This window comes from Liquorilactobacillus cacaonum DSM 21116 (assembly GCF_001436735.1).
Lineage (GTDB): Bacteria > Bacillota > Bacilli > Lactobacillales > Lactobacillaceae > Liquorilactobacillus > Liquorilactobacillus cacaonum.
Genome location: NZ_AYZE01000014.1, coordinates 1,409 through 59,079, shown reverse-complemented (window position 1 = coordinate 59,079; position 57,671 = coordinate 1,409). Strand labels below are relative to the sequence as shown.

Annotated in this window: 59 protein-coding genes, 2 tRNA genes, 1 riboswitch and 2 other annotated features (1 of these 64 cut by a window edge); of the genes, 8 read left to right on the top strand and 53 right to left on the bottom strand. The window is 33.6% G+C overall.

Features of this window, described 5'->3' with window-relative positions; translation table 11 throughout:
• The 5 genes in view from FC80_RS04160 to rnz are tightly spaced (at most 30 nt apart) and all read right to left on the bottom strand, a layout consistent with a single transcriptional unit that may run on beyond the window.
• Positions 1 to 455: the 5' portion of an adenine phosphoribosyltransferase gene (locus tag FC80_RS04160; protein ID WP_057828874.1), read on the bottom strand. Its footprint begins 64 nt before the window's first position; 455 of the gene's 519 nt are visible here — the first part of the coding sequence; its start codon is at positions 453 to 455; the stop codon falls past the left edge of the window.
• Positions 456 to 473: 18 nt separating this feature from the next.
• Entirely contained in the window at positions 474 to 2,804 is a 2,331-nt protein-coding gene (recJ, locus tag FC80_RS04155) for a single-stranded-DNA-specific exonuclease RecJ (protein WP_057828873.1), read from the bottom strand.
• Positions 2,805 to 2,821: 17 nt separating this feature from the next.
• Complete coding sequence (locus tag FC80_RS04150) at positions 2,822 to 3,169, bottom strand: LapA family protein (protein WP_057828872.1); 348 nt, start codon at positions 3,167 to 3,169, stop codon at positions 2,822 to 2,824.
• 30 nt (positions 3,170 to 3,199) lie between these two features.
• Positions 3,200 to 4,009 (bottom strand): SDR family NAD(P)-dependent oxidoreductase, encoded by an 810-nt coding sequence (locus FC80_RS04145; RefSeq protein WP_057828871.1) that lies wholly within the window; start codon positions 4,007 to 4,009, stop codon positions 3,200 to 3,202.
• Entirely contained in the window at positions 3,996 to 4,958 is a 963-nt protein-coding gene (gene rnz, locus FC80_RS04140) for a ribonuclease Z (RefSeq protein ID WP_057828870.1), read from the bottom strand. Before rnz ends, FC80_RS04145 begins: the two co-directional genes overlap by 14 nt.
• A 157-nt stretch (positions 4,959 to 5,115) precedes the next feature.
• Here rnz and FC80_RS04135 point away from each other — a divergent pair, with 157 nt between their 5' ends.
• Positions 5,116 to 5,424, top strand: a complete 309-nt coding sequence (locus FC80_RS04135) for a hypothetical protein (RefSeq protein WP_057828869.1) — start codon at positions 5,116 to 5,118, stop codon at positions 5,422 to 5,424.
• An 82-nt stretch (positions 5,425 to 5,506) separates the two neighbouring features.
• Here the strand turns inward: FC80_RS04135 and FC80_RS04130 are convergent, their stop codons facing one another.
• Positions 5,507 to 7,399 (bottom strand): acyltransferase family protein, encoded by a 1,893-nt coding sequence (locus FC80_RS04130; RefSeq protein ID WP_057828868.1) that lies wholly within the window; start codon positions 7,397 to 7,399, stop codon positions 5,507 to 5,509.
• Between the two features lie 49 nt (positions 7,400 to 7,448).
• Positions 7,449 to 8,765 carry a GTPase ObgE gene (gene obgE, locus FC80_RS04125; protein ID WP_057828867.1) on the bottom strand — a complete coding sequence of 439 codons (1,317 nt, stop codon included), beginning with the start codon at positions 8,763 to 8,765 and terminating at the stop codon, positions 7,449 to 7,451.
• A 251-nt stretch (positions 8,766 to 9,016) separates the two neighbouring features.
• Between obgE and FC80_RS04120 the strand changes: the two genes are divergently transcribed.
• Positions 9,017 to 9,928 (top strand): cation diffusion facilitator family transporter, encoded by a 912-nt coding sequence (locus tag FC80_RS04120; RefSeq protein ID WP_057828866.1) that lies wholly within the window; start codon positions 9,017 to 9,019, stop codon positions 9,926 to 9,928.
• A 4-nt stretch (positions 9,929 to 9,932) separates the two neighbouring features.
• Here the strand turns inward: FC80_RS04120 and uvrC are convergent, their stop codons facing one another.
• The 3 genes from uvrC to FC80_RS04105 form a co-directional block, all read right to left on the bottom strand.
• The gene (uvrC, locus tag FC80_RS04115; protein ID WP_057828865.1) at positions 9,933 to 11,702 is read right to left on the bottom strand and encodes an excinuclease ABC subunit UvrC; all 1,770 of its coding nucleotides are present in this window, start codon (positions 11,700 to 11,702) and stop codon (positions 9,933 to 9,935) included.
• A 183-nt stretch (positions 11,703 to 11,885) separates the two neighbouring features.
• On the bottom strand, positions 11,886 to 12,620 hold the full coding sequence (locus tag FC80_RS04110; RefSeq protein WP_057828864.1) for an amino acid ABC transporter ATP-binding protein: 735 nt from the start codon (positions 12,618 to 12,620) through the stop codon (positions 11,886 to 11,888).
• On the bottom strand, positions 12,613 to 14,073 hold the full coding sequence (locus FC80_RS04105) for an ABC transporter substrate-binding protein/permease (protein WP_057828863.1): 1,461 nt from the start codon (positions 14,071 to 14,073) through the stop codon (positions 12,613 to 12,615). Before FC80_RS04105 ends, FC80_RS04110 begins: the two co-directional genes overlap by 8 nt.
• A gap of 204 nt (positions 14,074 to 14,277) precedes the next feature.
• On the opposite strand from FC80_RS04105, the gene FC80_RS09595 reads away from it, so the two are divergent.
• A complete protein-coding gene (locus FC80_RS09595) occupies positions 14,278 to 14,415 on the top strand; it encodes an SPJ_0845 family protein (RefSeq protein ID WP_169790542.1) in 138 nt (45 codons plus the stop codon).
• A 105-nt stretch (positions 14,416 to 14,520) separates the two neighbouring features.
• Here FC80_RS09595 and FC80_RS04100 read toward each other — a convergent pair whose 3' ends face one another.
• The 29 genes from FC80_RS04100 to FC80_RS03960 all read right to left on the bottom strand — a co-directional run bounded on the left by FC80_RS04100 (position 14,521) and on the right by FC80_RS03960 (position 40,169).
• Positions 14,521 to 15,594: a S66 family peptidase gene (locus FC80_RS04100; protein WP_057828862.1), complete on the bottom strand. Its 1,074-nt coding sequence runs from the start codon at positions 15,592 to 15,594 to the stop codon at positions 14,521 to 14,523.
• A 34-nt stretch (positions 15,595 to 15,628) separates the two neighbouring features.
• The gene (locus FC80_RS04095) at positions 15,629 to 15,928 is read right to left on the bottom strand and encodes a nucleoside triphosphate pyrophosphohydrolase family protein (RefSeq protein WP_057828861.1); all 300 of its coding nucleotides are present in this window, start codon (positions 15,926 to 15,928) and stop codon (positions 15,629 to 15,631) included.
• Positions 15,918 to 16,532: a ribosome biogenesis GTP-binding protein YihA/YsxC gene (gene yihA, locus FC80_RS04090; RefSeq protein WP_057829340.1), complete on the bottom strand. Its 615-nt coding sequence runs from the start codon at positions 16,530 to 16,532 to the stop codon at positions 15,918 to 15,920. The genes FC80_RS04095 and yihA overlap by 11 nt, the downstream gene beginning before the upstream one ends.
• Positions 16,533 to 16,697: 165 nt before the next feature.
• On the bottom strand, positions 16,698 to 16,874 hold the full coding sequence (gene rpmF, locus FC80_RS04085; protein ID WP_057828860.1) for a 50S ribosomal protein L32: 177 nt from the start codon (positions 16,872 to 16,874) through the stop codon (positions 16,698 to 16,700).
• 87 nt (positions 16,875 to 16,961) lie between these two features.
• Positions 16,962 to 17,504, bottom strand: a complete 543-nt coding sequence (locus FC80_RS04080; RefSeq protein WP_057828859.1) for a YceD family protein — start codon at positions 17,502 to 17,504, stop codon at positions 16,962 to 16,964.
• Between the two features lie 82 nt (positions 17,505 to 17,586).
• On the bottom strand, positions 17,587 to 18,729 hold the full coding sequence (locus FC80_RS04075) for a nucleotidyltransferase (RefSeq protein ID WP_057828858.1): 1,143 nt from the start codon (positions 18,727 to 18,729) through the stop codon (positions 17,587 to 17,589).
• A gap of 12 nt (positions 18,730 to 18,741) precedes the next feature.
• Positions 18,742 to 19,479, bottom strand: coding sequence for a class I SAM-dependent DNA methyltransferase (locus FC80_RS04070; protein WP_057828857.1), 738 nt, complete (start codon positions 19,477 to 19,479; stop codon positions 18,742 to 18,744).
• Positions 19,479 to 19,835 carry a ribosome silencing factor gene (rsfS, locus tag FC80_RS04065; RefSeq protein ID WP_057828856.1) on the bottom strand — a complete coding sequence of 119 codons (357 nt, stop codon included), beginning with the start codon at positions 19,833 to 19,835 and terminating at the stop codon, positions 19,479 to 19,481. The genes FC80_RS04070 and rsfS overlap by 1 nt, the downstream gene beginning before the upstream one ends.
• Complete coding sequence (yqeK, locus tag FC80_RS04060) at positions 19,825 to 20,439, bottom strand: bis(5'-nucleosyl)-tetraphosphatase (symmetrical) YqeK (RefSeq protein WP_083486920.1); 615 nt, start codon at positions 20,437 to 20,439, stop codon at positions 19,825 to 19,827. The genes rsfS and yqeK overlap by 11 nt, the downstream gene beginning before the upstream one ends.
• Positions 20,432 to 21,061 carry a nicotinate-nucleotide adenylyltransferase gene (locus FC80_RS04055; RefSeq protein WP_057829338.1) on the bottom strand — a complete coding sequence of 210 codons (630 nt, stop codon included), beginning with the start codon at positions 21,059 to 21,061 and terminating at the stop codon, positions 20,432 to 20,434. Before FC80_RS04055 ends, yqeK begins: the two co-directional genes overlap by 8 nt.
• Positions 21,062 to 21,092: 31 nt before the next feature.
• Entirely contained in the window at positions 21,093 to 21,407 is a 315-nt protein-coding gene (gene yhbY / locus FC80_RS04050; RefSeq protein ID WP_057828855.1) for a ribosome assembly RNA-binding protein YhbY, read from the bottom strand.
• A 10-nt stretch (positions 21,408 to 21,417) separates the two neighbouring features.
• The gene (yqeH, locus tag FC80_RS04045; protein ID WP_057828854.1) at positions 21,418 to 22,536 is read right to left on the bottom strand and encodes a ribosome biogenesis GTPase YqeH; all 1,119 of its coding nucleotides are present in this window, start codon (positions 22,534 to 22,536) and stop codon (positions 21,418 to 21,420) included.
• Entirely contained in the window at positions 22,529 to 23,062 is a 534-nt protein-coding gene (locus FC80_RS04040; RefSeq protein ID WP_057828853.1) for a YqeG family HAD IIIA-type phosphatase, read from the bottom strand. The genes yqeH and FC80_RS04040 overlap by 8 nt, the downstream gene beginning before the upstream one ends.
• A gap of 228 nt (positions 23,063 to 23,290) precedes the next feature.
• Entirely contained in the window at positions 23,291 to 23,650 is a 360-nt protein-coding gene (gene rplT / locus FC80_RS04035; RefSeq protein WP_057828852.1) for a 50S ribosomal protein L20, read from the bottom strand.
• A gap of 93 nt (positions 23,651 to 23,743) precedes the next feature.
• On the bottom strand, positions 23,744 to 23,944 hold the full coding sequence (gene rpmI, locus FC80_RS04030) for a 50S ribosomal protein L35 (RefSeq protein ID WP_003690491.1): 201 nt from the start codon (positions 23,942 to 23,944) through the stop codon (positions 23,744 to 23,746).
• A 28-nt stretch (positions 23,945 to 23,972) separates the two neighbouring features.
• Positions 23,973 to 24,473, bottom strand: a complete 501-nt coding sequence (gene infC / locus FC80_RS04025) for a translation initiation factor IF-3 (RefSeq protein ID WP_057828851.1) — start codon at positions 24,471 to 24,473, stop codon at positions 23,973 to 23,975.
• A 45-nt stretch (positions 24,474 to 24,518) separates the two neighbouring features.
• Positions 24,519 to 24,652, bottom strand: a sequence feature (ribosomal protein L20 leader region).
• Positions 24,653 to 24,694: 42 nt separating this feature from the next.
• Complete coding sequence (gene thrS, locus FC80_RS04020; RefSeq protein ID WP_057828850.1) at positions 24,695 to 26,632, bottom strand: threonine--tRNA ligase; 1,938 nt, start codon at positions 26,630 to 26,632, stop codon at positions 24,695 to 24,697.
• A 305-nt stretch (positions 26,633 to 26,937) separates the two neighbouring features.
• Complete coding sequence (gene dnaI, locus FC80_RS04015; RefSeq protein WP_057828849.1) at positions 26,938 to 27,855, bottom strand: primosomal protein DnaI; 918 nt, start codon at positions 27,853 to 27,855, stop codon at positions 26,938 to 26,940.
• 15 nt (positions 27,856 to 27,870) lie between these two features.
• A complete protein-coding gene (locus FC80_RS04010) occupies positions 27,871 to 29,229 on the bottom strand; it encodes a DnaD domain protein (protein WP_057828848.1) in 1,359 nt (452 codons plus the stop codon).
• Between the two features lie 17 nt (positions 29,230 to 29,246).
• A complete protein-coding gene (gene nrdR, locus FC80_RS04005; RefSeq protein ID WP_057828847.1) occupies positions 29,247 to 29,738 on the bottom strand; it encodes a transcriptional regulator NrdR in 492 nt (163 codons plus the stop codon).
• A 35-nt stretch (positions 29,739 to 29,773) separates the two neighbouring features.
• Entirely contained in the window at positions 29,774 to 30,373 is a 600-nt protein-coding gene (gene coaE, locus FC80_RS04000) for a dephospho-CoA kinase (RefSeq protein ID WP_057828846.1), read from the bottom strand.
• 3 nt (positions 30,374 to 30,376) lie between these two features.
• On the bottom strand, positions 30,377 to 31,204 hold the full coding sequence (gene mutM, locus FC80_RS03995; RefSeq protein ID WP_057828845.1) for a DNA-formamidopyrimidine glycosylase: 828 nt from the start codon (positions 31,202 to 31,204) through the stop codon (positions 30,377 to 30,379).
• A gap of 17 nt (positions 31,205 to 31,221) precedes the next feature.
• A complete protein-coding gene (gene polA / locus FC80_RS03990; RefSeq protein WP_057828844.1) occupies positions 31,222 to 33,891 on the bottom strand; it encodes a DNA polymerase I in 2,670 nt (889 codons plus the stop codon).
• Positions 33,892 to 34,122: 231 nt separating this feature from the next.
• A complete protein-coding gene (locus FC80_RS03985; protein WP_057828843.1) occupies positions 34,123 to 34,818 on the bottom strand; it encodes a Bax inhibitor-1/YccA family protein in 696 nt (231 codons plus the stop codon).
• Positions 34,818 to 35,303, bottom strand: a complete 486-nt coding sequence (locus FC80_RS03980) for a MaoC/PaaZ C-terminal domain-containing protein (protein WP_057828842.1) — start codon at positions 35,301 to 35,303, stop codon at positions 34,818 to 34,820. The genes FC80_RS03985 and FC80_RS03980 overlap by 1 nt, the downstream gene beginning before the upstream one ends.
• A gap of 220 nt (positions 35,304 to 35,523) precedes the next feature.
• On the bottom strand, positions 35,524 to 36,855 hold the full coding sequence (gene murC / locus FC80_RS03975) for a UDP-N-acetylmuramate--L-alanine ligase (protein ID WP_057828841.1): 1,332 nt from the start codon (positions 36,853 to 36,855) through the stop codon (positions 35,524 to 35,526).
• Between the two features lie 72 nt (positions 36,856 to 36,927).
• Positions 36,928 to 39,030, bottom strand: coding sequence for a DNA translocase FtsK (locus tag FC80_RS03970; RefSeq protein WP_057828840.1), 2,103 nt, complete (start codon positions 39,028 to 39,030; stop codon positions 36,928 to 36,930).
• A 145-nt stretch (positions 39,031 to 39,175) separates the two neighbouring features.
• The gene (ytpR, locus tag FC80_RS03965) at positions 39,176 to 39,787 is read right to left on the bottom strand and encodes a YtpR family tRNA-binding protein (protein ID WP_057828839.1); all 612 of its coding nucleotides are present in this window, start codon (positions 39,785 to 39,787) and stop codon (positions 39,176 to 39,178) included.
• A gap of 61 nt (positions 39,788 to 39,848) precedes the next feature.
• A complete protein-coding gene (locus tag FC80_RS03960) occupies positions 39,849 to 40,169 on the bottom strand; it encodes a thioredoxin family protein (protein ID WP_057828838.1) in 321 nt (106 codons plus the stop codon).
• Between the two features lie 154 nt (positions 40,170 to 40,323).
• On the opposite strand from FC80_RS03960, the gene FC80_RS03955 reads away from it, so the two are divergent.
• Entirely contained in the window at positions 40,324 to 40,656 is a 333-nt protein-coding gene (locus tag FC80_RS03955) for a hypothetical protein (protein WP_057828837.1), read from the top strand.
• A 15-nt stretch (positions 40,657 to 40,671) separates the two neighbouring features.
• Here the strand turns inward: FC80_RS03955 and trmB are convergent, their stop codons facing one another.
• The 4 genes from trmB to FC80_RS03935 form a co-directional block, all read right to left on the bottom strand.
• The gene (gene trmB, locus FC80_RS03950) at positions 40,672 to 41,331 is read right to left on the bottom strand and encodes a tRNA (guanosine(46)-N7)-methyltransferase TrmB (RefSeq protein WP_057828836.1); all 660 of its coding nucleotides are present in this window, start codon (positions 41,329 to 41,331) and stop codon (positions 40,672 to 40,674) included.
• A gap of 133 nt (positions 41,332 to 41,464) precedes the next feature.
• Positions 41,465 to 42,259: a phosphotransferase family protein gene (locus FC80_RS03945; RefSeq protein ID WP_057828835.1), complete on the bottom strand. Its 795-nt coding sequence runs from the start codon at positions 42,257 to 42,259 to the stop codon at positions 41,465 to 41,467.
• Between the two features lie 64 nt (positions 42,260 to 42,323).
• Positions 42,324 to 43,529 carry an ABC transporter permease gene (locus tag FC80_RS03940; RefSeq protein WP_057829337.1) on the bottom strand — a complete coding sequence of 402 codons (1,206 nt, stop codon included), beginning with the start codon at positions 43,527 to 43,529 and terminating at the stop codon, positions 42,324 to 42,326.
• Positions 43,522 to 44,262 carry an ABC transporter ATP-binding protein gene (locus tag FC80_RS03935; RefSeq protein WP_057828834.1) on the bottom strand — a complete coding sequence of 247 codons (741 nt, stop codon included), beginning with the start codon at positions 44,260 to 44,262 and terminating at the stop codon, positions 43,522 to 43,524. Before FC80_RS03935 ends, FC80_RS03940 begins: the two co-directional genes overlap by 8 nt.
• A gap of 138 nt (positions 44,263 to 44,400) precedes the next feature.
• Here FC80_RS03935 and FC80_RS03930 point away from each other — a divergent pair, with 138 nt between their 5' ends.
• The 3 genes from FC80_RS03930 to FC80_RS03920 all read left to right on the top strand — a co-directional run bounded on the left by FC80_RS03930 (position 44,401) and on the right by FC80_RS03920 (position 46,167).
• Positions 44,401 to 44,829: an HIT family protein gene (locus tag FC80_RS03930; protein WP_057828833.1), complete on the top strand. Its 429-nt coding sequence runs from the start codon at positions 44,401 to 44,403 to the stop codon at positions 44,827 to 44,829.
• 3 nt (positions 44,830 to 44,832) lie between these two features.
• Positions 44,833 to 45,126, top strand: coding sequence for a hypothetical protein (locus tag FC80_RS03925; RefSeq protein ID WP_057828832.1), 294 nt, complete (start codon positions 44,833 to 44,835; stop codon positions 45,124 to 45,126).
• Positions 45,127 to 45,273: 147 nt separating this feature from the next.
• On the top strand, positions 45,274 to 46,167 hold the full coding sequence (locus FC80_RS03920) for a peptidylprolyl isomerase PrsA (protein WP_057828831.1): 894 nt from the start codon (positions 45,274 to 45,276) through the stop codon (positions 46,165 to 46,167).
• 58 nt (positions 46,168 to 46,225) lie between these two features.
• Here the strand turns inward: FC80_RS03920 and FC80_RS03915 are convergent, their stop codons facing one another.
• The 4 genes from FC80_RS03915 to pepV form a co-directional block, all read right to left on the bottom strand.
• Positions 46,226 to 47,182: an alpha/beta hydrolase fold domain-containing protein gene (locus FC80_RS03915; RefSeq protein ID WP_235807235.1), complete on the bottom strand. Its 957-nt coding sequence runs from the start codon at positions 47,180 to 47,182 to the stop codon at positions 46,226 to 46,228.
• A gap of 411 nt (positions 47,183 to 47,593) precedes the next feature.
• Positions 47,594 to 47,878 (bottom strand): hypothetical protein, encoded by a 285-nt coding sequence (locus FC80_RS03910; RefSeq protein ID WP_057828830.1) that lies wholly within the window; start codon positions 47,876 to 47,878, stop codon positions 47,594 to 47,596.
• A 92-nt stretch (positions 47,879 to 47,970) separates the two neighbouring features.
• Positions 47,971 to 48,216 (bottom strand): hypothetical protein, encoded by a 246-nt coding sequence (locus FC80_RS03905; RefSeq protein ID WP_057828829.1) that lies wholly within the window; start codon positions 48,214 to 48,216, stop codon positions 47,971 to 47,973.
• A gap of 139 nt (positions 48,217 to 48,355) precedes the next feature.
• Positions 48,356 to 49,756: a dipeptidase PepV gene (gene pepV / locus FC80_RS03900; protein ID WP_057828828.1), complete on the bottom strand. Its 1,401-nt coding sequence runs from the start codon at positions 49,754 to 49,756 to the stop codon at positions 48,356 to 48,358.
• A 129-nt stretch (positions 49,757 to 49,885) separates the two neighbouring features.
• On the opposite strand from pepV, the gene FC80_RS03895 reads away from it, so the two are divergent.
• A complete protein-coding gene (locus FC80_RS03895; RefSeq protein ID WP_057828827.1) occupies positions 49,886 to 50,734 on the top strand; it encodes an NAD(P)H-hydrate dehydratase in 849 nt (282 codons plus the stop codon).
• A gap of 4 nt (positions 50,735 to 50,738) precedes the next feature.
• Here FC80_RS03895 and FC80_RS03890 read toward each other — a convergent pair whose 3' ends face one another.
• The 6 genes from FC80_RS03890 to FC80_RS03865 all read right to left on the bottom strand — a co-directional run bounded on the left by FC80_RS03890 (position 50,739) and on the right by FC80_RS03865 (position 57,661).
• Positions 50,739 to 51,461, bottom strand: a complete 723-nt coding sequence (locus tag FC80_RS03890) for a pseudouridine synthase (protein ID WP_057828826.1) — start codon at positions 51,459 to 51,461, stop codon at positions 50,739 to 50,741.
• A gap of 1 nt (position 51,462) precedes the next feature.
• The gene (locus tag FC80_RS03885; protein ID WP_057828825.1) at positions 51,463 to 53,139 is read right to left on the bottom strand and encodes a putative polysaccharide biosynthesis protein; all 1,677 of its coding nucleotides are present in this window, start codon (positions 53,137 to 53,139) and stop codon (positions 51,463 to 51,465) included.
• A 233-nt stretch (positions 53,140 to 53,372) separates the two neighbouring features.
• A complete protein-coding gene (gene leuS, locus FC80_RS03880; protein WP_057828824.1) occupies positions 53,373 to 55,787 on the bottom strand; it encodes a leucine--tRNA ligase in 2,415 nt (804 codons plus the stop codon).
• 58 nt (positions 55,788 to 55,845) lie between these two features.
• Positions 55,846 to 56,057 (bottom strand) — a binding site (T-box leader).
• Between the two features lie 49 nt (positions 56,058 to 56,106).
• Entirely contained in the window at positions 56,107 to 57,297 is a 1,191-nt protein-coding gene (gene metK / locus FC80_RS03875; RefSeq protein ID WP_057828823.1) for a methionine adenosyltransferase, read from the bottom strand.
• Positions 57,295 to 57,378, bottom strand: a riboswitch (SMK box riboswitch). (Overlaps the previous gene by 3 nt.)
• Before the next feature lie 133 nt (positions 57,379 to 57,511).
• Positions 57,512 to 57,585: transfer RNA gene (locus FC80_RS03870), tRNA-Asp, on the bottom strand.
• Between the two features lie 2 nt (positions 57,586 to 57,587).
• Positions 57,588 to 57,661 (bottom strand) — tRNA-Met (locus FC80_RS03865).
• Positions 57,662 to 57,671 lie beyond the last annotated feature (10 nt).

The following is a 57,671-nucleotide window of genomic DNA, read 5'->3' as shown; positions in this document are numbered from 1 at the left end:
AGCTCAATAATAAAAGCACAGCCTACAACGATACCTCCAAGCTGCTCTACTAAATCAATTGTTGCTCCAATAGTACCACCTGTTGCCAATAAATCATCTGTAACTAATACGCGTTGGCCTGGTTTAACTGCATCTTTATGCATATAGAGTGCAGAAGTTCCATATTCCAATTCATACTTTGCTTCAATAGTTTCACGAGGCAATTTCCCCTTTTTTCTAGCAGGTGCGAAACCCACACCTAATTCATACGCAACCGGACATCCTATAATAAATCCACGGGCTTCGGGTCCGACAATCATTTCAACTTTCTTGTCATGGGCGAATTGGACAATTTGCTCCGTAGCTTGTTTATAAGCATCCCCATCAGCCATTAAAGGTGAAATATCTCTAAATACTATACCTTTTTCTGGATAGTCCGGAATACTTGCAATATACCTCGTTAAATCTAATGCCATCTTTAAACGCTCCTTTAATTAAACTCTCATAAGCTTCAAAATTATTTTTTCAAACTCATCAGTTTTACACATCAATAAAGTTTTTTCCACTTCTAGCAATCGTTGTCTATCACGATAACTCGAAGTATCTTCCAAATTTATTACCTTTGTAGCAGCAAGTCCTGTCATCAATCCATTATCTATTCTAACAAATCCAACTTCAAAAAACACCTTTAAAATAAAAATTAGTAAATCCTTTTTTATTTTTAGGTAGGTAGCCAATCTATTTAAGTCTTTTTTTAAGTTTATATTTTTATGTCCTACTACAAATCGATAAACACATATGAAATCTTGTCTTGTAGGCATTCCAGACTGCAAAACCGATTCGTATGGATATAAAACAGTGGTTAGCTCTTCAAAACTTATTCCATTCAATAAACTACCAAAATCCTCGATAGTATTTGGACAATCGATTATAACCAAGTTTTTCACTTTTTTCTTATGACTCAAATTCTTTAGCCCAACAATTACTTCTAGATCATCATCAAATAAATTAGCAATTTTCTGATAGATGTCTTGGTTGAAAAAGAAAAGAACACCATTTTTTTTTAACAAATTGGTAGTCAATTTGTTTTTTCTTAAATCTATTAATTTAAATTTTGCATTTTTTTCAACAGGTATATAATAATCCTTGATCATTATTTGTGGTTTTAATTGTCCATTCCAAAAATTTGTGGTCAAATTACCAACAAATCGGATATTATGAGCACCATCTACCAACTTCTGTCCATTTTCACCAATAAAAAAAGCAATTGCATCGGCAGCACTTTTTTCCCCTTTTATAGTCATCTTTAAATGGCTTTTGCTTTTCCCCATTAAAAATGGTTTTAATACTTCATAATTTTTAAAGGAAAATATAGGCTTAGGATTGCCAACCCCAAATGGAGCAAGTTGATTAACTTCATTAATTAGGTTTGGGCTCACCATATCAATATCTAAAATCCGGTCAATATACAGTATTTCTTTTTTATGTAGATTCAAATTTTGCTTTCTTGCTTCACTATCCAGTGCCATTTGAAACTTTTCTAGATTATTTACATCGATCGTTAAACCACAGGCCATATGATGCCCACCAAAGCTATCCAATAGTTCCCTATGCGCATCAATTGCATCAAAAAGCTGAAAAGCCTCAATAGATCTTCCGGAACCCTTTAATTTATTTCCTTCTTTTGTAAAGCTCAACACTATAGATGGTCTTCCGGTTTCTTCAACTAAGTGACTTGCTACAATTCCGAGAACTCCTTCATGCCAATCCTTGCCAACAACAAGATTTATTGAGTGCCCCGCAGCAGAAGTAGTTAAAACTTCGCTTGCTTCTTTAGTTATTTTTTCAACAAGCTCTTTTCGCCTATTGTTTAAATCTTCAACCTGGCTTGCAATTTGCTTTGCCCTTGTTTCATCAGTGGTTGTTAGCAATTCAACTCCACTTTGGGCATTTTGAATTCTTCCTAATGAATTTAGTCTTGGTGCGAGAACAAAACCAATTGTTTCTTCATTAACCTCAGATAATTTTACTTTGGCATTATTTAATAATGCAATTAATCCTGGCCGACTTGTTTGCTGAAGTGCCAAAATTCCAAATTTTACTAAAGCTCGATTTTCTCCAAGAATTGGCATTAGATCAGCAATAGTTCCAATTGCAACCAGATCCAGCAACTCTTGTGGAATATCCTCAAGTAACGCTGAGGCTACTTTGAAAGCAACCCCTACTCCAGTTAAGTTTGGGCACAAATATTTTTTTTCAGGGTGTCTTGGATGAACAATTGCAACGGCATTAGGTAACTTTTCTGGGAGTTCATGGTGATCCGTAATTACAACATCTACACCCTGCTTTTTTGCATACTCAACTTCTTCATAACCACTAACACCATTATCTACAGTAACAATTAATTTAGTTCCCTGCTCAATTAAATCACGATAAACATTCATATTGGGCCCATAGCCATCACTAAAGCGATTCGGTATATAATAATCAACGTTAGCACCTAATTCTTCAAGTGTCTCATACATCAAAGCTGTGCTTGTTATGCCATCAGCATCGTAATCACCATAAACCGTAATTTTTTCATCGTTAATTATTGCATCTTGAATTCGCTCTATTGCTTTTTGCATATCATGCATCAAATACGAATCATGAATACTATTTTCAGTTGGCAGTAAAAATTCCCTAATTTCATCAAAATCAGTATGTTGTCTCTTAACCAACAGTTCTGCTAATAGCTTTGAAATCCCCATTTTTTCTTGTATTTCACGTTCCAAATCACTTACCGATGCAGAATCATATTTCCAATCATAACGTGCCTCAAACAAGAAAAATCAACTCCTACTTAATTTCCATTCAAATTATTAGTCCTACTATCATTTATCTTTCGTTGATATTCAGACTTTATTTTAATTAATTTTTCCTGATATTCTTCCTCTAATTTTGCTTTTTTATGTTTTTCATCATCTTTTTGCTTCCTTAATTCTTTTTTTAGACCCATAATCGTCATTGTTGATAATAAAGCAGCAACCAATGCCCCCAAAATTAAAGAAACCACTAGGACTAAAACAAGTGGTAAACTAAATTTACCAAAAATAAAATTCAATTCAACTTCCTGTGTATTTAATAGCGCAAAAATGACAACAACAAGTGCTATTAGAAGCGCCAAAATCATTCTCCATTGATTTTTCACTTGAATCTCCCCCTTTTAAAATTTTATAGCTCATTTCTTGTCAAAAAAATCACCCGCTACATAATCACCTATATGTGGGAACAAGGTATAAAGTTTGTGCGCAATTTCAAATACAAATGGTACTGTTAATTCTCTTTTGTTTGTCCCTATTGTATCGACAACTTTTTTTGCAATTTTTTCTGGTGATTGAACAAAAAAGCGTACTTTATCTAGGTACTCCCCGGTTTTATCTGCAATATTAAAAAATTCTGTATTAACTGGTCCTGGATTTACAGTTAAAACTGAAATTCCCAAAGGCTTTAATTCCAACCTTAGCCCGTTCGAATATCCTAATACAGCAAATTTTGTAGCCGAATATACTGCTGACTTAGGTGTAGCAATTTTCCCGGCTACTGATGCCACATTTATGATTGCACCCCTCTTTCTTGCTGCCATCTTAAGTGCAGTATACTTCGAAAGATACATTAAACCTAACACATTGACTCTAAACATTTTTTCTACAGTTTTCATTTCAAAATCTAAAACATCTTCCATTAATCCAAAGCCAGCATTGTTCACGAGAACATCAATTGGTCCCAAATCATTTTCAACTTCTTCAACAAGCTTCTCAATTTGCTCAGGACTTTCTACGTCTAGTTGTTTAGCAATCGAAATCTTTCCAGACAGTTTTTGACATTTTTTTGTTACCTCTTCAAGTCTATCTAATCTTCTAGCACTTGCTACCACGATTGCACCTTTTTTTGCTAACTCATAAGATATTTGTTCACCCATACCAGATGATGCACCAGTAACTACAACAATGCGATTACGTAAATCTTTAAGCTGCTTATAATTTTTCATACTTTCCCTCCTCTTTGTGAGAAAACAAAACTACATACGTATCGAAATCATTTGCTAAAGCTGTATTTTTAAAAACATTACGCGCGTCTTTTTCAAGTTGTGTTGCTTTTTGTCCTAGATATCTCGCAGAAATATGTGTTAGATAAAGTCTCTTAACCCCAGCATCTCTTGCAACCTTTGCTGCTTGAATATTCGTTGAATGGTGATAATTAACTGCAAGCTGTGCCTCATCTTTTCCGAAAGTACTTTCATGAATAAGAACATCTGCATTTTTGGCAAGCCCCATAATCGATTCGGTTTGCCTCGTGTCTCCTAAGATGGTAACAATACGCCCCTTCTTTTTTTCTCCCAAATAATCCTTGCCATCAATTATACGCCCATCTGCTAATTTGACTTTCTCACCAGCTTTTAGCTTACCATACAAAGGTCCCTCTGGTACCTGATCTTTCTTTAATTTTTCAACCTGAAGCTCTCCTGTATAGTCTTTTTCCACAATACGGTATCCAAAACATTCAATTCGATGATCTAGTCTATCAACATAAACTTTAAAACGTTCTTCATCAAAAAGTAATCCAGTCTTTTCAATTTCAATATATTTTATTTTATAGGTTAGTTTGGATTGTGATATCCGCAAACTCATCTGTACAAAATCTTTAATTCCCTTTGGCCCATAGATATTCAACGTCTCTGCTTGCTGTGCTCCCTGAAAAGAACGACTGCTTAAAAAACCAGGAAGTCCAAAAAGGTGATCACCATGGAGATGCGTTATAAAAATTCTAGTTATTTTTCTTGGTTTTATTGATGTTCTTAAAATTTGATGTTGTGTTCCTTCTCCTACATCAAAAAGCCAAACCTCGTTGATTTCTTCCAAAAGTTTTAATGCTATACTTGTTACGTTACGTGATTTTGCAGGCGATCCTGCTCCTGTACCTAAAAATTCAATTTCCATATATATATTTCCTATCTATCAAACCACAAAAGGGCCTAAAATTAATAATATCTTATACTATTTTAACATCAAAATAAAAAGTTTCACTATGTTTAATTACAATTTATAATTAACTACCCAATCACATTACCTATTTATCAAAAAGAAAGGAACGCTCATGCAGCTAAATGATTTCATTACACTTACATTTGATCTTGATTTAAACTACGAATTATTTTTCGAATTAAACACCCTTTTCATCCCAATCGTTAATTTTTCAGTAGATGATCAAGCATTTGTGTTACACGCAATTTTAGCTAATAAAAAAGCTTTACCATTAAGAAAATTCTCAATTGAAACAAGCAAAGTTAACAAAATGAACAGGGACATTTTAATTAATTACAATAATAAAATTTTTAAAGTCTTTGGATATCGAATAAACTATAACAGATTAGTCATAAAAGGCATGCCAAAAATTGATTACTGATTTGACACGAAAAAAGGCCGAGAATCTTTCTCCGTCTTTAATTACTGCAGAAATCCTATGATTGTTACAGACCCTTAATTTGTTACTTGCCTTCTAGTATTTGTTTGGCAATAAAATTTCCATAATAAGTTAAGCCATATTCATTTGGATGAACATTATCATCGTAAAACCAACTTGAATGATTGTTACTATAATCGTACCAATCAATCACTCTTAAATTAGGGTAAGATTTTGTAGCATTATTCAAAGCGGTATTAACTTGATTTTGCCAACTTCTTGTTGGTACATGTGTATTTATCCAATACACTCTACGATTGCCAATTGCACCCATAATTTGGTGTAATTCCTCATCTGAGAATGGTCCATTCGTTCCTAAACTAAGCAAAACCGTATTATCTAATTGACCTTTTTGTGCAAGTGAGTTCAAAATACCAATCGCATCTCTTGGCTGTCTTCCAACTTTTGCGTCAATATACATCTTAGGAAAAATTGACTGTAACTTTACAGAACCATCAGCCAAGACAGAATCCCCAATGGCAGTAATTTGCATGTTCATTGCGTCTTGTTGTTGTTGAGCTGTTAAATCATCAGGCTGGGAACTCGATTGCGTTGACTTTACAGAACTTGATGAACTGTTACTTTCTGCCAAAGAAGTATCTTTTTGATCACTATTTTTCTTTAATTTTTTATTATCTTCGGCAACCTTTTTTTGATTATTATTAATAGCTTTTTCAAGTTCCTGAGCACTTTGATTACTCTGAACTTTTGGTTCGAAAACCGCCCCTATTAATGTCAAACAAATTAAAATTGCAGCTCCAACAATCCATAATCTATGCCACCCATAGCGTGAATTTTTTTGAAAGAATTCAGCGACCACTTTCCTAGTCTTTCTATAATCGAAATGCTGTAATGGCAACTCAATATATGTATACGAAAGATGACTAATGATTACTATTAAAGTAATTTCTATTAGCGCATTTATCCAAGGATGTGCAGCAATATTTTGAATATGAGCTTCATAAAAAATCATTACCGGATACTGATAAAGATATATACCATAACTTCGCTTTCCTAACCATGAAAAAACCGGGTTTGTTAACAGCTTATTCATATCAGCTCCAGGATGTGCAACCGTCGCTATTAGAATCATCGAAATTAGAGAAAAGAAAAACATCCCGCCATGATAAGTTAAATCACTTTCACCCGACATTGAAAAAAACATCCAAATAATTGTCAACAAACTAAGCAAGCCAATTACATCTAAAATAATCCTTGATGTATTAACTATCTTGGCTTTTAACAACGAACTTGGCCAAATAACAGCTAAGCCTGCTCCTAAAAGAATTGAAAACATTCTTGTATCTGTCCCAAAATATATCCTTGAAGGATCTTGTCCTTCTTTAAATAAAAACGCCATCATTAATGCAGAAAAGAACGCCGCAACAAAAATGATATCAAAAATCGGTTGCTTTTTTCTAATAACAACCCAAAGAACGGTTAATATAATTGGCCAAAACAAATAGAACTGACCTTCAATCGATAATGACCAAAGATGGGTAAATGGTGATTGTACTCCAAAACGATCAAAATACGATTGTCCTTGCTTAACTTGTACCCAATTGTAAACATAAAATAAATTGCTAATTATTACATTTCTAAGTCCTAACAGTAAGCTTCTCTGAAAAAGAGTTATATACGCACTGGTTGCAACAATCATTGTAACTAGACCTGGATATAATCTTTTTACTCTCTTTTTATAAAATAAAAGGATATCCACCTTACCGTTTTTCTTTATTTCTGTATTCAAAATATCTGTAATTAAATACCCTGACAAAACGAAAAAAATAGGCACCCCTAAAAATCCACCTTGAACATCATAAGGAACAAGATGATATAAAATTACTCCAATAACAGCAAGGGTCCTAATTCCATCAAAACCTGTAATATAACGTTTTTTCTTACTTACTACATTCATTTATTTCAACCCCAAAAACACAACATGTCCTTTTTAACCCATCGCCAATTTACTCAACAAACTCAAACGTAAATTTATCAATTCTAACCAAATCGCCTTGTTTTGCACCTTTTGCTCTCAATGCTTCATCCACACCCATGCCTCGTAATTGACGAGCAAAACGCATTATACTTTCATCATGTTCAAAATTAGTCATTTTAAACAATTTATCCAATTCCCCACCGCTCAATATCCAAGTAGCATCAGAGTCTCTTGTAATTTCAAAAGGATACTGCATGCTTTCATCATATTTATAAAGCATTTCTCCTTTGAGTTGTTCTTGTCTTTTTCTGTCTGACAAGGTTGGAAATACCGGAGTTTTTTCAAGTAAATCAACAGTTTTTGATAATAATTCCTTTATTCCTGTATGTGTCACAGAAGAAATTTCCACAATTTCTGGAGTAGTTTTTAACATTTTATCTTGTTTAACTTTCGCTATAAAATCAGATAAATTTTCTTTTGCATTAGGTAAATCCATCTTGCTCGCTACAACTATTTGCGGACGTTGCAGTAAGGTTTCATCATAAGAAAGTAATTCTTGATTAATTTTAACAAAGTCCTCATATGGACTCCTACCGTCCAATCCACTCAAATCAACTAAATGTAAAATTACTCTGGTACGTTCAATATGTCTCAAAAATTGAATACCTAAGCCTACACCTTGAGAAGCACCTTCAATTAAACCAGGTAAATCTGCCATTACAAAGTCTCGCCCATCTTCAAGTCTTACCATCCCCAAGTTAGGTACAAGGGTTGTAAAATGGTAGGCTGCTATCTTTGGCTTTGCACTTGTAACTGTTGAAAGAAGTGTTGATTTACCAACTGAAGGAAAACCAACCAACCCAACATCTGCCAAAACTTTTAATTCTAACTGTAAAACGCGTTCAATTCCTGGTTCACCATTTTCTGCTATTTCAGGTGCTGGATTTTTTGCACTAGCAAAATGAATGTTTCCACGGCCACCACGACCACCTTTTGCCACAACCAACTCATCACCGTTATGCAATAAGTCACCTAGAATCTCACCTGTTTCGGCATCGGTCACAGTTGTTCCTTCAGGTACTGCAACATAAGAGTTACTTGCCCCGCGGCCATACATTCCCTTGTTCATTCCTTTTTCGCCATTTTTTGCTTTAAAATGACGATGATATCGAAAATCCATTAAAGTGCGCAAGCCTTCATCAACTTTCAAAATCACACTTCCACCTTTGCCACCATCACCACCGGCTGGTCCACCATTTGGAACAAATTTTTCACGACGAAATGCTACCATTCCATCTCCACCATTTCCGGCTTTTACATTAATTTTAACTTGATCGACAAACATTTTTCGTTCACCTTTCTTCCTACACTTATTATTGATTATTTACTTTTCTATTAATTTGTGAGCTAATAAAGAAAAAATGAACTTATCCATCGTTACCCTAAAAACTACCACCGCCAACTATAACAGTTTTTAGAATTAAGGTCAAAGATACATTAATTCATTTTTCACCTAACTCCTATACAGAACCCACAAGTTCATTATAAAATATACTATAGTTTCGCTATTCTATCGATTGGGAGGAATACTTATAGATGCAACAAAGATATAAAAATCTCAAAATTGCGCAAAAAGGAGTTTTAGTGAGCCTTTGTGCATATATACTACTTTCATTACTAAAAGTCATTATTGGACAGCTTAGCCACTCAGAAACATTACTAGCCGATGGTTCTAATAACGTTACAGATATATTCTCATCTTGCGCAATCATGGTTGGTCTAAGAATGGCTACCCGTCCACCAGACGAACATCATCAATATGGCCATTGGAAGGCAGAAACAATTGCTACTTTCCTAACTTCTTTAATCATGCTCCTTGTTGGATTAAGTGTTCTTTATACTTCAATTAAAGGAATTTTATCAGGACATCATCAAACTCCAGACATTTATGCTCTATTTGTAGGTATTTTTAGTGGCATACTAATGTATGGTGTTTATTTCCACAATGCACATCAAGCAAAAAAAATAAAATCCGAATCCCTTCTTGCTATCGCAAAAGATTGTCGTAGTGATGCCTGGACAAGCTTTGGGACTTCAATAACCATCTTTGCTGCAAATTTTGATATGCCTTGGATTGATGGTGTTGTTGCATTTTTAATTGGTCTTTTAATTTTAAAAACTGCCTACGACATCTTTTCAGCCAGTGCTTTTTCCTTATCTGATGGTTTTGATGATGATCTTCTCGAAAAATATACAAATGAAGTCGAGTTAATTTCTGGTGTTGAATTAGTCCACAACATTCAAGGTCGTTCATACGGTGCTAACATTTTTGTTGACATTATTATCTGGGTAGATCCGCAAATGACGGTAAGAAAAAGTCATCATATTACAGAAAAAATTGAGAGCCTTTTGCAACGTAAATATGGTGTTTTCGACACTGATGTTCACGTTGAACCATGGGACGTTGACTATGAACCACAACAACCCAATGAACTGAACAGTCATTAATTATTTATTTCAAGCTTAATTTGAGTGTTTGTGCGACTTTTTTAGAAATTCCTAGCGCTTGAATATCTTCAATTGATGCATCTGAAATTTTCTTCATCGAACCAAATTTACGTAAAAGCTTGATGCGCGATTTTGGGCCAATTCCTGGAATTAAATCCAACCGCGAAGATAACGAATTTTTTGAATGAGTCTGTCGATGGAATGTTATCGCAAATCTATGCACCTCATCTTGTATCCTTTGAACTAGATAGAAACCTTCACTTTTTGGATTTAACATTACTTTTTGATACTGTGTATTCATTAAATCAGCAGTCTTATGATGGTTGTCCTTAACCATTCCTGCTACAGGGATATCTAAATTCAACTCATTTTGTAACACATCTTGAGCTGCTTCTATTTGAATTTCTGCGCCATCCATTAAAATCAAATCAGGTAGCTTACTATGTTCTTTCAAAAGCCTTGTATATCTTCTACGAATAACTTCTTTTGTACTTGCTGTTTCATCTGCATGCGTCACTGTTTTCAACTTATACTTTCGATACTGATTTTTTTGCGGTTTTCCATCTATAAAAGATACCATGGCAGAAACAACGTCAGTTCCTTGAATATGAGAATGGTCAAAAGCTTCAATTCTGTGTCCCTCTGGAAGATTTAATGATTCCATTAATTCACTCATTGCACCTGTAGTTTTACGATCATCTAACTCTAATAATCTAAATTTTTCTTCAAGTACTAATCTTGCATTTTTTTGTGCTAGTTCCATTAAATTTTTCTTAGTTCCCCTAATTGGTTTTTTAACAGGAACTTGTAGAATTTCTTCAAGTACGTCTCGACTAATCCCTTCAGGCACCAAAACCTCCTTTGGTAAAATTCGATTCTTTTGATTATAAAATTGTAAAATATATGACTCGAGTTCAGTATTTGGTGTATCGATACATGGAAATAGTCGTTTTTCTCTCTTAATTAGCCGAGCTTGCCTTATAAAAAAAACCTGAATAGAAATCCAACCCTTGTCCATGAAAAAGTTGAAAAGGTCCCTTGGTGTATTATCATTAGAAATTATTTTTTGCTTTTCAACAGTAACCTCAATGTAATGTATCTGATCTCGTAATTCAGCAGCTCTTTCAAATTCAAGTTTTTCAGATGCCTTTACCATTTTTTTCCCCAAACTTTTTTTTATTTCACCCACATTTCCATTTAGAAAATTTTTTATTTTTTTTATTTGCTTCTCATATTCATTTTGGCTAACCTCCTTAAAACATGCACCCAAACATTGCCCCATATGATAATACAAACATGGTCGTTTTTGATACCCGTTACATCTTCTAAGTGGATATGTCTTCTGAAGTAAATGCATTGTTTCACTTGCAGCATATACATTAGGATATGGTCCGAAATAGTATGCCCCATCTTTTTTTACCTGACTTACAATTTTTAGAGTTGGATCTTTTTCATTTGTAATTTTTATATACGGATATCCAGTTCCTCTTTTTAGCTTAATATTGTAATAGGGTTTATGCTTTTGAATTAAAGTTATTTCTAAAAGAAAAGCTTCTTTGTCTGTCGAAGTAATAATCGTCTCAAAATCTTTAATTTCCTCAACTAACTTTGCTGTTTTTCCTTCATGCGCACTTTTAAAATAAGAACGCACCCTATTTTTCAAATTTTTGGCTTTCCCAACGTAAATGATTTTACTATTAATATCTTTCATCAAATAACAACCTGGCAAATCAGGCAATAACTTGAGCTTATTTTCAATGTGTTGTATTGCCATTTATTTACACCTCCAAATTGCTATATCTACTCTCTGCTTCTATTATATTACAGCATTAATTAACTTTATACGAATAATATTGAATTCTAAAATAGACTTGTAACACATAAATAGACTAGATCAAAGTTATAACATGACCTAGTCTTCTATTTTTACTTAATTGCTACTTCTTAAACTACTAATTTACAGTACTTTTGATAAAAATTCTTTAGCTCTTTTTGTCTTCGGGTTAACAAAAAATTCATTTGGAGACCCTTTTTCTTGAATAAAGCCTTCATCCATAAACCAAACTTGGTTTGCAACTTCTTTAGCAAACCCCATTTCATGAGTAACAACAATCATTGTCATTCCAGATTCAGCTAAATCTTTCATAACCTTAAGAACTTCACCAACCATTTCCGGATCAAGTGCCGAAGTAGGTTCATCAAAAAGCATAACCTCTGGGTTCATTGCAAGTGCACGTGCAATTGCTACACGTTGTTGTTGACCACCGGAAAGATTCGCAGGAAACTGCTCAGCTTTATCTGCCAACCCGACTTGTTCTAATAGTTCATGCGCCTTCTTCGTCGTTTCTATTTCAGAAATCATCTTAACTTTTAACGGTGCAAGCTTAATATTATTCAAAACATTCATATTGGGAAAAAGGTTAAAACTTTGAAAAACCATTCCCATTCTCTCACGCAATTTGTTTAAAGCAGTTTCCGAAATATTGGTCAAATCCTGATTTTCAAAGATTACCTGTCCCTTTGTTGGTTTCTCTAAAACATTCAAACATCTTAAAAAAGTACTTTTACCAGAGCCAGATGGTCCAATCACACATATAACTTGTCCCTTTTCTACAACTTCATTAATATTTTTTAAAACTTGATTCTTTCCAAATGACTTCTCTAAGTTTTTAATTTCGATTAAATTAGGCATGTTTCATCCTCCCTTCAAAATATCCCAAAATTTTTGAAAGACCAAATGTCATTACAAAATATATGACCATTGTAATAAAAATGGGAAAAACACCCTTGTATGTTGCTGACTGAACAAGTTGCATTTGATACATCAAATCACCAACACCAATTATTGAGACAATTGAACTTTCTTTAATCAAAGTGATAAATTCATTACCTAGTGCTGGCCAAATATTCTTCAAAGCTTGTGGAATAATAACATATCTATAAGTTATTGTCTGTGACATTCCCAGGCTCCTCGCTGCTTCTGTTTGCCCTTTTGGAATTGACTCAATTCCTGAACGGATAACTTCTGCAACGTAAGCAGCTGAGTTTAGTGAGACAGCTATTATTCCAGCCAGAAGAGCTGGTAATGATTGAACTAATGCACCTATACCAAAGTATACAAACATCACCTGAACCATTAGCGGTGTTCCCCTAATAAATTCAATGTACGTAATAGCTATTGCCCTTTGAAATTTTCCCTTTGATAAACGTAAAAGTGCTAACAAAACACCCAAGAGAAAGCCAAAGAAAACTGAGACAACTGTGATTATCAAAGTATATTCAATTCCCTTGGCGAAGTATGACCAATAGTTCCACATTGAATTTTGCTTTGAGTTATTAGTCATATATTTCCCAGCCAATGGAATATATTCTTTATTTATCAAGTCTTTTTGTTGAATTTTCTTAATTGTTTTGTCTGCTACTTTGACAAGACTTTTCGCGCCTTTTGGAAATGCAATTGCTGAACCAGTTTGACTTGAATCAACATTAAAGTTTGGATTAATAACCTCTAAGGAACTATTGTTTTTTGCAAATGCTTTAGCAGTTGCTTCCTCCATTGCAACAGCATTAACCTTGCCTGACTGAAGTGCAATTACCAAATCATTTAACTTCGCAAGTCCCTTAACTTGATTATTTTTCATCTGATTTTTAACAAGATCATATTGTAATGAACCTGTTTGTGCACCAATCGTTTTATTCTTAAAACTATGAATATTCTTATACAGTGATTTATCTTTTTTCTCAATTAACATATATTGTTTACCACGATAATAGATATTCGAAAAATCAACACTTTTCTGACGCTCCGGTGTCGGATTCATTCCTGAGATAACAGCATCAACTTTATGCGTTTCTAAAGCAACAAGTAACGAATCAAAGTTCATGTTCTTGATTTCAAGTTTTACACCCAAATCTTTTGCAAATTGTTTTGCAATCTCAATATCCAAACCTACGTATTCTGTTTTTCCACTTTGCTTAACAGTAAATTCATAGGGTGGATAATCGGCACTTGTTCCAACAACTAATGTCCCTTTATCCTTAACTTTTTGCAAATAGCCATCACTTGCAGCATTTACTTTAGTAAAAGGAATTAGTAATAGTATTGTAACAATAACAAAAATAATTCCAATATTCTTAATTTTCATTTAATATCTCCCTCACCTTTTCTAACCCAACGATGTAAACTATACAACAAAAGGAATTATTATACAACATATGTCACAAAAATTATGTTTTATTCACTAAAAAAATGAATAAAACATAAAATATGCAATAATATTTATTGTTGAATTTTGTTGAACAAACTGATATCCTAATAATTAATATTATCTATAAAGGAGTATTTCACTATGGGACTTACAATTAATCGCCAAACAAAATTAGATGAACTATTTGACAAATTTGCAGTAGATCCGAAACAACCCAAAAAAACTCAAAAACCAAAAAAAGAAGAAGATAATGCTGATAAAGAAAAAGAAGAAAATTAATTTTTCTTCTTTTTGATGTGTACTTTATTTTAAAAAAACCATAAGCTAATAGGGGTTAGGTCAAAAATTATATTTGACCTAACCCCTTTGATGTTTGCCTTCCCATTACACTAACATGTTATCAGTAACTGTTAAATTTTTATTGTCAAAATCAATTTTGACCTCGCAACCATACGGTATAATTGTGCGCGGGTATGCATGACCAAAATTAATATTTAGTAAAATAGGTATATCGTAGTTTCTTGAGATAGTTAATAGTTCCATTTTATATTCTGCATAGTAAACATTATCTTGTGGTTTACCGACAATAATAGCTTTGACTACATCAAAAATTCCATATTTGGCTAAATTATTGAGCATTTCAGCAAATTCAGCTGGAGATGGTTTTAACTCACAAGTCTCAATAAATAATATTTTACTTTTCCATTCACTGACTTCCGGAAAGATTCCATATTTGAAACAAATGTCTCGCTCATCAGGATATCGAGAACTAGTCAAAATATCATTTAAGCTATCTAAACATCCACCCAATAACTTACCCGTTATGCTTCCGTAACCATTTAAAACTTCAAATCCTTTTTCCTCTATATGACTCATTCGTGGTGTTTTAAGTGCTTTTTTGGAAAAATCGATTCTCTCTTCATACCATAACTTACTTGACTTGATTTCGATATTCTTTTCATTCTTAAAATAATTTTGAAGTGTTGCACTAGTATATGGAATCATTGTTTTATCAAGTTCTGCTAAATCATTCAGAAAATTAGGCCCATAAAATGTTTGTAACTTGAGTTTGTAAAACATTAAATGATTAATCGTAGTATCTGAAAAGCCTGAAAATAATTTGGGGTTTTTTTGAACTGCGTCTATGAAATCTGAGTCTTCAAGTAAATAAGGTAGCAGCCGATATGTATCATCTCCTCCGATAGCGCAGAAGATTCCATGGATATCGTCATTCAAAAAAGCTTCTTTTAAATCTGCTGCACGTGCCTCAGGGTGTTCACTTAGGTAACTGACTCCTTTTAGCGTATTTTTCATATAAACAGGTTCTAATCCTAATTCGCGCAAACGTTGGTCACCAAGTTGTCTTTGATGAAAAACAGAGGATTCACCCAATATTCCACTTGAAAGACTAACAATTGCAACTTGATCACCTTGTTCCAACTTTTTGGGCTTGATCATCCTCTATCACTCCTAACTTGACTAACTCACATAATCATTTATCTTGTGCAAATCCATGAGGGTATCTTTTATTAAGTGTTTCAATATTGTCTTTAGCAATCTCGTCAAATTTAATATTGGCCCATGCAGCAATCTGGGATAAATACCATAAAACATCACCCATTTCGTGAATCATTTCCTCACGATCAAGATCTTTTCCTTTAAAAGTATAGTTCTTTATTAAATCAATTAATTGACCACTCTCTCCTGCCAAACCAAGAGCACAATTTGTTAACACCTGCTCATTTCCATATAAGGTACGTGTAGCAGCATCTTGATATTCATTAAATTCCATTATCTTGTACTCCCTCCGTAATTTTTGTTCTTTTTTCTATCCAATTCCAAACTTCTTCTTCACCAATTTTTTCAGTGGCAGAAAATAAAATCAGCTCATCTTGTTCCTCTATTTTTATTTTCTTCTTAATATCTTTTTCTACTTTATTCCACTTACTTCTTGAAACTTTATCTATCTTCGTTGCAACCACCAAAATCGGCAACTCATAATAATGTAAAAATTCAACCATCTGCACATCCAACTCAGTGGGTTCATGGCGAGCATCAATTAAAGAAACAACACCACGTAATGTTTCACGTTGCGTTAAATATGTTTCAATCATTCGCCCCCATTTTTCACGTTCTGCTTTTGAAACTTTTGCATAACCATATCCAGGAACATCAACTAGATAAAGCATAGACTCAACATCATAAAAGTTTAAAGTTTGTGTTTTACCAGGTTGACTTGAGGTACGCGCATAACTTTTACGGTTAATCAGTCTGTTTATTAATGATGATTTGCCAACATTTGATCTTCCAACCAATCCAATCTCCGGATAACCCTCATCTGGATATTGTTCCGGTCTTACAGCACTTATCTTTAAGCTTACATTATGAACTTTCATCTGATATATTCCTTTCTCATCTTGATAAATTTTATCATATTTTGTAAGTATCTCTCCAGAAATAACCAACAATTTTAAAAAAAAAAACACCCCTTGCTCAAATTAGCATGGGATGTGCAATTTATTAAAAAAAGAAATAAGGGCCATGGTCCCTAATCTCGTTTATTAATCAACCTTTACAACTTCCTTATCACCGTAGAACCCACAACTTGGGCATACATGATGAGATTTTCTCAATTCACCACAATTAGGGCATGCGCTCATACCTGGTACTTGTAACTTATAATGTGTACGGCGTAATCTCTTACGTGTTTTTGATGTTTTACGTGCTGGTACAGCCATCTTAACAGCCACCTCCTTCAAAATTTATAAAATTAATCAACAAAAAGAATTGTACTTTTAATTCACTGATTTTGCAATAACAAAAGACTAATTATCTTCTTTAAAAAAATCTTTTAGCTTTGCTAAACGTGGATCAACAGTATCCTTGCTTTTTTGACTTAAATTAATGCGACTATCGTCCAAAACTTCCCAATCTTTACCTTGAGGCAAACCTATGTCAGTTTTTTCTTCTGACGTTAACACCTTTGTTGGAATCTGTAATAATATATTATCCTCAACAGCTTGGTTAAGATCAAATATATCGTCCTCCAAAATAATTACAACGTCGTTAGCGTCAAACCTAGTTAAATCCTGCGTTCTGTGACTAACATAATACTCGCTCACCTCAAAATCAAGGGGGACTTTTACTTGCTTCAGAGACCTAGTAGACGGTAAAGTAACTTCAACATTCACTTTGAATGAACCAAGTAATCCTAAACTATCTACCACGAAAAAGCCGCTAACATGTGCTGGAGAAATCTCAATGATCTCACTATTTCGGTTAACAATTGATTCAGCAACTTCTACTACCTCATCAAACTGAAAAGGAATTGAACCAATTTGACCCAGTTCATTCAAAGACCATTTCATTCTATACTTCCTCCTAATGCAACAAACTTGATTATACCTGTACTAATATACATTGTCAATGTTTTTTCCTTGACACCACTATCTATCGTCTAAAAGGAATTCTACCATATTCTTGGCGAGAACCATTGAATTGCTCGTATACTAACCCCGCTTGATGGTCTAATTCCAATTTATTCTTAACTATCTTTTGGGACACTTTTGCAATAATTGGGAACTCAATTGCTTTTTTTATATTATTCAAATGAGCTTTCCCTGTTTCATCAAATCCTAGTACTCTTATATACGGAAACTGTTCAATGACCTCAATGTCAGAATTTTTTACATGTAATAAAATCATAATCGCTATTCTTGATAAATGCGTATAAGTGTATCTCTTCGACTTAACACTACTAATCCATTCCTCAAAAGTAGCCTTAGGTCCTAATCTTTCCAACTTTGATTTTATTCTGTACTCTAAGCCCTCATTCATCGCATATATTTGGGCTAATTCTTCAATACTACTTGTAGAAATACGATAACGTAACATTGGCCAAAAATCTTGCCAGCTAAGGCTTAAGTTGTTTTTAATATCTTCAAGAGTTTCTTTTGGTACATACTTGCTAATATCTGCTTTCTTTGTAAAAATTCCACTACGAATTGCTGAAGCACTGGCAATTGTTGAATCCTTTGGGAGATTCTGATCGTGATACGCAGCAGCTTGTCGTTGAATTGGGTAAAGATTCAAAAAATTCCCAAGCAAAAGATTTGCTTTTGCATATGATAAACCTAGCAAATCATTAGGATTGGATATATCTAATCCTGTTTCCTGCGTCACAATTCTTTGATATGCTTTTGCGTATGATTCATTATAAATAGAAAAATCACCATGAATCGTCCCAGTAAGATCTGCTAACCTTGAAAAATCATAAGATGCATGTTCGGCACCAAATACTAGTTTGGTAACTCCTAAATCTCTTAAGATTCTCATTGCTCCAAGTGCAAATCTATCGGCAGGCTGTACACAAAAACCAACAGGTAGTTCAATAACTAAGTTAACTCCATTCAATATAGCTTCTCTAGCCCTTGTCCACTTGTCAAGAATCGCTGGCTCCCCTCTTTCAAGGAAATTCCCACTCATTACAACAATAATAGTTGCTTTTGGAAATTTTTTCTTAACAACATTTAGTTGGTATAAGTGGCCATTGTGAAATGGATTATATTCAGCTATTATCCCCACAACATCCATATTTATACCTCCTTATAATTTTTGGCAAACAAAAAAGAAACGAGTTGATTTTTCATCAATCTCATTATTTCCATATTCCGAACTTGCTCTAATCTTTTTAAATCCTACTTTAGTTAATAGTTCTAGATATTTTTTTAATTCATACGTCCGTTCCATATGAGTTTCTTCGTAGCGTTGAAATAAATTATTCTCTTCATCTTTTGCAATAAAGAATGTCAAATCATGGACAACACTATGCGGTTCCTGCCCTTCAAAACTCTCCCATACAAATGCACGTTTTTCATTAGTATCATTATACATATATCCTGGATAAATCACATCTGTCTGATATGGGGAAATCACATCGAAAATAAATGTTCCACCTTGATTCAAGTGTAAAAAAACTTGCCTAAAAGCATTAGCTAACTCTTCTTGATTAGCTAAATAGCATAGTGAATCAAGCCCACATGTTACAACATCAAATTGATCTAGTCCTGTTAAATCAGTCATATTAGCCTGAACCAATTCGATTTTTGTATCATCTTCACGAGCCCTTTCATCAGCTAAAGCTAACATTTCTGAGGACAAATCAACACCTGTCACTTGGTATCCTTCTTTGGCCAACATTACTGCCAGTTGTCCTGCTCCACAAGCCAAATCAAGTAATTTTTTGCCACTATAAGCATTGTTATTTACAAATGTCAGCCAATTTTCATAGACCTCAGTATCCATTAATTCATCATAAACTTGTGCAAAGATTGAATAAATCATTATTCTGTAATCCAATCATTCACTTCAACCATTGGTGCTTCTGCCCAAAGTTTCTCAAGATTGTAGAATCCTCTCGTTTCAGACTTAAACACATGGATAACAATATCTCTTAAATCTATTAAAATCCAATTACCACTATTTTTCCCTTCAATTTGTTTAATAGAAATTCCAGATTTTTCGACCTCTTCTTCAATATTATCAACAATTGCTTTGACTTGCCTCTCCGAGTCCGCTTGCATGATCACAAAATAATCAGCTAAATAACTTATTTTGCTAACATCCAAGGCTACAATATCTTCAGCACGTTTGTTATCTGCTGCTTCAACCACAATTTTTAAAATATCTTTACTTTGCATTAAATTCTCCTTTATTTACGACCCACTTGTTATAGGCTAAAATTGCTTCTGGATAAACCAAGCTACTGCTAGAAATTAAGTATTCAAGTGTATGTTTTGCCTCAAACCCTACAGCAACGTTCAAATCACTATAAGCTAACACGCGAGCAATTTCAACATCAGGAAAGGTTCGACCTTGTTCAACAAAATCAGCTACATAAATTATCTTATCTAACAATGTCATCTCAACCGCACCCACAGTATGTCTTCTAACTGCATTTAAAATTTCTTCATCAGTAATCTGTAATTGTTCTTTAATAATCTCCGCACCGACAACACCATGCCAAATAAAATTATTCCAATTTAACAAATCCTCATCAAGATTATCATCCAAAATTTTTTGTTTAAATTCTTCATTGCTACGTTCTTTCGCATAATCATGTACTAACGCAGCAATACTAGCCTTTTCGCAGTCATATCCATTTTTTTTTGCAATTTTAACAGCTGCTTTTTCAACACCTAAAATATGTTGATAACGTCTTTCACTAACACTCTTTTTAACCTTATTTAATAACTCTTCTCTTGTACCCGGAAAAATTCCTTCCATATATATTAAATTATTCAAGGTAAAGACCTTCTTCCTTAATATACTTCTCTACACTTTCAGGAACCAAATATTTGATTGAACAATTATGCTGGATGTTCCATCTTATCTGCGTGGAACTAATTTCAATTAATGGTACATCGACCCACATTACTGGATACTTACTTTTCCTTAGATACCCTGTTCGCGCAACACCTACAAAATGCACTAGTTTTATTAACTCCTCAATATGATACCATTTGGGCAAATAAGCTACCATGTCACCTCCAATAATGAAATAATATTCATAATTTGGATGCTTTTTTTTGAGTTCGACAATCGTATCATAAGTATAACTTACCCCGCCGCGTTTTAATTCAGCATCTTCAATACTAAAGCGGTCATTATCAGCTATACAAAGCTCAACCATTTTCTCCCTTTTCTTCCCTGCAATTGCATCTTTATGATCAATATGTGGTGGGACATAATCCGGCATAAAAAATAGTTCATCTAAATCGAGTTGCTCCATTACCTGTTGTGCTATTATCAAATGACCCATATGTGGTGGATTAAATGTTCCCCCAAGTATGCCAACTCTTTTTTTAGCCTCAGAACTATCTTGTTTAATTTCCACTTGAGTTTGAGAGAGTGGGTTAGTAACCATTTTAATATTCATCACTTTGTCACCTCATAAATTAAAGACTTTGCAACTGCAATGAAATTTCCCGATTTTCAATTTTAGAAGATTTTTTATATAAGACCAAAACATGCCCAATAACTTGAACAACTTCGATATCTGTATTTTCAACAAGATAAGCTTCTACGTCATTTGCCTCAAAATCAGAAGCTTGCAATACGTTAACTTTTAGCAATTCTCGCTTTTCTAATGCAAACTTCAATTGTTCAACCCATTTATCACTAATACCTTCTTTACCAACTTGAAAAATTGGTTTCAAATGATGCGCACTTGCCTTTAAAAATTTCTTTTGCTTTCCATTTAATAAATTCATTTTATTCTCCTTAAATCATCGCTCTTCTGATAGTTACTGCGACTCCTTTTGGTGCCCATCCAGCTACAACACTACCAGAGGGAATAGTAATCCAACCCAAGCCCGAAAAAACCAAATCGCTTTTCTGTGCAACTTTAAACTCAAATCTAACCAATTTAGGTAGATTCTCTAATGTTTCTTTAGACGGTGGCTGTAACAATTCACCTACGTGGTTTTCATACAACTTATCGGCATTTTCTAACTTTGTGCGGTGTAAATTTAAATTGTTGTCTGCATAAACAATAATTCCGTCTTTTTCTCCAAAAATATAATCAAACCGAGCTAATCCACCCAAAAAAAGAGTTTGACCCGAATTTAATTGATATACACGCGGTTTAATTTCTTTTTGTGGAGAAGCGATATTCAATTCTTTTCCATTAAGATAATGTGCCATTTGATGTTGATGAATAATTCCTGGTGTATCAATCAAAAAATGTTCATCATCAAGTGGTATCTCTATTTTATCAAGTGTAGTCCCAGGAAAACGAGAAGTAGTTATCAATTCTGTTATCCCAGTTTGTTGTTTTATTATTTGATTAATTAGCGTTGATTTACCAACGTTTGTCACACCAACAACATAAACATCACGACCTGCGCGATATTTTTCAATTAACGCAAGTAACTCATTAATCCCATGATTTTGCCCAGCACTTACCAATGCAACATCGACAGGCCGTAATCCTACTATATTAGCACTTTGTCTAATCCAGTCTTTTAATTTTGTTCTTTTTAAAGATTTTGGTAATAAGTCTTCTTTATTACCAACCATTAAAATCGGATTTTTACCGACATAGCGCTGAATTCCAGGGATAATTGAGCCACTGAAATCAAAGATATCAATAACATTTACAATTAAAGCATCAGTATCTCCAATTTGTGTTAAAATTTTTAAAAAATCATCATCAGTTAAGCTAACATCAGTAACCTCATTGTAGTGACGTAACCTGAAACATCTCTTACAATATAGTTCTTTTGTCTCAATTTGATTTTTTAAAGCTGATGCCGGTACATATCCAAGTTCATCTGGATTAGCACTTTGAATTAACGAGCCACAACCAATACAGTAAAGTGCCTCAGTATCATTATTCATTCAATGAATGCCCCCATGTTTCTTTTATTCTTTTATTTTTCTGCAAATTTTTCTTGATAAATTTTTCAACAATTCTATTTGGTCTAGTATTCCAAGCATCTGTTTCAATAATTGGTTTTACCCAAATACTCTTTATCTTAGCAGCATTTGCAGCAGCAACATCTGTTAACAGTTGATCTCCTACTAATACAATTTGATTATCTTCCAGATTTAATTGTTTTTTGGCCTCATTAATTCCCTTTGTCAAAGGTTTCATTGCACGTGCTATAAATGGCAGTCCAAAGGGTTCAACGGCTTTAGCAACCCTTTTCTTATTATTGTTAGAAACTACTATCACCGGAATTTTTTCTGCGTTCATTAATTCCAACCAATTTCTTAACTCCGGAGTTCCATCAGGATTATTCCAAGCAATTAGCGTATTATCTAAATCCGTTAAAATAACTTTTATTCCTTTTTCTGTAATTTCTTTCGGTGTTATCTCAAATATTGAGCTAATCATCCAAGTTGGTTTGAAACGAGTTAACATCTATTTCACTCCTAATTATTATTCCTCTACTTATTAATTATATTCTAAAGTACCACTTCAACGCAAAAAAATAAAAAAATTATGTTTGAAGATATTTCTCTACACGTGACATGAATCGCCTTTTCTTCTAGTTCACCTTGAAATCAAGAAATAGAACCCCATTGTACACAATTAAAAACAGGGACGTACCAAAAAAATAACTGGCACATCCCATAATTAATTAAAAAATTATTTTGCTAATGCTTTTTTTGCTTCATCAACAAGTGCTGCAAATGTTGCACTATCGCTAATTGCAAGATCTGCTAACATCTTACGGTTAACTTCAATCTCAGCAACTTTCAATCCATGCATTAATTTGCTATAACTAATATCGTTTAAGCGAGCTGCAGCATTAATACGAGCAATCCACAATTTACGGAAATTAGTTTTAGTCTTACGGCGATCACGGAAAGCATACAAGTATGACTTCATAACTTGTTGTTTTGCTACCTTAAATTGAATATGCTTTGAACCGCGGTATCCTTTTGCTAATTTAATCATTCTTTTACGACGTTGACGCGTAACTGTTCCACCTTTAACACGTGGCATGATAATTCCTCCCTTATATATTCGAGGTGTTTTGTCTTTAGTACACCTTCGAAACGGTCTTTAATTAAGACCTCATCATCAATTTATTTTTTATTAATTCATTTGAGAAAGCATCTGCTTGATACGTTTCATATCTGAGCTAGATACCATCGAAGCCTTGCGTAATTGACGACGTTGCTTCTTTGTTTTCCCATGGAAACGATGACTTGTAAAAGCATTAGACCTCTTTAGTCCTCCATCTCCTGTACGCTTGAAACGTTTTGCTGATGCACGATGTGTTTTTTGTTTTGGCATAATACTTTCTTCCTCCTATAAATAAAGCCTATTTTTCGGCTTTAGGCGCTAGCATCATGAACATGCTGCGTCCATCCATTTTTGCTCTCGATTCAACCGTTGCAACTTCTTCAACTGCTTTGGCAAATCGATTCAAAACATCATATCCGATTTCTTTATGAGTAATCGCACGTCCCTTAAAGCGAATAGAAACCTTAACTTTATCCCCTTTTCCAAGGAACTTAAGCGCGTTATTTAGTTTTGTATTAAAGTCATTTATATCTATCGTTGGACTTAAACGAACTTCTTTAACATTAATAACTTTCTGATTTTTTCTTGCTTCACGTTGCTTTTTCTGTAGCTCAAACCGATATTTACCATAATCCATAATTCTGGCAACAGGTGGTTTCGCCTTTGGAGCAACTAAAACGAGATCAAGACTAGACTGTTCAGCTAGTGTGAGTGCTTCTTGTTTGGTTTTAACCCCAAGTTGGGAACCATCACTGGCAATCAAGCGTAATTCACTTGCGCGGATGCCTTCATTTACCATTTTGTCTACTGCTATGGTGCTTCACCTCCATTTAATATCAGAGAAAATGCAGAAAAAAACCGAGTAGCCTATACAAAGCTACCCGGGTTAATCTTCACTTCATCAATTCGAAATAAATATCATCTGCCTGCGAATTGTAAATCCACTAGGCGAGAAGCGGGTTGCTTCTGCTTTTTTCTCAACCATTAAACTATACATTCCTTTTTAGGCTTTGTCAAGAATTATTTTTCGCGACTATAACTCGAAATGTCTGCCAAAATTTCATTCATAAATTTATCTTTTGCCATATTAACTGTTTCTTTTTCACTATAGCGTCGAACAGAAACTTCATTTGTCGTAACTTCTTGATCACCAACTACTAAAACATACGGAATCTTTGTCACTTGGGCTTGACGAATCTTATATCCCATTTTTTCATTACGTTCATCAATTGATACACGAATATTATTTGCCACTAAGCGATCACGTAACTCCTCACAATATGCTAAATGTAAATCATTTTTAACTGGTATTATTGTAACTTGTTTTGGAGATAACCACGTTGGAAATGCTCCCTTATACATTTCCGTTAGGTATGCAGTGAAACGTTCCATTGTTGAAACAATTCCTCTGTGAATCATAACAGGACGATGTTCTTGTCCATCAGCACCAACATAATGCAAATCAAATTTTTCTGGTAATAAGAAATCAAGTTGAATAGTAGACAAAGTCTCTTCGCCACCTAAAGCTGTCTTAGTTTGAACATCAAGTTTAGGACCATAAAAGGCTGCTTCACCTTCTGCCTCAAAATATTCCAATCCCAGATCATCCATTGCTGATTTTAACATTTTTTGCGATTTTTCCCACATTTCATCGTCATCAAAATATTTATGCGTATTCTTAGGATCACGATAACTTAGACGGAAACGATAATCTGTTATGTTAAAATCGTCATATACTGAAACCATCAATTGTAGCGTACGTTTAAATTCTGATTCAATCTGATCAGGTGTAACAAACGTATGCCCATCATTAAGTGTCATTTCTCGTACACGTGAAAGGCCGGTTAAAGCTCCTGATTTCTCATAACGGTGCATCATTCCTAATTCAGCAATTCGAAGGGGAAGATCACGATATGACCGAATATGATGATTATAAACCTGAATATGTGAAGGACAATTCATTGGTCTGAGTTCAAGAAGCTCTCCATCCCCCATATCCATTGGTGGAAACATATCCTCGCGATAATGATCCCAGTGACCCGATTGCTTATACAAATTCAAGTTAGCCAATATTGGCGTGTAAACATGTTCGTAACCACGAGACACTTCTTTATCTATAATATAGCGTTCAATTGTACGACGAATTGTTGCACCATTTGGCATCCAATAAGGCAACCCCGCTCCAACCTCTGGATCAACAAAAAAAAGATCTAGGTCATTACCGATTACACGGTGATCACGTTCTCTTGCTTCTTGTCTTCTAAGTAATTCAGCATCAAGGTCTTTTTGCTTATAAAAAGCCGTCCCATAAACTCTTTGTAGCATCGGATTGCTTGAGATGCCCTTCCAGTAAGCTCCAGCAACTGACAATAGCTTAAAAACCTTGAGACTACTTATCTTTTGAAGATATGCTCCTTTTGAAACATCAACAAATCTTCCTAGTTTATGCAAAACTACTTTCCCTGAAACTACTGACTCTTTAACAAGTTCCATTCGATATGCATCGCCGTCAACCATTGCCAAAGCTTCTTTTTCATCTAATTCCAGTCTTTCAACTTCTATACCGGATTTAATGAGTTCTTGCATCCTATATGCTATCTTCTCAAAATCTGCTTCTGCAACTTGACCATTTTCATTATCAGTGTCAAAGAAAAAGCCATGCTCAACTACAGTACCTTCTCCAAACTTCATCTGTGGATACAATTCAAACAAGGACGCCCCTAATACTAAAGCCGCTGTCTGCCATAAAACTTGAAGACCTTCTTTTGAGTCCTTAGTAACTATTTCAATTTGTCCATCTTCATTAAGCTCCGCATTATAATCAATTAATTCACCATTGTACCGCCCAGCAACGGCTTTTTTTGCAAGACTTGTGCTGATGGACTTAGCTACATCTTCTACAGTTGTTTTATCTTCAAATTCTTTCACTGTGCCATCTGGAAATTTTACTTTAACCATTATTTTCTCCCCTTTAATAATTAATTAACAAAAAAAATCCCTAGCGTACTTTATAAAAGTACACTAGGGACGCAAAAAGCGTGGTTCCACCCAAGTTCAGATATTTACATATCTCTCAATTCGTTTTTAACAGGTTCGACCCGTCCAACTAAATTGGAAAGTAATTCATAGAGGTGGTAAGTATAAACATTGAAAAGCTTACAGTTATTGCTATTCATCCCTTAGTTGTCTAAACCTTTTGTCCCCTATATCTCTTAATAGCTATTAAACCACTATTTAACTCATCATTCAACCTAAACATTAAATTAGGAATGTCTTCTGTTTTTCCCTATCATTGTGTATTCTTTACTCAAATATATAATTCGCTCCATTATTCTTCGCGCCTTCAAAGGTTCTGCTTCGCCACGATTATTAACAGTTAGATATTGCGTTAATAAATCCTTTAACGATAGATTTGAGCTGAAAAAAGTCGGTAATTCTTCTTGCATTCGATACTGTAAAATAATTCCTAAAACGTCATCTCTTAACCAACTTGACAATTGATCCGCACCAATATCATCTAACATTAAGACAGGTGATTTTTTTATACTATCAATTTTTCCAATTACACTATTTGTCCCAATCGCATTTTTTATTTCAACCGCAAATGATGGAAAATGAAGCATTGTGGAGCGAAAACCTTCCTCAGCCAATCCATTAGCAATCGCACCAAGCAAATACGTTTTACCAACACCAAAACTGCCCTGTATATACATTCCCTTAATAAACTTATTAGGATTAGTAGTATAACCATCAATAAAATCTACAGCAGCCTGTGCAATTTCTTCCCGCCCAACAATATCAAAATCTGCTAGCTGCGCATTTCGAATTGCTTTTGGCATGTTGAGAGTTCTTACACGCGACTTAATCTCAGCTAATTTTTGATTTTTAACTAATTCATCACTTGGCACATATGAGACATCAATAAGATGATTATTATAAACTAACTGTGGTTGATAACCTGGTGCAGGAGTCACCTCACCATTTTCAATCTGCCTTTTTATAGTCACAAATTCATATACCTTACTTGCACTACGCGCTAGTTCACTTTGCGACATTTGATTTTTAGCAACAAAACGTTTTACCTCTTCATCGGAAAAAGCATCATCTATTAGTTCTTTATAATTTTTCATCCAATTTCTATTTCTCATTTGTTGTGCCATTTCTTCTCCAACATCCTTCATTTTCTCACCACCTTTTTATTCAACTTTTTTTTTAAATCTGCTTAATCTCTTTTTTAATGCATCTTGTTCTTCTTTACTTATCGAAGTTTTATTTTCCGCAACATATTCATCATGTGCCCACTCAGGCAATTTTTCTTTTTGAATAACTTTTCTGCTATTACTATAATTGACTTGTTGCTTATAATTAGTGGGATTTTTTTTAGTAGGTTTATTAAAACTTCTTACTTGAAGCATTGCATCTTCAGGAGTACTAATTTTTCTTTGTCTCCAATCTGCAATCGTTGTTTCAAAAAAAGCACGATTTAATGTAGCCATACCTCGATCAACTATCATATAATGTATTAAAATATTTAATATTTCCGGTTGGAAAAGATTTTTTTGTACAGCCCATTCAATAATATTTCTTTCGGCACCCGTTACAAATGAACCCTTTTCACGTTTTAACTCCTGTAAGAATTCTGCTGGTGCATAAGCACGACTTGCTTCTAATAATTCTTGATCCTCATCTTTAAAGTTTTGTTTATCTACTACCTTTTTTTTAGCCACTTCTGTTAGAGTATAATTGGAATCTTGCTTCGAAAATCTTTCATGTACAAGTTTCCAGAACAAATTGAAATCTACTTGGTTTGTTGCAACATTAGCTGCTTCCTCAATTAAATGAAATAACTCTAGTTCATCAATACCGTATATTGTATTTGCAGCTACTAGTCGATCATAATTTTTAAAAATTTGTTTACTATCAACAAAGGACTTATCAATAATTTGTTTCAAGAATGATTTATCTAACTTAGAAATATTCTTTATTTTAGGTTCATCAGAATTTATTTGCTTACTTCCATCTAAACTTCCATTACTTTCTATTTTCTGCACATTTATTGAAAAAATCTCCCAGAAATGTTTGGTTGTTTCAACCACTTGTTCTTTATCAATTGAAGTATAAAAGAAGTAATCCTTCAATTCTTTAAAGATTCTTTCGCCAACCATTTCTAGCAATAAACTCCTTAATAAATCATCCGAAAAAAAAGCTTTTGGTCCTTGTGGCTCTTGTATCTCATATATTACTAACCTGCCAAGTTCGTCTTCTTTTTCAAAAGTGCGAAGTAATCCAATTGCCTCAAGCTTACACCTAACTTCATAAAATTCTTGTGTACCTATGCCTAGCAGATCAAATAATTCACTATGCATTTTCCTATTAGAAAGTTGTAAATCAGGCTGAATCATCGTCCTAAGAAGTGCATATAAACTAAATCCGCTTGCCCCGATTAATGGTTGATAAAGTTTCAAAATTATTTCTAGTTGACTATCAAATAACTTTTTTGGTGTGTACACCACAAAGCCATCTTTAGGTGAAAACCTTTGCTCACTAACAACCATTATTAGTTCACACCTTTCTACTTACTTTTCTCATCAATGCTACCTAAGTTTTTCTTATCACGTGCCATCATATCTTGTAGCTCTTTTAAAAAAACACGCATGTCTTTAAATTGTCGATAAACACTTGCAAATCTTATATATGATATTTCATCAACGTCTGCCAACATTCCCATAACATATTCTCCAATTAACTGACTAGAAACTTCACTTTCTCCAAGAGCACGTACCTTATTTTCTACGTCATCGACAATTTGGGTGATTTGATCCATACCAACTGGCCTTTTCTCAGCAGCTCGGATAATTCCCCTTAAAATCTTCTCGCGATTAAATTCATCACGCGTCCCATCTTTTTTAATTACTAGAAGCGGTGTAACTTCAATTCTCTCAAAAGTTGTAAACCTAAAACCACAAGCTTCACATTCACGCCTTCTTCTAATTACATGACCATCATCAGCTGGACGGCTATCAACAACCCGTGACCCATTATGATGACACTTGGGACATCTCATATTTTTTCACCTCATTATTCAATTCGCACGACTAACTATCCTAAATCCATTATCTCTAGCCATTTTAGCACTTGATTCAGTGTTTCTTCAACTTGTTTAGAATTATCAATTAAAATATCCGCCAACGCACATCTTTTTACACTTTCCATTTGACTTAAAATACGATTCCTCGCCTGTTGCTCACTAAAATGATCACGTTTCATTAATCTTTTTATCTGGATTTTTTCAGGTACACAAACACACATTACATCATCGCAATATTGTTGATAATTTCCTTCAAATAATAAAGGAATATCTAACACGATTAGTCTGCTTTTCCTATTTTTTTCATCTTCAATTAACTTTCTAACTCGCTTGTGAATCAATGGCCCAGTAATACTTGTTAATTTTTTTAAACTATCCTTATCGTTAAACACTAAGTCTCCAAGTCTTCGCCTATTTAATTCTCCAGTGTTAGTAATGAATTCTTCGCCAAATTTTTCAATAATCTGTTTTAAACCCAAACTATTTTTTTTAACAACTTCTCTAGCTACCACATCACCATCAATAATTACAGCTCCTTGATTCTTTAAAAAAAAACTAACTGTTGATTTTCCGGATGCTATGCCACCCGTAAGCCCTAGAACATAAGTCATTTGTCATTCCACCTTTTGACAATTTGGACAAAAATGTGTCCCACGTTGAGCAACAACAATCTTTTTAATTGGTGTATGACATCTTGCACATAATTCTCCAGTCTTACCATAAACATTTAATTCAAATTGAAACGCTCCTGAATTTTCAAAAGCATTCGTATAACTTCGAATAGTTGTCCCACCTGCTGAAACAGCTTTTGCCAATTCCAATATAATTGCATCATGTAAAGTCTTAATTTGCTCTTCTTTCAAATGGCTTGCAATCGTTTGTGGATTTATTTTACTCATCCATAAGACTTCGTCAACATAAATATTTCCAAGTCCTGCCACCAACGTTTGATCAAGTAGCGCTGGTTTAATCATTTTGTTTTTCTTCTTGAGCTTTGTTGCAAAATCAAGTGTTGAAAAGTCAGATGCAATTGGTTCTGGGCCTAGTTTTTTGAGACTTTTTAAATTAAAAACGTCATCAGTTCTTACTAATTCCATCCTTCCAAATTTACGCACATCGTTGTATCTTAACTCTTTTTTATCAGTAAATTTAAAAATGACATGTGTATGTTTTTCAATCTCATCATCACTATTTCTTACAAAGTACTTACCTTCCATTCGCAGATGCGAAACCATTGTAATCCCTTCAGTAAAATTAAAAAGTAAATATTTACCTCTACGTCCAATTTCTTTAATTGTCAATCCTTCAAGTGTGTTTTTGAAGAGACTAGAATCTCCAATTACTATTTTCGGATATAACAATACTATTTTTTCAATTCTTTTGTTTAAAACTAACTTTCTAAGCCCTTGGCGGACTGTTTCTACTTCTGGCAATTCTGGCATTTTTTTCCTCCAAACAACTACTTAGCGTCAAACCAAGTCTTCCCGTATGCACTCTCAACTTTTAATGGTACCTCTAAGGATACAGCTTGATCCATTATTTTTGGTACCAATTTTTCTAATAGAGGTATTTCTTTATTTGGTGCTTCAAAAATTAATTCATCATGAACTTGCAATAACATTTTGGCTTCTAAATTTTTATTTTTCAACATCTCTTGCATATTAATCATTGCTACCTTAATAATGTCAGCTGCACTTCCTTGAATGGGTGTATTCATTGCTGTTCGTTCTGCAAACGAGCGTAAATTGAAATTCTTACTTTTGATTTCTGGTAAGTATCGTCTCCGGTTAAACAATGTCTCGACGAAGCCATCTTCCCGTGCCTTTGCAACAATATCGTCCATATATTGCTTAACTCCTGGAAAAACTTCAAAATAACGTTGGATAAATTCCTTTGCTTGTTTTCTGGTAATTCCAATGTTTTGAGCTAAACCATAATCACTAATTCCATAAACAATTCCGAAGTTAACAGCTTTTGCCTGTCGTCTCATGTTTCCAGTAACTTTTTCTGCAGCATCTAATCCAAAGATTTGCATTGCCGTATTAGCATGAATATCTGCCCCAGCTTTAAAAGCAGCCTGCATATTTTTATCATGAGAGATATGAGCCAAAACTCTTAATTCAATCTGCGAATAATCAGATGAAAAAATTTTCCAATTTAGTTTTTCAGGGACAAACGCCTTTCTAATTTGGCGTCCTTCTTCAAGCCTTACTGGAATATTTTGCAAATTTGGATCAACTGAAGATAACCTTCCCGTTGCGGTAAGTGTTTGCGTATATCTAGTATGCACTTTACCATCTGTTTTAAAAACAACTTTTAGGAGGCCTTCAACATATGTCGATTGAATTTTAGAAATTTGACGATACTTTAAAATATTATCAATAATGGGGGCCATTCCTCTTAGTTCCTCTAAAACTCCAACAGCAGTTGAATAACCAGTTTTTGTTTTTTTAATAACAGGTAATTTCAACTTTTCAAATAATATTACACCTAGCTGTTTGGGTGAATTTATATTAAAATCTTCACCTGCTTCCACATGAATTTCTTGTTCTAATTCAGCTAATCTTTCCTTGAGTTGACTACCCATCTCTTCAAGTTTTTGACTATCCAACTTAATTCCTGTTGCTTCCATCTTACCAAGCACTAATGAAAGTGGACGTTCAATTTCAAAATAAAGTTTTTCTTGTTCATTTTCTTTTAATTTTTTCATTAACTGCATTTTTAATTGTTCAATTGCAAAAACTTTCCTAGCTAGATGATTAAAGAAAATGCTATCATCTTCCGGTATTTGATATTTAGCTCCTTTACCGTAGACTTCCTCGTCACTAGAAACATTAAAATAATCATGTTGCTGTGCTAATTTACCAAAATCGTTATTATTTTCACTTGAATCCAACAAATAAGAAACTAATAACATATCAAAATCAATACCCTTAAGCTCAATCCCTAATCGTCGTAACCCAACATATGTCCTTTTCCCATCAAATAAATCAATTTTCACATTTTCATCTTCTAATGCTCTTTTTAAATCTAGTGATTTCAAAAATTCAACATTGCGGCTGACAAAAATTTTATCATCATTTTTAAGCGAAAATCCGACAAACTGCGCTTGATGATAGTTGTCACCACTCATCTCCAAATAAAAAGATAGCGGTTTGTTTAAATTCAACTTAAAAGACTGCTCATCTGCATTGATTACTTGATATGTGACCTTGTTCTTATCTTTTTCGTCTAATTGATTTAATTTACTTGATTGCATCTTTGCTAAAAAACTTTTAAAATCCATTTCCGCATAAAACTTACGTAAATCATCTTCTATTATTCCGTTCCATTTTACATCATCAATACCAATCTCAATCGGTGCATCACACAATATTTTCGCTAACTTCTTGCATAGGAACGCCATCTCTTGATCTTCAATTAAATGATCCTTCATTTTTGAAGGCTTAATTTCATCTAAATTTTCATAAATATTTTCAATTGATCCAAATTGTTGTAATAATTTGATTGCTGTTTTCTCACCAACTTTAGTTACTCCCGGATAATTATCAGAAGCATCTCCAACCAACCCTTTCATATCAACAATTTGTTCTGGTTTTATCCCATATTTTTCTTCCACATGTGCCGGTGTATATTTCTCTATTTCAGTTACACCCTTTTTCGTTACTGCTACCGTTATTTGATTAGTCGTAAGCTGTGTTAAATCGCGATCACCTGTGACTATTGTCACATCAAATCCTTTTATTTGGGCATCATTGGCCAAGGTGCCGATAATATCATCCGCTTCATAATTGAGAAGTTCATAGTTGCTTATTCCATAGGCACTTAACAATTCTTTTATATAAGGAAATTGTTCTGAAAGTTCGCTAGGGGTTTTAGAACGCCCCCCCTTATACTCTTCAAATTCATTTGTCCTAAATGTCCTTTTCCCTGCATCAAATGCAACTAAAATATGACTTGGTTTAACTTCTTCTATAATTTTATCCAGCATATTCTTAAAACCATAAATTGCAGTGGTATGTAGCCCATTATGGTTTACAAACCTTTCAAGCGATTGATGTAGCGCAAAAAAAGCCCTAAAAGCAACACTATTACCATCTATCAATAATAATTTTTTTTGTTTATTCATACAACTAACTCCTTTAATGTATCTTCTTGACCTATTTTAACAAACTATTGTACTCATTAGTAGAAATTAACGAAAATATAAAGGCCAACATAAATCATTGAAACTTGAATACTAATTAGGATATTCAATTAGGCTAATTTCACTTTTAGATAATCTCTAAAAATTTGCAAAAAAAGAAAGAGTCTAGCCAAAATTTACTTTTGACTTAGACTCCCACAATAATTTTAAAAATTATTTATTGTTAAAACCAGTAAAAATGTTTAGTAAGTTGATAAACAAGTTAACGAAATCTAAATATAATTGTAGAGCTCCCATAAGCGCTAAACTAGTCCCTGAAACTTGTCCTCTTGTTTGTAAATATAACATTCTAAATTTTTGAGCATCCCATGCCGTTAATGCTGTAAATATAAGAATTCCAACAAACGAAAATACAAATGTAATTACTGTACTCTGTAAAAAAATATTAATAACCGACACGATAACTAATGCAATAAGTGCTGCAAAAGCATGTGTACCAACTTTCGTCAAATCTCTTTTAGTGGTTGTACCAATAAGTGCCATCGAGACAAATACTGCTGCTGCCCCAACAAAAGCCATTGTCACATCACTAGCTGCATACAGTGACACTACTAATCCAAAAAAAATCCCCTCAATTACAGCAAAAGCTACGAGACCTAATCCAGAAACGACAGGTGACCTATCAACCTTAAAAGACATTCCAATCGCAATTACAAATTGTGCACCAATCAAAACAAACATCATAAATCGATTATTAGCCATATAAGTAGCAACTTCATTGTAAAAAACATTTGAAACCAAATATGAAACCAAAGCAGAGATTGCAACTGCTCCACTCATAAATCCATACATTTTAGTTAAAAAGCCATTCACACCAGTATTACTTACTAACTTTCTACCATTCTCCATTAAATATTCACCTCTGTATTAACACTTTCATCATTATCTGCTACCAATATCTTTGTGGGTGGCTTAACCATCACAACCGCATCAACAATTCGGCATCCTTCATCGTTGACCCCTGTTACTGCTAACGTAACTACCTCTTTCATTTCATCAACTTTTATGACTTCGAAAGTAAATGTGACGTCTTCTTCATGATACACTGGCAAAATAAAATTGACTGCTAAATTGACTACCTGACTCCCAGGACCGGGAAGAATCATTGAGACCGATCTGGTAATAATTCCTGTAAGTAAAACAGGCGGAACTATTGCTGCCTTGTAATCCATGTTTCTCGCATATTCATCTTGAATGTACAACGGATTATTATCGTTGGTCATTCCTAAATATAACAGTACATCCCTGTATGAAACACTTTCATTAACTGTTAATGAATCTCCTTCATTTAAATCATCAATCGTTTTTCCTTGCCTGTGAGTATCTTCTGACATTAATAACGACACCTCCATATAGTCTTGAATGTATTTTAGCATAGACTTCGATTTGTCTCAATCGATTAGAGATTAAAAAAAAATAAAGAACATTTAAAAAAAAATAAAGAACATTTAAAAAAAGCTTTACTCAAAATTCAATTTACATTTGAGTAAAACTTCTAAATTACATATAATTCATATTCTATTAATTAACCGTAATATCTAAAGCGATTCTAAACTAGTTATTTCTAGGGCTTAACGTACTCAATAATTTCTCGTATGCATATTCATATTTTTGAATATCTCCGGCACCCATAAAAACAACGACGGCATCATGAAAATCAAGTAGTGGTGACATATTATCTACTTTCAAAACCTCACCGCCTTTAGTAATTTTATCCCCAAGGTCATTACTAGAAACATTCCCACCATGTTCGCGTATAGAACTAAAAATATCAGTAAGATAGACTTTATCAGCTAAATTCAAGCTAACGGCAAAATCATCCATTAGCGCAATTGTACGACTAAATGTATGTGGTTGAAAAACCGCAATTATTTTCTTATTGGGATATTTCTGTCGAGCGGCATCAATTGTTGCCTTAATCTCGGATGGGTGATGCGCATAGTCATCAATTATTGTCACGTCCGCAACATATTTCTCCGTAAAACGTCTTTTGACTCCCTGGTATGTCAAAAGTTCACGTTTAACTTCATCTTGAGCAACTTTTTCAAAATAAGATACTGCAATTACTGCCAAACTATTCAATACATTATGCTCACCAAAAATTGGAATCTCATAAGTTCCTAAAAAGTCATCATGATAATAAACATCAAAAGTTGATCCAGTTGTCGTACGTTTGATATTTTCAGCTCTAAAATCATCTGCTTTTGATGTTCCATAATAATAAATTGGAACATCTGCCTTAATATTTCTTAAGTATTTATCTTCACCCCAGGCAAAGATTCCCTTTTTAGTTTGCTTGGCTAGTGTTTCAAATGCATCAAATACATCTTCAATTCCAGTAAAATAATCTGGATGATCAAAATCTATATTTGTCATTACCACATAATCTGGATGATATGCAACAAAATGTCGGCGATATTCATCAGCTTCGAAGACAAAGAATCTCGCATCAGGAACTCCTTTTCCAGAGCCATCTCCAATCAAATAACTCGTTGGTGCCACTCCACCTAAAACATGTGCTAGCAATCCTGTTGTACTAGTTTTTCCATGTGCTCCTGCAATTCCTATGCTTGTTGTATTCTCGACAATCTTCTCTAGGAACTCAGGATATGTAATAATTGTAATTCCTAATTCCTTTGCTTTTTTTATTTCAGGATGATCATCTCCAAAAGCATTTCCTTGAATAATGGTAAGACCTTCCACAATGTTTTTTTCATCAAAGGGTAATATTTTTATTCCGGCTAATTCTAGTCCACGCTGTGTAAACGTATACTTTTCAATATCAGAACCAATAACTTTTAATCCTTTATCATGCAAAAGTAAGGCTAGAGAGCTCATCCCAGTTCCCTTGATTCCTACAAAATAATAGGTGGTTTCCGTATCCATATTATTGTCCTCTTTCCTTTAATTAAATAAATTTACTGACTTAGTTTAACACAAAAAGCGAGTGAATTCCTTTCAATAATCAACTCGATTTCTGATTTTATCCAATCCTTCTTTTGTAAGATAAACCTCTCTTGGTTTAGAACCTCTTGCTGGGGAAATATATCGTCTTGCTTCAAGTACATCAATAATGTTTGCCGCTCGATTATAACCAATTGCAAAAGTTCTTTGAAGCTTCGAAGTAGAAGTATTTTCTTCATTGACTAAATAATCCAAAATTTCAGGTAAAAGTTCATCTTCTTGTTCATTTTGCAATGCTTGTTTCTTCAATCCATCAGGGTCAAAGGAATAATTAGGTTTCCCTTGAGAACGTACAAAATCAGTAATCTTATCAACTTCATTTTGCACAAATGTTCCTTGCAACCTTATAGGCTGGCTTGCCCCATTACCTAGATATAACATATCACCTCGACCTAATAGGCGTTCGGCTCCTCCAACATCAATAATTGTTCTTGAATCAACTTGGCTTGAGACCATAAAGGCTACCCTTGTCGGAATATTATTCTTGATTGTTCCTGTAATCACATCTACGCTTGGTCTTTGTGTCGCAATTAACAGATGAATTCCTGCTGCACGAGCCTTCTGAGTAATTCTTGCAATATAATCTTGCACTTCCGAAGAAGCAACCATCATTAAATCTGCTAACTCATCAATCACAATTACAATGTATGACATACATAATCCAAAATCTCGATTTTCTACCACCTTTTCATTAAAACCTTCAATATTTCTTACACCAGCTGCCGCCAGTTTCTGATAGCGTTCTTCCATCTCTTCTACAACCCATTTCAATGCAGCTGAAGCAGCAACTGGATCAGAAATAACTGGAGCTAACAAATGTGGAATATCATGATATGGTGCCATCTCCACAGCTTTAGGATCTATTAATAATAATTTAACCTCTTGTGGTGTTGCTTTATACAATAATGACACTAAAACACTATTGATAAATACTGACTTTCCTGACCCTGTTGCTCCGGCTATTAATCCATGTGGCATTTTCCTTAAATCTGTGATTATTGATTCCCCTGACAAATTAACTCCAAGTGCTACTGTAAGTGGAGATGTTTGTTCCTTGAATTTTGTTGAATCCAAAACCTCAGAAAGCATTACAGGGCGAGCTTTTAAATTCGGTATCTCAACTCCCACGCTACTTTGTCCAGGAATTGGTGCCTCAATTCTAATATCTTTGGCTGCTAAAGCTAACTTTAAATCATCAATTAAGTTTGTAATTTTATTGACTTTAACACCTTTTTCTAGCGTTAATTCAAATTGTGTAACTGCTGGACCTATTGTCCAATCTTTAACAGTTGCATCAACATGAAAAGCTTCCAGTGTTTCATTCAGTGTTTCTATTTGCGCCAAAACCCACTCATCTTGAGTATCATCGTTAACTTTAACAATAGGTGGCAAAAAATCCATGCTAGGAAATTTATACTGTTTTTCTTCATTTATCCCAGGCAGCTGTCTTTGATGTTGAATCTGCCTTGAAGCAGATTTTGGTTTTGTTAAATCAGCAGTATAAGTTTCTTGCTTAACAGTAGAATCCGTAGTTTGGGTTACCTTGTCAACATCTGGTTTTTCGAAAATATTTTTGTCAGTTATCAGCGGTTCTCTAAAAATCGCCGTATTTACCTCAGTTGGTTGCGCAAGAATAATGCCTGAACCATTTGTATCTTCATCTACTTCATCGGTCTCTTGTTTATAATCCAATTCATTTTCAGATTTTTCGCTATGTGTATCACTGTCCACTGGACTACTACTTTCATTATTCAAAAGCGTATGCGCTATAATATTTTCCTGAATTGAATTATCATCTACAATATCAGTCACATCGCTATCTAACGTCTCATCAAACAGTAAATAATCTTCTGCATTTTTTTTAAAATTATTGAATAACTGTTGATATTTAATTTGGCTTTTCCTTAATTTCTGTGACTTTCCGATAAATGACGGTGGCACAAAGGATGGACGAAAGATTTGTTTTTTGTCCCCATTTACATCACTTTTGAATTCTTTTTTCTCTTCACTTTGACTTTTAGAAGTCATTTTATATTTCTTTTCATTTTCTCTTTTATTCTTTTTTCGATAAAAAGCTGGCCCATCATAATGCTGCATTATTTTTTCTTCCTTACTTTTAATGAATCAACTAAAAATAGCTACCCAAGTTCTGAGCTAAGAGGTAGCTAGAAATATTTTTAATCACAAAACTAACTATGCTCTCTAAAACATGTTAGCATACATTTACTTACTTCAACAAAATTTAGGCAAGTAAAAACGGTTGTCCTTTTTGAAAATCATCCTTTGATAGAACTAAAATTCCACTTTTTTTCGGAGCATTCGGTAAATTCAGCTCGCGTGCAGAACAAATCATCCCATCACTCTTAATACCTCTCAGCTGTCCTGGCCATATTATTGCTCCATTTGGCATCATTGCACCTACTTTTGCAACTACAACTAATTGTCCTTCAGCTATATTGGATGCCCCACACACAATCTGTAGTGTTTCATTGCCAATATTAGTTTTAGTAATATGCAAATGATCTGAGTCTGGATGTTCCACCATTTCTTCAACTAATCCAACTACAAAATCAACAGATTTGTCTACCTCTAGTAGCAGCTCAAAGCCTGCATTTTTTAGTACTTCATTTAATAGCTTAATTTGTTGCTCATCAAGCTTAATTTGCCCTGAACCCTTTATGCCAAGAGCTTCACCTAATCCAAAAAAGTTATAACCTAATTTAGTATTACCGTCTGCATCACTAATTTGCACAACATTATCTTTGATTTCTACTTTTTGATTTTTCATATCTTCATGAAGCATCACAATGAGAACATCTCCCATTTGTGAACTATTATAACTTGCAATTAACATGTACTTTCTCCTTTACACAAAAAAAGAACTGCGCGCATACACAGTCCCATTCTTTATTAAATCATGCGACTCCATTTAAAAATGATTCAACTTCTTCTTTAGTTTTTCGATCCTTATTAACAAAACGTGCAACTTCTTTGCCATCTTTGTAAACGATGAAGCTCGGAATTCCCATTACCATCATTTCTTGACACAATTCGATATTTTCATCCCGATCGATATGAATAAACTTATAGTCTTTATACTCTTCCTCAATCTCTGGAAGTGATGGCTTTATAAAACTGCAATCTGAACACCAACCAGCAGAAAAAAATAAGACAAATGAGCCCTTTGCTAATTTTTTTTCAAGTGTTTCCAAATTCATTTTTCCAAATTGTTCCATCTTTCATTCCTCCTTGATGATTATTAATTCGATTATCATCATTATAGCCTATTTACCTTCAAAAAAAAGGCATTTACTCCAATTTATTCAAGCAACTGAAAAATTAGTGTTATAATTAATTATTAAATTAAGAATAAAGTGAGGTGTTTTCTTCATGACAATTACTTTCAATAGATTTTTGCCATTAACCTTAGGTATTTTAACTGGATTTATTGGTGGTGTGCAAGCTAGTAACATTCTAAAAAAGAACACACAACTTACTCCACAACAAATTTTAGAAAATATTAAAAATTCTTTTCAAAATGAGATACCTATTCAAGATTCTTGGATAGCTGTTCAAACTAAACAAATCCGCAAATTTGCTTTAACTACAGAGGTCTATCAAGGCGGTGTATCCCGAATTGAGGACAATCAGCTTGTTCGTTATGAATTTCAAGCAGATGCTAAAACTGGTAGTGTGCTTAGCCTTAACAGAATTGATGCATAACTTATTGAGGATAACCTATACTTGTTCTAACTTTTGGAAGTTAGCAACAATTTTGTATATTGGTTGTCCTTTTTTACTGAACTTTTCTTCATATTCAGTCATTACATTATCAAGCATTGCTTCTTCATTTTTGTGCAAATCCAAAAAAACTTGCTCAAAATTCATTCCATAATTATTCATACTTTTGAGAGAGTATTCGAACAACCCACGATTATCCGTTTTAAATTCTATGGTCCCCTCATCACTCATCACATTCTGATATTGTTTTAAAAATGTTCTATATGTTAATCGTCGCTTCTCTTGTCTTTTTTTTGGCCAAGGATCAGAAAAATTCAAAAAAATTCCATCAATCTCATTTTCTTCGAAATATTCACTTAACCCACTTCCGTTTGCACAAATCAATTGTAAATTGGGAAGTTTTATTTCAATTTGTTTTTTTAAAACAATCGCGGCAACAGTTGTTTGTATCTCAATACCAATATAATTATTCTCCGGATGAAGCCTTGCTAATTCTATTATAAATCCACCTTTACCCATTCCTACTTCAATAAATAATGGCGCACTTCTTTTAAATCTTGTTTCCCACTTTCCACGATATTCATTCGGGTTTGTCACTATTAAATCAGGATTGCCATCAATGAGTGGCTTTGCCCATGGTTTATTTCGTAAACGCATATTTTCATTCCTTTCAGCATCAACTAATCATCTTGGAGTCTCTTCAAATAAAAAACCAATTGACTAAATTGCAATCAATCGGTTTTTCCAAGATGCTTAATATTAATCCAATTATTCTATTATACTTTTTTTATCAAACAAATTCTTGATTATTAAAAAAATCTGCTACCTGTAATATGTCTTGGTTCATTTCAAAAAAATGACCACGTTGATGATTTTCCTTAACCGAGAGCAACAAATTAACCATGTAATACCAACATATTCTTCGTTTCAAACTATCCGTAACTGCAATGTCGTATTTTTTAGTTAACCATTGATTCCAATCTTTCCGTGGGACATATTGACACATTAACATACTAATATCCAGCGCATTATCTGCCAATCTCGCAGATTCCCAATCAACTAAATATAGTTTACCACTATCCGATAATAACCAATTCTTATGATTTAAATCGCCATGTGAAACCTTAAATTTTCTATGATCTAACTTTGGCTGATGCATCCGCAATTGGTTTGCAACTTTTTTTAACAAAGGATGTGTCCGTAGTTCTAGACTCAACCCTCTAAAATAATTACTAAGCAACTCTTCGGGAAAAATATATCTACCGCCTACTTGTCGCAACATTTTTCTCAGAATTTTAGAGTCATGAATCCTTGCTAACAGTTTTGCAACAGATTCTTGTCCCATTTCTTCTTTGGAAAGACACCGACCATTTAGCCATTCCTGCGCCGTCAAAGTGTCCCCAGTTGAAATGTGCTTTGTCCATACCAATCTAGGTGTGATTTCCTCTAAAGACAGTGCGGCCAAAAAAGGCGAAGTATTTCTTTTTATAAACAACCTTTCCTGCTCTCTAATCCCCATATAAGCAGTCCCGGTATTCCCCCTAAGCGGACGAATCTGCCAACCATCATCCAACCTGAAATCCATATTGGCAAGTCTCCTCTACAAGTCCATAATCCTTAGACAAGGATACAAATTCATACAACAAGTGTCAAGCTTTTTTTTTGAGATAGTTTGTTAATAAATAACCCACAATTACATATATTTCAACAAACGAAACAAATGGAATTAATAGAAAAGATGCCTTAAATCCCAATTTAATTACCGCTAATACATTTAAAATTGCCCAAACACCATACAACATTTTACGTATTAATTTTACAAATGCTACTTTTTTTTGACTTTCACTAACTGGGTAGATATATATGAACACATTATCATCAAAAGTAAAATATAATCCAAACAATTGAAAACCTATCAAGTAAATAAACATACAAATTATTAAAAAACTAAAAATCAAATTTGTTGAAAATAAGATTATGATACTTGCTAAACATAGTAATCTGACAAACATTCCACTAAAACCACTTTGTCTAATAAAACTCCTACTGTATAGATAAAGATACGGATCATTCTTTGTCTTGGGCAACATAAAATCAAATATTTTCCGGCGTTTTGTTTGTCCCACAATTTGTGGAACATCAGTGAATAAATTGATAAATCTGTATAGAACCATTAGCCTTTCTTTTTCAAATTTAATCATATCATTCCATCTGAAAATATGTACTTTTGATGCACTATTAAAATAATATTTTGCAATTACTAGACAAATAAAAGCAATAAACGTACCAATAAAAACATTCACATAAATACACAGACTTAGAATAATAAGTTGACTCAATTGACATAAAATTTTTATCCACAATTTTTCAGAATGTTCAATATAGGCACCTAGCATAATCTGGATTAAATCCATTATTTTCAGAAAACATAATGCTAGAAAAAGTAAAAAAAGCTTCAAGAGACTCCAATGAAGCCCTTGTAAAATGAATGGTGATAAAACCACAATAAATCCTAACTGTATCACTGACGCAATTAACGAAGAATGTTTCAACGCCAATTGCAAAAAACCTTTCATTTCATAGTCTTTAGGCAATAAAAACACACTATCTGCTTCCACTAAAAGACTTGTCAATTTACCAACTTTTAAAAGAAGAAAGAGGATAACAATGAGTATCGGTTTTTCCCACCATAATATATTCAAAGGTAAAGCCTTCACAAAATTCGAATAAGCCAGCCCTAAACCACCAACAAAAAAAAGTAAGGCCAACACAAAATGATCATTAAAAACATATTTTGAATATCGTAATAGTGTACTTTGGTATGCCTTTAATCTTTTATTCCAAATCTCATTCATTGCTTTTTCCATCCTGTGTCATTCCAAGATAAATATCAGTTAACGATGCAGAATCATTACCATACAAAGTCCTTAGTTCCTGGAGGCTTCCCTTGGCCTTAATCCTACCTTGATGAAGTAAAACAAAATAATCACAGTATTCTTGTGCTGTACTCAATACATGAGTTGACATTAAAATAGCTGACCCTCTCTTCTTTTCAGAATCAACTAATGTTAATAAATCTCTAGTTGCCAAGGGATCTAATCCTAAAAAAGGTTCATCAATAACATATACATCGGCCCTAGTAATAAATGCACATACTATCATTACTTTTTGACGCATACCCTTAGAAAAATTTGCTGGAAACCAATCTAATTTATTAGCTAAACGAAAGATGCCTAATAACTTATTAGCTATTCTCCATGCTTTGTTTGAGTCTAAGCCATACGCCATGATGGTTAGTTCTAAATGTTCTTTAAGTGTTAATTCTTGATATAACACCGGCATTTCTGGCATATATGCCAACTTACCCTTATAGGCCTTTGCGTCATCTTTAAGCCCTATATCATCAATTTTAATAGCTCCTTTTTGAGGCTCGAGCAACCCAATTATATGATTAATAGTTGTTGATTTCCCTGCACCATTTAACCCAATCAAACCAACTAGCTGCCCTGAATTAACCTCGAAAGAGATATCTTTTAAAACAGGTATCTTCGAATACCCACCAACAAGCCCTTGCACCTTTAATGTCATCTTTTGTAAATCCTTTCACTTATCTGTAATGCTGATTATAGCATAAACAATGGTATTCAAATTAATATAAAGTTTCCATCATTGTAGTATTATATTGTATACTACAATATAATACCAATTGAAAGAAGGTTTCTTTTTATGGAAGATTGTATTTTTTGTAAAATTATCACTGGGGAAATTCCAAGTGTATCTGTCTATGAAGATGATGATGTAAAAGCTTTTTTAGATATATCCCAAACAACAGTAGGACATACTCTTTTGATTCCTAAAAAACATGTTACTAATATTTTTGACTATGATGCTGCTTTATCTAGCAAAGTCTTAGTTAAAATACCTGTGATAGCTCGTGCAATTAAAAAAAGTAATCCAAAAATTTTGGGACTCAATATTGTAAATAATAACGGTGAACTTGCTTATCAATCTGTCTTTCATTCACATTTCCACTTAATTCCGCGTTATACAGAATCTGATAGTTTCTCAATAAACTTCACAAATAATTCTGAGAAATATTCAACAAATCAGTTACAAGAAATTGCTGCCAGTATCAAACAAAATTTGGAGGATTAGCTTATGACCCAAAAAACGGCACTTTTAAGTTTAACTGCAGTGGGAATATTTTCTCTAGTTGGTTATCTTTCGCGCAATAAAATCATTGAATCTGGCGAAAAGGCAAAGGAAGTCTTTGCATCAGCTAAGACTGTAAAAAACTCTTATGATAATCTTTTAGAAAGTATTGAAAAACTAAAAAAGGAATTACCTAATTCTCAAAAAAGAATTGAAGAGCTTTCCACTATTATTTCTGAATATCAATTCAAAATAAAAAATAACCTTGATAATATTACTAAATTTCAGGAAAATTTATGAAAAGACTTCATAAATTGAATAAAAGATGAATTTTTTTGTAAATTTTGTCTTTTAATTCAACCTTAAGGAACTATTGTGTTATAGTTAATAACGTTGATTTGTATATTCTTATACAAGCAAAATAAACGAATGGATGTGTATTTTATAATGAAAAAATGGCTTCTTGCATTAGCAGGTATCCTTATGACTGTAAGTTTAGCTGCTTGCTCCAAAACAGTTGCAACAACTTCAGGTGGTAAAATTACTGAGAGTGCTTACTATGATAGTATGAAAAAGACTTCCTCAGGGAAACAAATTTTACAACAAATGATTCTTGATAAGGTGCTTGAAAAACAATACGGTAGCAAGGTTTCAGCAAAACAAGTTAATGCTCAGTACAATACCTATGCTAGTCAATACGGTTCATCATTTTCGAGTGTCTTGTCTGAAAATAGTTTGACCAAATCGAGTTTCAAGCAACAACTTCGTTCAAATCTGTTGCTTCGTGAAGCTGTAAAAGCAAACACAACTATTACAGAAAAACAATTAGAGAAACAATGGAAGAGTTATCAACCTAAGACAACAGTTGCACATATCCTAGTTGCAAAAAAAGCAACTGCTGAAAAAGTAATCAAATTGTTACAAGCTGGTGGTAACTTTACTGAACTTGCTAAGAAATACTCGACAGATACTGCTACTAAAAATAAAGGTGGTAAATTATCAGCATTTGATAATACAGATACTTCATTAGTATCAGCATTTAAGAAAGCTGCCTTTGCTTTGAAGCAAGGTGAATATACAACAACTCCTGTTAAAACAAGTTATGGCTATCATATTATCAAGTCTATCAAACGACCAGCTAAGGGTAAAATGAGTGCACATATCAGTGAACTTAAGAAACAAATTATTGATAGTGACATGAATGACTCATCACTTCTTCAAACAGTTATTGGTAAAGTTCTTAAAAAGGGAAATGTCTCAATTAAAGATAATGATTTAAAAGATATTCTCTCAAGTTACCTTTCAACAAGTTCAAGCTCATCCTCATCAAGCAGTAACTAATTAAATTAATAAAACGACACAAAAAAACGGCAGAATTTAAAACTCTGCTGTTTTTTTATTAGTTATATTGGATTAAATCGGTAATTTGCTCAATAACCCTTTTTGATTCTGGTAATGGAAAAAGTTGAAAAAGATGAAACATTCCCTTATAAGTAAATAATTCTACATTTTCTTTTACCTTTTCGGTAAATATTTTCATATCTGGATATAAAATTTCCTCTGTCCCTCCAAAAATGGTTATATTTGGCAAATTGTCGAGTTCACCGTAGATTGGACTTACTACTGGTGATTTAAGCTCTTCATCTCCAGCATAATACGTAGCTTCGAGGTGTAACTCATCTAAATTTAAAACTGAATCTCTTTCAGAAATATCTTCGATGGCTGGATTAGTTAGCGACGCATCTAGCCAAGGTGACAATAATATCGCTTGCTTAGGTAATGAAATTTGTGCATCTCTAAGCTGTTCTAATAGTGAAATAGCAAGCCCGCCACCCAAAGCATCTCCGAGTATTATAATGTTTTCAGATTTACCAGCATATGACGAAAGAAGTTCTTGGTAACTTCGCATAATCATCGAAAGTGCATCATCAACGTTCTTAGCAGGCGCTTTGGGGTAAACTGGCATAACTATACTTGCACATACTCGATCAGCAATTTTTGTAACAAATTTATATTGCAAATCAGTAGGGTGTTGGCAAAATGTCACTCCATGTATATAAAAAATAACTTTTCTCACCGGAGATACAATTCCATCTCTTTTTAAAACTTGCTTTCTTTCGTCTAACCATTCAAAACCTAAGTTATTCTCTACCTTCTGTGGTAATTCATATGCCATATAACTTTCGCGATTCATTTTTTCAAATTTAATTGCCGTTCTTGCGTCTAGTCCATGCCAAAAATTTTTTATTCCTAATTCAAAAATAATACTTTGAATACTTCTTTTTTTCTTGATACTTTGATACTTCAAATACACTGATGAAGCAACTATAGAACTCACAAAAATTTTCTTAATCATGAATAACTCCTTCCCCCAAAAAAATAAATTGATATCTATAATCTAAGCTAGCACAATTTATCTCATTTAGTCCAATCTTTAAGACTTATTTATAGACAAGTGCCTTTTATCCTCTAAAATAGCTAAATATAAAACTACTTTTTTTAATAAGTGTGCCAATTGAACTATAATAAAAGAACCACTATTTTTTATTCTGAGAATAGAAATATAGTAGTTCTTAATAAGTGAGACTCAAACTATCTCATTTTCGTATTCAAAAAATGTCAATAAACAAGAATTAGATAACAATGAGTTCATACTTTTTCAAGCCAAATGCATCACAACTCATCCTCATAAAATTGAAAATAGATTTATAAATCTATCACGTAATTATAGCAAATTAGTTACGTATACCATTACTAATTGCTCAGTTTATTTTTTTTGCGGAAAACTAATCACAGTACCATAACCATGTAAGATCATGTACTTAGGCCCGACTCCCACGCTAACAATTTCAGGAGTAAAATGTACCGCTATAATTCCATCACCATCTCTTGCAACAGTCCGCTCGATTAATTTAGTTTTGACTTTTTCATATAATTCATCAAAATTATCTACATCATCTATCTCATCGGGTGTAAGTGTTCTTTTTACAGTAGCATTAACAATACCAACAATCATATACGCACGATTTACTTCACCAGTCGTTAAAAACATTCTTAATTACCTCACTTATAAAAAATATTATTTTCTTATTCTAAGGGAAGGCAACACTACTATGAACATTACCTACACAATTTAAATAATTATTAAAGAAAAATACGATAATTTCGTTTTGTTATATTCACAACTTCCTTTTTTGTGTTCCTAGAGCTCATTTTCAACAAATTTTTCAACATTCTTTCAAATTTCAAATCATTTTCAAGTTTTGAAAGTACATCTTTGTCTACCCTAATTATTAATTGTTCCTTCTTACTTGGGATAAAGAAAGTTTTTGTTGTATCATCTTCATCCAAAACATTCGATTCAATTTCATGCATAAATTCTTTTTGCATGCTAAAATCCTCCTTTGTATACAATTCAAGTTTACCCCTAATTCAATATGAATTCAAAGTTCAAAGAATTAAAAAAACTGTTCAACACCTAATCAAAAACAATACCATTTGATTAAGCATTAAACAGAAATTCTAAAATCTACTTGATTAATTCATAAATTGCCTCAGCATAAATAGCTGCTGCTTTTAATAAATCAGAAACTGGTATATACTCATTAGCTTGATGCATCGTATCTGGAGTTCCTGGAAACATTGCTCCAAAAGCCACTCCTCTTTCCATTAATCGTCCATACGTTCCACCGCCAACAACCATTCCATACCCTTCATTACCAGTTTGACGTTGATAAACATCCAATAAAGTCTTAACCAATGGATCCTCTGGAGAAACATAATGTGGTTCTTGAGTTTTCCCAGTTGCATTAATTTGCGCATTTAAAGTTTCGGCAACTTTTATCAATGCTGCTTCAATCTCTTTAGTTCCAATCCCTTTAGGGAAACGAAAGTTCAGTGTGATTCTCCCACCCTTTGAGGCATCAAAACTAAATATTCCAGCATTCATTGTTAAATCACCCATAATTTCATCTGAATAATGTAAACTAAAATTATCCATTCTTGAATCTTCATGTAAATAATTGCTAGCAAATTCAATAAACTGTTTTGCCCCAGATCCTAAATTCAGTTGTTTTAAAAAGAGCGCCAAATAAGTTCCTGCATTTTCACCATTTTTTGGTTCTTGTGCATGGGCTGCTTTCCCAATCACTGCAATTTCAACTTTACCATCCTTTTCAAGAATTGTTGCCTCAATTGGTTTATCACTCAGGAATTTTGCAAGTAATTTTTTTGTGTCCTCAAATGCAACACCGCTTACATGTGCTATTGCATCTCTAGGAACCATATTTTCACGAAGTCCCGCATAAAAATCCAGTAATTTTGCATTTGAACCATTTCCACCTTGGAAGTCAACATTAAAGCTTACATTACCTTTTTCTCCGTTAATCAAAGGAAAAAATGCATCTGGAGAAAAACCGAAATCCGGAAGTGGCATTTTCTCAAAATAATGAGTCATGCATCTCCATCCACTTTCTTCGTCGGTACCAATAATCATGCGGACCTTTTTGCTGATTGGCAGATTTAACTCTTTAATCAACTTCAATCCATAATATGCTGCCATTGCAGGTCCCTTATCATCAGAAGCTCCCCGTGCAAAAAGTTTTCCATCTTTTATCATTGGTTCAAATGGATTAGTTTCCCATCCATTTCCTGCGGGCATGACATCCACGTGTGCTAGAATTCCCAATGTTTCATTACCTGTACCATATTCAAGATGCCCTACGACACCATCTAAATCCAGTGTTTCAAATCCATCTCTTCGCCCAATTTCCAAAAATTTATCCAAAGCTTCTCTGGGTCCTGGACCAAACGGTGCATCTTTTGAACCAATTTTCTCATCTCTAACACTTTCAATTTTTAATAATTCGGTCAAATCTAGTAATAAAGCATCTTTCCTTTGGTTAATTTCATTTTTCCAATCAATTTTCATCACTTTTCCTCCTTAAAAATCTGTCATGTAATAATTTTATCACATCACCTTCTGATATTATTAATTAATATTCTAATCAAAAAATATTTTGTTGTATAATAAAAATAAATCTTCACTAGGAGGGACAACATGCATATTATTGAAAAAAAAATTCTAAACCAAATAATCACTACTCGCCCATTAGAAAGTCACAAAGGTAATTTTGGACGTGTACTGACCATTGGTGGAAATATTCAATTTGGTGGTGCAATAATTATGGCAACATCGGCAGCTGTCCACTGTGGGGCAGGATTAGTAACTTGTGCAACCTCAATGAACAATTTGACATCCCTCCATACTATCGTCCCAGAAGCAATGTATATCGATTATCAATCTGATTTTCTTTTAATCGACGCAATTACTAGAGCTGATATATTACTTATCGGACCTGGTTTGGGAACAGATACTACTTCATTGCAAATTTTACAAACTGTACTACAAAATACTTCTTCACAACAACTACTAATTATTGACGGATCAGCAATCAGTCTTATTTCTTTACATCACGAATTTTTTCCACTTATCAAAAAAATACATCCCATTTTTACGCCTCATCAAATGGAGTGGGAGCGCTTGAGTGGCATTAAAATTTCAGTACAAGATGATGTAAAAAATACCTTGTTTCAACAACAATTGCAATCTACTGTTATTTTAAAAAAACATCATACAACAATTTATCACAGAGATGGTTCAATTTCAAAGCTCCAAATTGGTGGGCCATTTATGGCAACAGGTGGCATGGGTGATACGCTCGCTGGCATAATTGCTGGTTTTTTAGCACAATTCAAATTAAAACACTATGAACATGTTATTGATGCTGCTGTCTACACTCATAGTGCCATTGCCAAAGAATTGAGCAATAATAAATATGTTGTATTACCTACTGATATTATTAACGAAATTCAAAGATTTATGCAGGAAAATTCTGGTGGAATATAAAAATTTACTCTTCAATTTGCCTTAACTTCTGGATTTCTTCTGTTGTTAATTCACGATATTTTCCTAGTTCTATATTTTCATCTAAAACTATATTCCCCATTTTTACTCTTTGCAGTTCCTTTACTCTCATAGAAACTGCCCCAAACATTCGTTTAATTTGATGGTATTTTCCTTCAAAGATAACTATTTCGATGTAGGTCTCAACTTTAACCTCATCAATAGCTATAATTCTTAATTTTGCAGGCTTAGTCACTTCTCCATTTTTTAATATAATCCCTTTTTTAAAAATCTCAATTGTATCATTATTAACTACGCCCGCAATCAATGCACGGTACGTTTTTTTTACATGTTTTTTTGGTGATAGAACATTGTGTGCCAATACTCCATCATTTGTTAAAATCATCAGGCCAGTTGTGTCCTTGTCTAATCTTCCAATAGGAAACAAATCATTTTTCTTAAAGCCATTAATTAAATCAATGACAGTTTTAGAATCCCTATCTATCGTTGCCGAAACAACTCCTTTTGGCTTATTCATCATCAGGTAAATATATTTTTGATAGCTAAGTGTAAGACCCGATAATTCAATACTGTCTAACTCTGGATTAACTTGTAATTTTGCTTGACTACTTATTTTTTTATTGACACTAACTAAACCACTTTTTATAAACGATTTTGCTTGGGTTCTGGTCACTAATTTTGTATCAGCAATAAACTTATCAAGTCTCATTTCACCTTATCCTCAATTTTTTACGCAGTATTGCTGCACGGCTGCCTATAATTTTATCTGCAACTTTTGTTTTCAATACTAAATAAATATACGTCAAACCGCCTGCTCCTACTGCAATAAAGAGCACAATAAGTGCAGTTATTCGATATTCTAGATTTAAAAACATATCACTTAACTGAATTAGGCCAAGCGAAACAGCAAAAACCACTAATGAAAAAATCAGCAATTGATCAAATCTTTTGATAATCTTGCCCATATTAACTTCCAAATTGTAATAAAAATATCTTAACATGAGACAACTTGAAACAGTCATTCCAATCCCAGTCGCCATTAACGGACCAAAAGGATGAAATATCAATGTAAGTGGAAATTGTAAAATTATTTTTATTGCTAATCCTATTAAGAAAAACTTGATTGCCTTCATATTTTGATATACACCTTGTAATAAGGATGCCAATACCATAAATAAACCAATTGGTAATGCTACATATGCAGAAAAGCTTAAAACGTACACACCTGTGAAGTTATACTGATAAAAAACTACATATAAAGGTTTGGCAACAGCTGCCATTCCTAACGAACAAGGCAACATTATAAAGAAAAACAATTCTATTGCATCAGCTAATTGTAATGCAGTTTGTTCTTTATTATGATTTGAATATGCTTGTGCTAATAAGGGAATCGCAGTCGCAGACATTGCTGAAGCCAAAGAAATAATAATCATTATTAATTTGTTAGAATTACCAGCAAAAATTGTGTATAAGTCATTAATTGCAGTTACACCATAATTCGTAAAATGTAACATAATTTGCTTAAAGGTAAACTGATCAATCAAATTATACACAGTTGTAGAGACACTAATTACCACAAACGGAATTGCTTCAAATAATAAGTTTTTTATGATTTGTGAATCGGAAATTATTAGTTCATTTGCACTTTGTTTTGCAAGTAATGCAAACTCATCTTTTTTTCTAAAGTAAAACCAGGCTAAGAAGCTCAAGCCCGCAATTGCTCCAATAAAAGCTGCAAAAGTTGACTGTACTACACCAGAAACGTAACTCCCTTTTAGAATCTTCATGATTATAAAAGTCGTACCTAACATATATATAATCCTTGCAATTTGCTCAATTAATTGTGACATTGCTGAAGGAAACATATCTTGATACCCTTGAAAAAATCCCCTAGTCAAACTCATTGTTGGAATAATTGTCAACGCAATAGCAAGTGAGCGATAAACTGGAATAACATTTTTATCATTTTGAGACAAAAAGGGCGCTATAAACCACATAATAATTGCGGAAACTATCCCCAAACCTAACATTATCAATATAAGTTTTTTATATAATCGCTGTCCTAATGCATATTCATTTTGTCCATTATAATTAGATATTTGCTTAGACACCGCCGATGGAATACCCGCAATTGAAATCATTAGAAACACACTATAAACAGTGTACCCTTGTGTATATAAGTTGTTAGCTGCAAGATTTTCCCTTCCAAACCATGTATACCACGGAATAATGTAAAGAGCTCCCAATATTCTTGAGAAGATGCTGCCCATTGTCATCCACGCAGATCCACGTAACATTTTTGCTTTTGCAATTTCATTTTTTTTGGATATAATTTCTTCTTTTCCAACTTCAGGAAACGTTGATTCACTAAGTACCTTTTTCACCATTGGTTTTCCTACCTTCTCATCATTCACTTTGTTAATTTTAAACTGATTTTGCAAGAGTTGCAATGCAAGATATAACAATTAAGTAATATGTAATACAAACTCAGTTTCTTAATATAACTATTTAAAGAATATCAAAAAACCGATTTCCAAAAAGTTTTATAGAATCTTACTTTTTAAAAACCGGTTCAAAATTATTTTTTATTATTACTTTCTATAATTGTTATCCAAAACAATTATTTTACAACAATATTTACTAATTTGCCTGGAACAACAATTACTCGAATTACATCTTTTCCAGTAATTTCTTTTTTTATTTTTTCATCTGATAAAGCCATTTTCTCCAACACGTCTTTGGAAATTTGTTTAGAAACAGCTAAACGTTGCCGAACTTTGCCATTTACTTGTAATACAACTTCAACTGTATCTTCTACCAATTTAGTTGTATCAAAAACTGGCCACTTTTCATAAGTAATCGAACCAACATGACCTAATTTAGTCCATAACTCTTCTGAAACATGAGGAATTATTGGTGACAACATCTTCACTAGACCTTCAATATAGTCCAAAGGTAATGCATCAACCTTATATGCTTCATTGACAAAAACCATCAATTGAGAAATTGCAGTATTAAAATGAAGCGCAGTATAATCTTCAGTGACTTTTTTTACTGTCTGATTATAGATTAAATCTAAACTATTATCATTTAATGTAGTCACCCGATCCCTTAAATGATCATTCTCATCAATAATCAATCGCCATACTCTATTAATGAATTTATTTGCACCATTCAATCCGTCAGTACTCCAAGCAATTGATGCATCCAATGGCCCCATAAACATCTCATAAAGACGCAATGTATCTGCACCATATTCTTCAACAATATCATCTGGATTAACAACGTTTCCTTTAGATTTGGACATTTTTTCATGATTATCCCCAAGAATCATTCCTTGGTTCACTAATTTTTGGAATGGCTCCTTTGTTGGAACTATGCCAATATCATATAAAAACTTGTGCCAAAAACGTGCATAAAGTAGATGTAATACAGCGTGTTCAGCACCCCCAACATAAAGATCAACTGGTAACCATTTTTTTAACTTATCTAAATCAGCAACTCGTCCTTGGTTATGTGGATCAATATATCTCAAAAAATACCAAGAACTCCCTGCCCATTGTGGCATTGTGTTAGTCTCACGTCGCCCTTTTCTACCATTTTTATCAACAACATTTACCCATTCGTCCAAATTGGCCAAGGGGCTTTCACCAGTTCCAGACGGCTTAATATCGGTTGCTTTTGGTAATCTTAAAGGTAACTCATCTTCTGGAACAAGTGTCATTTCCCCATCTTCCCAATGAATAACAGGAATAGGTTCTCCCCAATATCTTTGTCGAGAAAACAGCCAGTCCCTCAAGCGATAATTTACCTTTTTATCACCAACTTGCTTTTCTTGCATCCAACTAATAATTTTATCAATAGCTTGCGACTTATCTAGTCCATTCAGAAAGCCTGAATTAATATGTGTTCCATCACCTGTATATGCTTCTTTTTGAACATTTCCACCTTCAATAACAGGGATAATCGGTAACCCAAATTTGGATGCAAATTCATAATCTCGATTGTCATGTGCTGGAACAACCATAACAGCACCTGTCCCGTAGGTTGCTAAAACATAATCAGCAATCCATACTTGAATTTTTTCACCATTAACTGGATTTATTACATAAGCACCAGTAAAAACACCTGTTTTTTCCTTTGCTAAATCAGTTCTTTCAAGATCAGACTTATGTGCTATTTCATCTATATATGCATTAACTTTATCTTTTTGACTATCTTTAGTTATTTCCTTAACTAAGTCAAGTTCGGGTGCTAAAACCATAGCAGAGGCCCCAAAAATTGTATCTGGACGTGTTGAAAAAACTTCAACTTCCTTATTTTCAAAACCTTCCACTTTAAATTTAATACTTGCACCGACCGATTTACCAATCCAATTACGCTGTTGTTCTTTAATATTCTCTGGCCAATCAAGATCTTCCAAATCATCAATTAAGCGATCAGCATAGGCCGTAATTTTTAAAACCCACTGTCTCATCGGTTTTCTAATAACGGGGAAGCCACCTCTTTCTGTCTTGCCATCAATTACTTCTTCATTGGCAACAACGGTGCCTAAATCTGGGCTCCAATTAACAGCAACTTCATCTTCATAGGCTAATCCTTTTTCATATAATTTTTCAAAAATCCACTGTGTCCATTTATAGTAGGAAGGATCAGTTGTATTAACTTCTCTTTCCCAATCATATGAAAGGCCTAATGATTTGATTTGTCTTCTAAAATTATTAATATTTTCCTTAGTAAATTCCTTAGGTGAATGTCCTGTATTTAATGCATACTGCTCTGCAGGCAAGCCAAACGCATCCCATCCCATTGGATGCAACACGTTAAAGCCCTGCATTCTTTTCATCCTAGCTATAATATCTGTTGCCGTATAGCCCTCGGGGTGTCCTACATGGAGCCCTTGTCCAGAAGGATATGGGAACATATCTAATGCATAATAATTTTTCTTATTCTCATCTTCTGTTGTCTTAAAAGTTTTGTGTTCTTCCCAATAATGTTGCCATTTTTTTTCGATTTCTTTATGCATATATGCCAATTTAAAAACCATCCTTTTTATGAACTAAAAAAGCCTATGCAAACCCATAAAGAGTTATACATAGGACGAATGCAATCGCGGTACCACCTATCTTCCAACAAACATATGTTGGCACTTAACCTTATAACGGAAGTCCCGTTCTTGCCTACTATTAAACAATTCAACAAAAAATTCAAAGGTGAGTTCATAAATTTCCTAGTGTGCATTAACACCAACCATACACTCTCTTAAACTAGAAAATAAACTAATATTCCTTCTCAACAAAATAATATTTAATTAATCTTATCAAACAAGAAAATAAAAATCAAGAAAGATTGTACTAAAGTTTCAAAATATTTTTAAGTTCTTCAATCTTATCTGTTTTTTCCCATGGTAAATCAATATCAGTACGTCCAAAATGACCATAGGCAGCAGTTTTTTTATAAATTGGTCGTTTTAAATCCAACATTTCTATAATTCCTGCAGGACGTAAATCAAAGACCTTCCGAATCGCTTTTACAAGTTCACTATCATCAACTTTTGATGTTCCATAAGTGTTTACTGATACGGAAACTGGTTGTGCAACACCAATTGCATAAGCTAATTGAACTTCAATTTGTGAAGCAATCTTTGCCGCAACAATATTTTTTGCAATATAGCGTGCAGCATAACTGGCAGAGCGGTCAACTTTAGTTGCATCTTTCCCAGAAAATGCACCCCCACCATGATGTGCATATCCTCCATAAGTATCAACAATAATTTTACGACCTGTTAATCCCGCATCACCTTGTGGCCCACCGATAACAAACCTGCCTGTCGGATTTACAAAATACTTTGTCTTCTCATCAAGTAATTCTGCAGGTATTACTGCTTTAATGACTTTTTCAATTATATCTTTTCTAATTACTTCCAATGTTACATTCTTTGAATGTTGTGTTGAAACGACAACAGTATCAATTCTTACTGGAACATTTTTTTCATCATATTCTACTGTTACTTGTGCTTTAGCATCTGGTCCTAAATAATTTAAAGACCCATTTTTCCTAATTTCAGCAATCTTTCGCATTAGTTTATGACTTAATGAAATTGGAAGTGGCATCAATTCAGGTGTTTCGTCAATTGCATAACCAAACATCATCCCTTGATCACCTGCGCCAATTTGATCTAATGGATCAATGTCGCCATTTCTTGTCTCTAAAGACGTATCAACCCCTTGTGCAATATCTGAGGACTGTTCATCAATAGCGACCATAACAGCACAGTTATCACCATCAAAACCATATTGACCACCAGTATACCCAATGTCCTTTATAGTTTTCCTAACTACTTTTTGTATATCAATATATGCACTCGTAGAAACTTCCCCAACTACAACCACTAATCCTGTTGTAACTGTTGTTTCACAAGCTACACGTGCATTTGGATCTTTTTCTAATAAAGCATCTAAAATAGCATCACTTATTTGATCTGCTATTTTATCTGGATGTCCTTCCGAAACCGACTCCGAAGTAAATAAATGTTTCTCTGACACAATAATTCCCCCATTACAATATTTTTGGTTACAAGGCAGCTTCACATTAATGAATCCTTTCGGGAATACGCTGTAACATATATCATTTTACCACACTTATCCATTCATTTAACACTTTGTTTTTATAAGTAATAGGTATATATTATGAAAATAGAAAAAAAGTAGGAGATTTAGTCAAGCTTGACTAAATCTCCTACTTAGTAATCATACGTTACGGTCCTAGACGGATTTGAACCGACGATCTCCTGCGTGACAGGCAGGCGTGATAGACCCCTACACTATAGGACCAATTGCGGGAGCAGGATTTGAACCTACGACCTTCGGGTTATGAGCCCGACGAGCTACCAGACTGCTCCATCCCGCGATATTAAAAA

Bases quoted from the DNA above. Each gene is read 5' to 3' on its own strand.
- FC80_RS04130 (WP_057828868.1), bottom strand. From the start codon at position 7,399: ATGAATGTAGTAAGTAAGAAAAAACGTTATATTACAGGTTTTGATGGA.
- FC80_RS03970 (WP_057828840.1), bottom strand. From the start codon at position 39,030: ATGCAGCATTATGATGGGCCAGCTTTTTATCGAAAAAAGAATAAAAGA.
- mutM (WP_057828845.1), bottom strand. From the start codon at position 31,204: ATGCCAGAATTGCCAGAAGTAGAAACAGTCCGCCAAGGGCTTAGAAAG.
- FC80_RS03940 (WP_057829337.1), bottom strand. From the start codon at position 43,529: ATGAATGAGATTTGGAATAAAAGATTAAAGGCATACCAAAGTACACTA.
- FC80_RS03945 (WP_057828835.1), bottom strand. From the start codon at position 42,259: ATGGATTTCAGGTTGGATGATGGTTGGCAGATTCGTCCGCTTAGGGGG.
- rplT (WP_057828852.1), bottom strand. From the start codon at position 23,650: ATGCCACGTGTTAAAGGTGGAACAGTTACGCGTCAACGTCGTAAAAGA.
- pepV (WP_057828828.1), bottom strand. From the start codon at position 49,756: ATGAAAATTGATTGGAAAAATGAAATTAACCAAAGGAAAGATGCTTTA.
- FC80_RS04105 (WP_057828863.1), bottom strand. From the start codon at position 14,073: ATGAAAATTAAGAATATTGGAATTATTTTTGTTATTGTTACAATACTA.
- trmB (WP_057828836.1), bottom strand. From the start codon at position 41,331: ATGCGTTTACGAAATAAACCATGGGCAAAGCCACTCATTGATGGCAAT.
- rsfS (WP_057828856.1), bottom strand. From the start codon at position 19,835: ATGCAAAGTAAAGATATTTTAAAAATTGTGGTTGAAGCAGCAGATAAC.
- FC80_RS04010 (WP_057828848.1), bottom strand. From the start codon at position 29,229: ATGGTTGTTAGTGAGCAAAGGTTTTCACCTAAAGATGGCTTTGTGGTG.
- FC80_RS03960 (WP_057828838.1), bottom strand. From the start codon at position 40,169: ATGGAACAATTTGGAAAAATGAATTTGGAAACACTTGAAAAAAAATTA.
- ytpR (WP_057828839.1), bottom strand. From the start codon at position 39,787: ATGTTAATTGCAAGTTATAATAGTTCACAAATGGGAGATGTTCTCATT.
- FC80_RS03930 (WP_057828833.1), top strand. From the start codon at position 44,401: ATGGAAGATTGTATTTTTTGTAAAATTATCACTGGGGAAATTCCAAGT.
- FC80_RS03910 (WP_057828830.1), bottom strand. From the start codon at position 47,878: ATGTTTTTAACGACTGGTGAAGTAAATCGTGCGTATATGATTGTTGGT.
- uvrC (WP_057828865.1), bottom strand. From the start codon at position 11,702: ATGGCAATACAACACATTGAAAATAAGCTCAAGTTATTGCCTGATTTG.
- rnz (WP_057828870.1), bottom strand. From the start codon at position 4,958: ATGGAAATTGAATTTTTAGGTACAGGAGCAGGATCGCCTGCAAAATCA.
- yihA (WP_057829340.1), bottom strand. From the start codon at position 16,532: ATGAAAGTTCATAATGTAAGCTTAAAGATAAGTGCTGTAAGACCGGAA.
- FC80_RS03955 (WP_057828837.1), top strand. From the start codon at position 40,324: ATGACAATTACTTTCAATAGATTTTTGCCATTAACCTTAGGTATTTTA.
- infC (WP_057828851.1), bottom strand. From the start codon at position 24,473: ATGGTAAATGAAGGCATCCGCGCAAGTGAATTACGCTTGATTGCCAGT.
- FC80_RS03980 (WP_057828842.1), bottom strand. From the start codon at position 35,303: ATGTCAGAAGATACTCACAGGCAAGGAAAAACGATTGATGATTTAAAT.
- FC80_RS03985 (WP_057828843.1), bottom strand. From the start codon at position 34,818: ATGGAGAATGGTAGAAAGTTAGTAAGTAATACTGGTGTGAATGGCTTT.
- FC80_RS04080 (WP_057828859.1), bottom strand. From the start codon at position 17,504: ATGAAATGGTCTTTGAATGAACTGGGTCAAATTGGTTCAATTCCTTTT.
- nrdR (WP_057828847.1), bottom strand. From the start codon at position 29,738: ATGAGATGTCCCAAGTGTCATCATAATGGGTCACGGGTTGTTGATAGC.
- yhbY (WP_057828855.1), bottom strand. From the start codon at position 21,407: ATGAATTTATTAAATGGAAAGCAAAAGAAATTTTTAAAGGCAAGTGCG.
- FC80_RS04095 (WP_057828861.1), bottom strand. From the start codon at position 15,928: ATGGAATTTAATGAATATCAAGATGCTGCTACACGTACCTTATATGGA.
- FC80_RS04145 (WP_057828871.1), bottom strand. From the start codon at position 4,009: ATGAAAAATTATAAGCAGCTTAAAGATTTACGTAATCGCATTGTTGTA.
- FC80_RS04075 (WP_057828858.1), bottom strand. From the start codon at position 18,729: ATGGATGTTGTGGGGATAATAGCTGAATATAATCCATTTCACAATGGC.
- polA (WP_057828844.1), bottom strand. From the start codon at position 33,891: ATGAATAAACAAAAAAAATTATTATTGATAGATGGTAATAGTGTTGCT.
- thrS (WP_057828850.1), bottom strand. From the start codon at position 26,632: ATGGTTAAAGTAAAATTTCCAGATGGCACAGTGAAAGAATTTGAAGAT.
- FC80_RS04110 (WP_057828864.1), bottom strand. From the start codon at position 12,620: ATGCCTAATTTAATCGAAATTAAAAACTTAGAGAAGTCATTTGGAAAG.
- yqeH (WP_057828854.1), bottom strand. From the start codon at position 22,536: ATGAATAATGATACTGAGGCACTTTACTGTATTGGTTGTGGCTCGTTA.
- FC80_RS03890 (WP_057828826.1), bottom strand. From the start codon at position 51,461: ATGAGACTTGATAAGTTTATTGCTGATACAAAATTAGTGACCAGAACC.
- FC80_RS03925 (WP_057828832.1), top strand. From the start codon at position 44,833: ATGACCCAAAAAACGGCACTTTTAAGTTTAACTGCAGTGGGAATATTT.
- FC80_RS03920 (WP_057828831.1), top strand. From the start codon at position 45,274: ATGAAAAAATGGCTTCTTGCATTAGCAGGTATCCTTATGACTGTAAGT.
- coaE (WP_057828846.1), bottom strand. From the start codon at position 30,373: ATGACTTATGTTCTAGGGCTTACGGGTGGCATAGCATCCGGAAAATCA.
- FC80_RS03885 (WP_057828825.1), bottom strand. From the start codon at position 53,139: ATGGTGAAAAAGGTACTTAGTGAATCAACGTTTCCTGAAGTTGGAAAA.
- FC80_RS03895 (WP_057828827.1), top strand. From the start codon at position 49,886: ATGCATATTATTGAAAAAAAAATTCTAAACCAAATAATCACTACTCGC.
- FC80_RS09595 (WP_169790542.1), top strand. From the start codon at position 14,278: ATGGGACTTACAATTAATCGCCAAACAAAATTAGATGAACTATTTGAC.
- rpmF (WP_057828860.1), bottom strand. From the start codon at position 16,874: ATGGCTGTACCAGCACGTAAAACATCAAAAACACGTAAGAGATTACGC.
- FC80_RS04135 (WP_057828869.1), top strand. From the start codon at position 5,116: ATGCAGCTAAATGATTTCATTACACTTACATTTGATCTTGATTTAAAC.
- FC80_RS04040 (WP_057828853.1), bottom strand. From the start codon at position 23,062: ATGTTAACTCGTTTCAAACCAACTTGGATGATTAGCTCAATATTTGAG.
- obgE (WP_057828867.1), bottom strand. From the start codon at position 8,765: ATGTTTGTCGATCAAGTTAAAATTAATGTAAAAGCCGGAAATGGTGGA.
- FC80_RS03935 (WP_057828834.1), bottom strand. From the start codon at position 44,262: ATGACATTAAAGGTGCAAGGGCTTGTTGGTGGGTATTCGAAGATACCT.
- FC80_RS04070 (WP_057828857.1), bottom strand. From the start codon at position 19,479: ATGATTTATTCAATCTTTGCACAAGTTTATGATGAATTAATGGATACT.
- FC80_RS03915 (WP_235807235.1), bottom strand. From the start codon at position 47,182: ATGATTAAGAAAATTTTTGTGAGTTCTATAGTTGCTTCATCAGTGTAT.
- FC80_RS04055 (WP_057829338.1), bottom strand. From the start codon at position 21,061: ATGGTTACTAACCCACTCTCTCAAACTCAAGTGGAAATTAAACAAGAT.
- FC80_RS04120 (WP_057828866.1), top strand. From the start codon at position 9,017: ATGCAACAAAGATATAAAAATCTCAAAATTGCGCAAAAAGGAGTTTTA.
- FC80_RS04100 (WP_057828862.1), bottom strand. From the start codon at position 15,594: ATGATCAAGCCCAAAAAGTTGGAACAAGGTGATCAAGTTGCAATTGTT.
- murC (WP_057828841.1), bottom strand. From the start codon at position 36,855: ATGGATACGGAAACCACCTATTATTTTGTAGGAATCAAGGGAACTGGG.
- dnaI (WP_057828849.1), bottom strand. From the start codon at position 27,855: ATGAAGGATGTTGGAGAAGAAATGGCACAACAAATGAGAAATAGAAAT.
- FC80_RS03905 (WP_057828829.1), bottom strand. From the start codon at position 48,216: ATGCAAAAAGAATTTATGCATGAAATTGAATCGAATGTTTTGGATGAA.
- rpmI (WP_003690491.1), bottom strand. From the start codon at position 23,944: ATGCCAAAACAAAAAACACATCGTGCATCAGCAAAACGTTTCAAGCGT.